Below are 57,160 nucleotides of genomic sequence, written 5' to 3'. Positions count from 1 at the left end.
GGAGGAGCGCGGCATGCTGCCCGGCTTCCTGGACCTGACGCGGGACTGCTGGCGGACGCGCGGGTACGGCGACTTCTGGCCGTACATGATGGTCGCCGAGGGGTCGGTGGACATCTGTGCGGAGCCGGAGCTGTCGCTGTGGGACATGGCGGCGAACGTGGTCATCGTCGAGGAGGCGGGCGGTGTGTTCACGGGCCTGGACGGGCGTCCGGGGCCGCACAGCGGGAACGCCGCCGCGTCCAACGGCCTGCTGCACGACGAGCTGCTGAGCTATCTCCGGCCGTAAAAGACGGGCAAAATCCGGTACCGCCCACCCCTTGTCGGTCCTGGTGGCGGCGTGTGACGATGACAGCCCGACGCTTGTGAACTTGTGAACTCCGCTGTGGAGTTCACGGTTCCGGGGCTGACGCGCAGTCGATGACGCGCAGTCGGTGACCCGCAGTCCACGAAGGAGGTGGCTCAAGGCCATGCTCGTCCGCGACGCCATGAGCAGGGTGGTCCTCACCATCGGCCCCGCTCACACCCTCCGGCAGGCCGCACGGCTGATGTCCGCGCGCAGGATAGGCGCGGCAGTCGTGCTCGATCCCGACCACAGCGGTCCCGGCATCCTCACCGAGCGCGACATCCTCGACTCGGTCGGGGCCGGGCAGGACCCCGACCGCGAGACCGCCCACGGGCACACCACCACGGACGTCGTCTTCGCGGCGCCCGACTGGACGCTGGAGGAGGCCGCGGCGGCCATGTCCCGCGGCGAGTTCCGGCATCTGATCGTCCTCGACGGCGAGGAGACCGTGGGCGTGGTGTCGGTGCGCGACATCATCCGCTGCTGGGTGCCGGTCCGCGAGCACGCGCAGGCGATGACGGTGTGAGATGCCGGAGAGGCCGGAGCCCATTGGCGTCCGGCCTCTCCGGTTTGTACGGCAAGCGGCCATTGAGCAACCCCCGCGGCGAGCAACCACCTCCGCGAGAGCGGCGGCGGTCTAGCCGCAAAGAGGGGTCAGCCGCGAAGGGCCTGGACCGCGGCTTCCAGCCGCTTGCCGTAGTCGGGGTCCGCCTGGCGGAAGTTGCTGACCGCCCGCTCGGCGATGTCGTCGCGCGAGACCTTCGCGATGAAGCCCGCGAGGTTGGCGATCAGGCGCTCCTTCTCGTCCTCCGACATCAGGCGGTAGAGGTTGCCCGCCTGCACGAAGTCGTTGTCCTCGGCATGCGAGGGAGCGGCGTGGTTGCCCGCGCCCCCGGCGACCGGGACGGGCTGCCACAGCGGCCGGTCCGTCTGGAGCGGGCCGCCGAAGGAGTTGGGTTCGTAGTTCTTGGCGGCCTTGTGGCGGCCGTCGTACAGGAAGCCGTCACGGGAGTAGGTGCGCGCCTCGGTGGCGTGCGGGCGGTTGACCGGCAGGTGATCGGCGTTGATGCCGACGCGGTAGCGGTGCGCGTCGCCGTAGGCGAAGAGGCGGCCCTGGAGCATCTTGTCCGGGGAGGGGCCGATGCCGGGCACGAAGTGGGCGGGGCTGAAGATCGACTGCTCGACCTCGGCGAAGATGTTCTCCGGGTTGCGGTTCAGCTCCAGCTTGCCGATCTCGATCGGCGGGTAGTCCTCGTGCGGCCACACCTTGGTCAGGTCGAACGGGTTGAAGCGGTAGCCGGCCGCCTCGGCCGCGGGCATGATCTGCACCTGCACGGTCCAGGTCGGGAAGTCGCCGCGCTCGATGGCTTCGCGCAGGTCGCGCTGGTGGCTGTCGGGGTCCTGGCCGGCCAGCCTGTCGGCCTCCGCCTGGGTGAGGCTCTTGATCCCCTGGTCGGTCTTGAAGTGGTACTTGACCCAGAAGACCTCGCCGGCCGCGTTGTTCCACTGGTAGGTGTGGGAGCCGTAGCCGTTCATGTGGCGGTACGAGGCCGGGATGCCGCGGTCGCCGAAGAGCCAGGTCACCTGGTGGGTGGACTCGGGCGACAGGCCCCAGAAGTCCCAGACGTTGTCCGCCTCCTGCGAGCCGGTGTACGGGTCGCGCTTCTGCGTATGGATGAAGTCGGGGAACTTGATGGCGTCCTTGATGAAGAACACCGGGGTGTTGTTGCCGACGAGGTCGTAGTTGCCCTCCTCGGTGTAGAACTTCAGCGCGAAGCCGCGCGGGTCGCGGACCGCGTCCGCCGAGCCGAGGTTGCCCGCGACGGTGGAGAAGCGCAGGAAGGTCCCGGTCTGCTTGCCGACCTCGGAGAGGAACTTCGCGCGGGTCCACTGCGACACGTCACGGGTCAGTGTGAAGGTGCCGTAGGCGCCGGCGCCGCGGGCGTGCACCACGCGCTCCGGGATCCGCTCGCGGTTGAAGTGCGCGAGCTTCTCCAGCAGCAGCTGGTCCTGGACCAGGACGGGGCCGCCGACGCCCGCGGTCTCGCTGTTCTGGTTGTCCGCGACCGGAGCACCGGACTCCGTGGTGAGCGGACCGGTCACCGTTGCCGCCTCGCCGTTCGTCGACACGTACGCCTCCGTCGTCAGAATCGTCTGCTCTGGTCCGGAACCGGGTCCTTGGCCCGAACCGAGATCGATCCTACATTGGACTTAGTCCAAGTCAAGATAGAGGCCATATGAATACCGAATCCATGGATGGACAGGGCCCGCTGCTACGCTGGTCCTATCTGACTGATAGGTGAATGGCATGAGTGACCTGCTGGAACGGCTCCGGGGACGCGGCTGGCGGCTGACCGCGCAGCGGCGCGTCGTCGCCGAAGTGCTCGACGGCGACCACGTGCACTACACCGCGGACGAAGTGCACGCCAAGGCCGCCGAGCTGCTGCCGGAGATCTCGCGCGCGACGGTGTACAACACGCTCGGCGAGCTGGTCTCGCTGGGCGAAGTCCTCGAGGTGAGCACGGACGGCCGCGCCAAGCGCTACGACCCCAACGCCCACCACGCGCACCAGCACCTGGTGTGCTCCCGGTGCGGCACGATCCGCGACGTCCACCCCGCCGGGGACCTGCTGGCCGGCCTCCCGTCCGAGGAGCGCTTCGGCTTCACGGTCTCGGCCGTCGAGGTGACCTACCGCGGAATCTGCCCGGACTGCGCCACGGCATGACGACGAAGGCCCGGATCCTGAGGATCCGGGCCTTCGTACGGAGTAGCGGGGACAGGATTTGAACCTGCGACCTCTGGGTTATGAGCCCAGCGAGCTACCGAGCTGCTCCACCCCGCGTCGGTGATGCCACCCTAACCCGTTCGTGACTCCGGGCGCAAATGCCTTGGCGACCAGGCTCGAGGCCCCGGCTCAAGATCCCAACTTGAGACCCCGGCTCAAGGCCCCGGCTTGAGGCCGGCCGCCGCGGGCTAGGCGGTCAGCTCCTGCTGGAGGGCGTCGCGCAGCCGCGCCGCGCGCTCGGCGACCTCCGCCGGGCCCAGCTCGACCGCCTGCGCGCACCACAGCCGCCCCTCGGCGAGGTCGCCGCGGCGCGCCGCGAGCAGGGCCAGCCGCAGCGCGGCGCGGCCGTGCCCGGCCTCCGCGGCCCGGGCCCACCACAGCGCCGCCTCCTGCTCGCTGCCCTCCCGGGCGAGCAGCAGCCCCAGGTTGAACGCGCCGTTGCGGCTGCCCGCCTGGGCCGCCTCGCGGTACCAGTGGGCGGCGCCCACCACGTCGCCCCGCTCGGCGACCAGCATGCCCAGGCGCACCTGGGCCCGCCGGTGGCCCTGCCGGGCGGCCCGCTCGTACCACTGCTCGCACTCGTCACGGGCGTGGTCGTCGCGGTCGAGCAGTGCGCCCAACCGGAACGCCGCCTCGGCGCTGCCGCCCCGCACGGCGGTGCGCAGGTACCGCTCCGCCTCCTCCGCGTCCTCGGCCCCGCCGTTCTGCAGCAGGGCCATCGCGACCTGGAGGGCGGCGTCCGTGTGCCCGGCGGCGGCCGCGCGCTCGTACCACTCGAGGGCCTGCCGCTCCTGGTCGCGCCCGGTGTAGAGGATGCCCAGGTTGAACGCGGCGTCGACGCTGCCGGCCTCGGCGGCCTTGGAGAACCACGGCTCGGCGCCCGCGGGGTCGCCGTTCTGGAGGAGCAGCACGGCCAGCGCGTTGGCGGCCTCCTTGTGGCCGGCGTAGGCGGCGCGGCGGTACCACTGCTCGGCCTGGGCGGTGCGGCCCTGCTCGGCGCAGAGCAGGCCGAGGTTGTAGGCGCCGTTGACGTCGCCCGCGTCCAGGGCGGTGCGGTACCAGCGCTCGGCCTGCTGGGGCTCGCCGCGCTCGGCGTGCAGGGCGCCCAGGGCGTTGGCGGCGTTGCCGTCGCCCTCCTGGGCGGCGCGGCGCCACCAGGTCGCGGCGCTGTCGGTGTCGCCCGTGTCGCGCAGCAGGAAGCCGAGGGCGCAGGCCGCGCGCGGCTCGCCGTCCTTGGCGGACGTCAGGTACCAGCGGGCGGCCTCCTGCGTCTCGCCGCGCCCCTCCAGGAGGGTGCCCAGGTGCAGGGCGGCGCGCCGGTGGCCGCGGGCGGCGGCCTGCCGGTACCACTGCTCGGCCTCGCCGGCCGGGCGGCCCCCGGCGGCGGCCGCGCGCAGCTCGCGCACGGAGGTGTCGCCGCCGCCCACGGCCACCGGGCGGCCGCCGCCGGGGGCGGGGCCGAGGCTGCCGCCGAGCACGCCGCCGAGCCCCTCGGACAGGGCGGAGGGCCGGGGCGAGCGGCCGTCGAGTATCCGGGCCAGCCGGTAGGCGGCCTCGCGGTGCCCGCGCTCGGCGGCAGAGCGGAACCAGCGCTCGGCGCCCACGTCGCTGCGGTGCTCCAGCAGGTCGGCCAGCGCGTACGCGCCCAGGGCGTGCCCGGACTCGGCGGACTGGCGCAGCCAGTACTCGGCAGCGGGCTCGTCGCCGCGCTCGCGGTGGTAGCGGCCGAGGGCGTGCGCGGCGGCGGCGGAGCCGGCCACGGCGGCCACCCGCCACCAGCTGGCGGCCTCGTCGGCGTAGCCGCGCTGGTGCAGCAGGACGCCCAGGTTGTTGGCGGCGGAGCGGTCCCCCTCGGCGGTGGCGGCGCGCAGATGGCGCTCGGCGCCGTCGAGGTCGCCGCGGCGGAGCAGCAGGGCGCCGAGCATGCTCAGGGAGGCGGGGTCGCCGGACTCGGCGGCGCGGCGGCGGGCGGTCTCCAGCTCCAGGTCGGCCGCTTCGGCGGCAAGACCGGCCTCCGGGGCGGAGCCCTTCCCCGGTCCGTACGACGACGGGTCCCGGTCGTCCCGATCGCTCCCGTGGCCGGGAGCTCCTACAAGCCGACGTGTTTCCAACAGCCTCGCCTTGTCCCCCATACGTCCCATCGTCGCACTCCCGCAACCTGCGTACACCTGGAATACCGCAGCCAGTGAGGTCACTTCAGCGTTTTGTCGACTTCCCGACTTCCCGACACGGCGGTGCTCCAAACTCTAATCAAAGGCCCCGCACACAACCCGCACAGACCACCCGGACAGCGGACAGCGATCTTCCGTCCGTACCCCGGAGGGCCGCCTACGCCCGGCTCCGCGCAGGGGTACACGACAAGGCCCGGAGTCCGAGAACTCCGGGCCTTGTCTTTGAGTAGCGGGGACAGGATTTGAACCTGCGACCTCTGGGTTATGAGCCCAGCGAGCTACCGAGCTGCTCCACCCCGCGCCGTTGTGGAACAACCGTACCACGGCGCGGGGCGGGGCCGGGGCTAGCTGCCGGGCTTGGCACCGCCGCCCGGGGCGGCGGCCTCGGCCCTGGCGAGCCGGTCGAGGGCGTCCTTGAGCTGCTGCTGGGCCTTGCCGTAGGCCGCCCAGTCCTTGTCGCCGAGCGCCTTCTGCCCTGCCTCGAAGGCGTCCTGAGCATCCTTCACGGCCTGCTTGACCGTGGGGTTCTCGGTGTTCCCGGACGGCGGCTGGGTGGTGCCGCCCTCGGTCGGGGGCTTGGGCACCTCCTGGCCCTTCACCTCGAACACCGCGTCGAGCGCCTTGCCGAGGTCGTCCTCGAAGGCGGTCTTGTTGCCGTAGGTGACCAACACCTTCTTCAGGCGCGGGAAGTTGGATCCCGCGCCGCGCACGTAGACCGGCTCCACGTAGAGCAGCCCGTCGTCGAGCGGGACGGTCAGCAGATTTCCGTACTCGATCTCGGAATCGCCGCGCTTCAGGATATTGATCTTGTTGGCGATTTCCGGATCGCCGTTGAACTTGCTCTGCACCTGCTGGGGACCCGAAGTCGTGGTCTCCGAGGGCAGTTTCAGAATGCGGATCCTGCCGTATCCGGGGCTCTTCGCATCGGCGTCGACCGCCATGAAGGCGCCGAGGTTGTCCCGGCTCTTCGGCGTGAACGTCGTGGTCAGCGAGAAGGCCTGCGCGGCCTGGTCCGGCATTTTCATGCTCAGGTAATACGGCGGCACCGCATTGCCCGACTTGTTGGTCGGGTCGTCCGGCACCTGCCAGCGCTCGCTGCCCGTGTAGAACGTGCCCGGATTGGTGACGTGATAGCGCGTCAGCAGTTCACGCTGGACCTTGAACAGGTCCTGCGGGTAGCGCAGGTGGTCCATCAGGCCGGAGCTGATCGCGCTCTTCGGCTTCACCGTGCCGGGGAACGCCTTCATCCAGGTCTTGAGCACCGGATCCTTGGTGTCCCACTGGTACAGCTTCACCGTGCCGTCGTAGGCGTCCACGGTCGCCTTGACCGAGTTACGGATGTAGTTGACCTGGTTCTGCTGGGCCACCACCGCACGCTGGCCGTTGGTCAGCGAGTCGGCCGTCGTGTCGCCGAGCGTGGTGCGCGAGGCGTAGGGATAGCCGTTGGTCGTGGTGTAGGCGTCGACGATCCACTGGATGCGTCCGTCGACCACCGCCGGATAGGCGTCGCCGTCGATCGTCAGCCACGGGGCGACCGACTCCACGCGCTCCTTGGGCGTCCGGTTGTAGAGAATCCGCGAGCCCTCGCCGATGGCGCCGGAATAGAGGATCTGCGGCTCGCCGAAGGCCACCGCATACGCGGCGCGAGTGACCGGGTTGGCGAGGCCCACCCCGCTCCTGCCCTCGTAGCTGTAGCTCTTCTCGCCCTTGTCGCCGGAGTAGTCCAGCTCCTTCTGCGGGCCGCCGACGATCGAGTACTGGGTGGTCTTCTCGCCGTAATACACCCGCTGCTCGTACGTGCCGAGCGCGCCCTTGGTCGGCAGGTCCCGCTCGGTGAAGGCCGGGTCGCCCTCGCCGACGGCGGTGGTGCCCTTGGCGGTAATGGCGCCGTAGCCGTGGGTGTACTTGAAGTGGTCGTTGATCCAGTTGCGCTCGGGAATGCCGTTGATGTTCAGCTCGCGCAGACCGATGACGGTGTCCTGCTCCTTGCCGTCCACCTTGTAGCGGTCGACGTCCAGGGTGGACGGGAACTGGTAGTACCCCTTCACCTGCTGGAGCTGCTGGAACGTGGGCGAGACGATGTTCGGGTCGAGGAGGCGGATGCTGGCCGTGGAGTCCGCGGCGGCGCGCAGCTTCTGCCGGTCCTTGCCCTCCAGCTCGCTCTTGCCCGCGTAGTCCTTCACGTCGGCGCCGTCGATGCCGTACGCCTCACGGGTGGCCGTGATGTTCCGCTTGATGTACGGCGTCTCCTTGGCCTGCTCGTTCGGCTGGACCTGGAACTTCTGCACGATCGCCGGGTAGAGCCCGCCGATCAGCACCGCCGAGAGCACCATCAGGCCGAAGCCGATCACCGGCAGCTGCCAGGTGCGCCGCCACAGCGTCGCGAAGAAGAGCACCGCGCAGATCAGCGCGATGATGAAGAGGATCGTCTTGGCCGGCAGGAAGGCGTTGGCGTCCACATAGCGCAGGCCCGTCCAGCCCTCGGTCGACTTCAGCCCGCTGGACTTCACCGCCAGCCCGTACCGGTCCAGCCAGTAGGCGACCGCCTTGAGCGTCACGAAGAGGCCGAGCAGCACGGACAGGTGGCCGGTGGCCGCGGCGGTGGCCCGGTGGCCGGGACTGGTCAGCCGCAGCCCGCCGTAGAGGTAGTGCACCAGCGCGGCCGCGATCAGCGACAGCACGGCCGCCGCGAAGCCGAAGCTCAGCAGGAAGCGGTACCAGGGCAGGTCGAAGGTGTAGAAGGAGATGTCCTTGTGGAACTGGGGGTCCTTCTGCCCGAAGGAGACCCCGTTGACCCACTGCAGCCAGGTGCGCCACTGACCGGCGGCGGAGGCGCCCGCCACCAGGCCGGTCAGCGCGGCGACGGCCAGCAGCACCCACTTCTTGTACGGGGCGATGCTCATGCGGTAGCGGTCGAGGCTCTGCTGCTCCATCGACATCGCGCTGAGCGGCGGCCGCAGCCGGTGCGCCAGCCAGATGTTGGTCCCCACCGCCAGGGACATCAGCAGGCCGAAGACGGCGAACAGGCCGATCTTGGTGCCGAGCGTGGTGGTGAAGACCGAGGAGTAGTGCACCGAGCGGTACCAGAGCCAGTCGGTCCAGAACCCCGCGAACATGACGAAGAGCATGGCCAGCACCGCCAGCACGCCCAGGGTCGTCAGCAGGGTCCGGACCCGCCGGGACGGTCGGCCGACTCTGATCCGTGGCCCTGTCGGGCCTCCGCCGCGGTCCGGCATCTGGAAAGCCAAGGTGCGCACCTCGAATGTTCGCTGTCGATGAAGCTGAAGATCGTTGGCCCGTGTTCCGCGCCGTCGATCGGGCCCAGGTGATGGTAGGACCCACTGTGGCAACTTACCGACGCTTTACTCGGTTCCCGATTTCGGCCCCTCTCAGGGCACGATATTGACCATGTCCAGCAATACCGGTTCGAACCTTCCCGGCTCCCACGAGCCCAGCACCCCCATGGCGGCCAGCCCGCTGACCCGCGCCGTGCTCGAGATCGACGAGTACGCCTCCACGCTCGGCTGGGACCAGCCCACGCGGCTGTTCGCCCTGGTCGACACGGCCCGGCTCCGCACCCAGGAGCCCGGCCTGGCCGCCCAGCTCGGGCTCGACGAGACGCCCGGCACGGCCCCTTCCTACACCCCCATCGAGCAGGAGGAGCTGCCGCGGGACGCCGCGCTCGACGAGTTCCTCGGCACCATCGCCTGGCCCGAGGCCGTGGTGGGGTGCGCCCTGACCGTGGAGCGGCTGATGCTCCCGCCGTCCGCCGAGGGCTCCGTGCCCCACGGCATGAACGAGAAGCAGCTCGCCAAGTGGGTCGCCAAGCACCCGGACCGCCAGGAGGTCCGGATGACGGTGGCCGTGCTGCGCGACGGAGCGCGGGAGTCCGCGCTGCGGCTGCGTGAGAAGGACTCGCCGAACGAGGTCCTCACCGGCCCCGACCTGGTGCCGGGGCTGGCGGACGCGCTGGCGGCGACCTTCGAGGACTGACGTCCCCGCCCGGGGGACACGGCTGCCGCTTCGCCTTGCAGGAAGGCGTCGCCTACTTCGCCTTGCAGGAGGGCAGGGCGGCCGTGTCCCCCTTGCGGATCTTCTCCAGCGACTGCAGGGCATCCTTGATCGTGTCGACCTTGACCAGGGTGAGGCCCGACGGGGTGTCCTTGGCGGCGGCCTTGCAGTTGTCCTTGGGCGTCAGGAAGTACCGGGCGCCCTTGGAGCGCGCGCCGACCGTCTTCATCTCGATGCCGCCGATCGGCCCGACCTTGCCGTCGTCGTCGATCGTGCCCGTGCCCGCGACGAACTTGCCGCCGGTGATGTCGTCCGGAGTGAGCTTGTCGACTATCCCCAGCGCGAACATCAGCCCGGCGCTCGGCCCGCCGACGTCCGCCAGCTTGATGTTGATCGTGAACGGGAAGGTGTGGTCCGTCCCCGCCTGGATGCCCACGACGGCCCGCTTGTCGTCCGGGGCCTTGCTCGTGACCAGCTCGACGGTCTCCTCCGCCCTGGGCTCCCGCTTCTCCTTCGCGGCGGCGGCCGCCTCCTTGGCCGGGACGGTCAGGAAGGACACCTTCTCGCCGGGCTGGTGCTTGGTGACCAGCTTGGCGACGTCGCCGGGCTGCTTGATCTCCGTGCCGTCGACGGACTTGATCACGTCGCCCGCGTGCAGCCGGCCCTCGGCCGGGCTGCCCTTGACCACGGAGCCGACGACGACCCGGGTGCCGAAGGGGATGCCCAGCTCCTTCAGGGCGGCGACCTTGGCGCTCTCCTGGGACTGGGTGAACTCCTCCGCCGTCTCCTGGTTCAGCTCGTCCGGGGTCTTGTCGTCCGGGTAGAGCGTGCTGTGCGGCACGACCAGGTTGTCGTGCGCGAGCCAGCCGTAGAGCGCCTCGACCAGGTTCATCCGGTACTGGGAGCCGGTCACACGGACCGTGGTCATGTTGAGGTTGCCGGTGGTCGGGTACGTCTTGCGCCCGGAGATCTGGAGCACCGGCTCGCCGCCGTGCTCGCCCAGGGTGTTGACCGTGGGCCCGGGGGACATCTCCGAGTAGGGCACGGGGATCAGCACGCCTGCGCAGAGCAGCGCGATCAGCATCAGGAGGGAGGCGAGCATCGTCGCGGTGCGGCGGGGCATGGAACGACAGTACGGGACGGGTCCGGCCGTCCACTTCCGGGGCGGTCCGTCCGGGGCGGCTACGGCGCGCTCCGGCTACGCCGGGCCGGAGCCGGACTCGGTGGGCTCCGCCATGGCCGTCTCACGGACCTCTGTCTCACGGACCTCCGGGCGCTCCGGCACGGGCGTCTCGCGGATCTCCGTACGCTCCATGGCCTCGCGGAACTTTGCGTACCCCGCGAGTTCCGCGACGTCACCGGATTTTCGGTAACGAGCGGCCCAGCTGCCCCACAGGGCGGCCGCAACCGCCGCGGCAACGGGAATCAGCAACCAAGCGAGCGCCGCCATGCCGCCCTCCGACCCCTTTACGCAATCGCTACTGACTGATGAGCAGATTAGTCGTCTTCGGTCTCAACGCTTACGTCGGCGAGCCGGTTACGCAACCGGGAACGGCCCAAAAGTGGTCATGTCTGTAGCGGATTCGGCGCAGTCGCGCTCGTGCCGCGCCCGCGTACCTCCGCACGCAGCACGTCCGCCCCCTCTCATCCTTCCCGGCCCGGGCCCCCTAGACCCCCACCCACTCCTCGGTTCCGTCCGCAAACACCTGGTGCTTCCAGATCGGCACCTCGCGCTTGAGATCGTCGATCAGCCGCCGGCACGCCGCGAACGCCTCCGCCCGGTGCGGGCAGGAGACGGCCACCACGACGGCCAGATCCCCCACGGCCAGCTCGCCCACCCGGTGCACGGCCGCCATCGCCCGTACCGGGAAGTCCGCGGCGGCCTTCTCCGCGACCCGGCGCAGCTCGGCCTCCGCGGAGGGGTGCGCCGAGTAGCCGAGCCCGGCGACGTCCGCGCCGCCGTCGTGGTCGCGCACGGTGCCGACGAAGAGCGCGGTGCCGCCCGCGGAGTCGTCGCCGACGGCCGCGAAGACCTCGTCCAGGGACAAGGGAGTGTCCCTGATCGCGAGGAGGCGGATGGGGTCCGGTGCGGCGAATTCGCCGAGGTGGGATCCGGTGGGCTCGCCGGGCGGGGGGATGGCAGACATGCGCTCCATCGTGCCGTACGGCGGCACGGCGTGCGGCACGGCCGTTCGCCCGGACCTGCCCCGGCCCCTCTGTGCGGTCCTCCAAACGCCCGTACGAGCGTGTACGGGCCTCCGCGCCCCGGGAGTGCCCCGGGGGAGCCCACAGGGGCCTGTGCGCCCCCTAGAGCCGCCTGCGGGCCTTGCGGGCCCGGCGCACCAGGGCCGCCGTGCCCAGCAGGGCCACGGTCGCGCCCGCGGCTCCGGCGGCGGTGGCGTCCTTGCGGCCGAGGCGACGGCCCGCGACCGTGTGCCGCCCGGCGACCTCCGCCAGCAGCTCGGCCAGCACTTCCTCGTTCGTCCAGCGGGGCCGCCACCCCGCGTCGTGCAGCCGGTGGCCGCTGACCACCCAGGGGTGCATCGTGTATTCGAGGTCACCGGCCGGGGAGGGGGTCAGCCCCAGGCGGTGCAGCCGGGAGGCCGCGCCCAGCGCGACGGCCGAGGGCAGCTCCATGCGGCGGATGCCGGTCAGCTCCTCGACCTCCTCCTGCTCCAGCCAGCCGTCGCAGGCGACGGCCAGCTCCCCCTCCGCCCGCTCCAGGGCGGCGAACTCCAGCGCGCTCACCAGGTCGTCGACGTGGCAGAACTGCCAGGTCGGCCGCGATCCGGCGACCACCAGCAGGCGCGGGGACTCGAAGTAGCGGGTCAGTGCGGTGTCCGTGCCGCCGACCAGGATGGCCGGGCGCAGCACCGTGACGTTCAGGCCTGGGTGCGCCCGCGGCGCACGCCTGGCCAGCCGCTCTATCTCCAGCAGGTCGCCCACCCCCGTCGCCTCGGCGGTGGCCCGCAGCTCGGCGTCCTCGGCGAGCGGCACGTCGTTGTCGGGGTGCGCCCCGTAGACCATCGCGGAGGTGCACAGCACCACGCGGTGCACGCCCGCGGCCGCGGCGGCGGTCAGCACGGTCTGGGTGCCGCGGACGTTGTAGGCGGTGCGCGCGGCGGCGTCGGTCTCCAGGTCGAGGTCGATCGCGAGGTGGACCACGACGTCGGCGCCGCGCAGCTTCTCGGCGATCGCCGGGTCGCGGACGTCCAGCACGTGCCACTGCGCCTCGGTCACGTCTCCGCGGCGCTCGTCGATCGCCACGACCTGCTTGATCTCCTCGGACTCGGCGAGCCGCCGCGTGAGCAGCGCGCCGACGCCGCTCGCGGCACCGGTCACCGCGACGACGGGCCGCCGCCCGGAGGCGGAGCCTCCGAGCGGCAGCCTGGGCATGGTCGTACTCTCGCGCGCGGAACCGTTTCGCGCTGCGCGAACTTCTCGGTCGGCTTCTCGGTCGGGGGAACTCACCGGGCGTCTCCAGCGGTTGTCTTCAGTACGTATGTGCCATCACGTTTGTCATGACGCGTACGTACCAGGTGACGTCCATCCTGCCGCAGGCCCCGGGCGCGCGGAGCACCAAGCCCGGATAGCGGCGAGGTGTCTACGCTTGGTGGTGTTGTCGGGCATTCGCCGCCGGTCCGGAGCCGGTGGCCCTACGAGCCGAGGAAACCCGTGAGTGACACCCCATTCGGATTCGGTCTTCCGCCGGAGGAGCCGGAGAACGGCGACGACGGCAAGAAGAAGGGCGGTGGCCAGGGAGGCGGCCAGGGGCCTGCGAATCCGTTCGGGTTCGGCGGGGCCGCGGGCGGCGGGGACAACCCCTTCGCCGCGATGTTCGGCTCCATGAACCCGAACGACCTGGGCGCCGCCTTCCAGCAGCTCGGGCAGATGCTCTCCTACGAGGGCGGCCCGGTGAACTGGGACATGGCCAAGGACATCGCCCGCCAGACCGTCGCGCAGGGCACCGCCGACGGCTCCAAGGACGCCAGCGTCACGGCGGGCGAGCGGGCAGCGGTGGAGGAGGCCGTCCGCCTGGCCGACCTGTGGCTGGACGGCGTGACGTCCCTGCCGTCGGGCTCGGGCACGGCCGTGGCCTGGAGCCGCGCGGAGTGGGTCGAGGCGACCCTGCCGGTGTGGAAGGACCTGGTCGACCCGGTCGCGGAGCGCGTCGGGGCGGCCATGGGCAGCGTGCTGCCCGAGGAGATGCAGGCCATGGCGGGCCCGCTGCTCGGGATGATGCGCAGCATGGGCGGTGCCATGTTCGGCACCCAGATCGGCCAGGCCGTGGGCGTGCTGGCGGGCGAGGTCGTCGGCTCCACCGACATCGGCCTGCCGCTCGGCCCGGCGGGCAAGGCCGCGCTGCTCCCGGTGAACATCGAGGCGTTCGGCTCCGGGCTGGGCGTCCCGCAGGACGAGGTGCGGCTGTACCTGGCCCTGCGCGAGGCCGCCCACCAGCGGCTTTTCGCCCACGTGCCGTGGCTGCGCTCGCACCTGTTCGGCGCCGTCGAGGGCTACGCCCGGGGCATCAAGGTGGACACCGCCAAGCTGGAGGACGTGGTCGGCCAGCTCGACCCCACGCACCCCGAGCAGCTGCAGGAGGCCCTCCAGCAGGGCATGTTCCAGCCGGAGGACACTGCGGAGCAGAAGGCCGCGCTGGCCCGCCTGGAGACCGCGCTCGCGCTGGTCGAGGGCTGGGTGGACGCGGTCGTGCACGCCGCGGCCGAGCCCCACCTGCCGTCGGCGGGCGCCCTGCGCGAGACGCTGCGCAGGCGGCGTGCCACGGGCGGCCCGGCGGAGCAGACCTTCGCCACGCTGATCGGCCTGGAGCTGCGGCCCCGCCGGCTGCGGGACGCCTCGCGGCTGTGGGCCTCGCTCACGGACGCGCGCGGCCTGGAGGGCCGGGACGGCCTCTGGGAGCACCCGGACATGCTGCCGACGGCCGCGGACCTGGACGACCCGGACGGCTTCGTCCACCGCGAGCACCTGGACTTCTCCGAGCTGGACAAGATGCTCGGTGAGGCTGCCAAGGGCGCCGGGGGCGCTGGGAGTGCCGAGCGCCCCGAAGAGAAGAAGCAGGACGAGTCCGACGAAGACGGCGAAAAGGGCGGCGAGGGCGACAAGAAGTGAGCCTGCACGAGAACGCGGTCCGCGTGCTGAAGGAGTACGCGGACCAGAGCGAGCTGCGCGGGCTCTACCTGGACCACCTGGCCGCCCACCCGGACGGCATGTGGAAGCCCTGCGAGGCCGGGCACATCACGGCGAGCGCGCTGGTGATCGACCCCGCCCAGGGCCGGGTCCTGCTCACGCTGCACCGCAAGCTCCGGATGTGGCTCCAGATGGGCGGCCACTGCGAGCCCGGTGACGCGACGGTCGAGGAGGCCGCGCTGCGGGAGGCCACGGAGGAGTCCGGGATCGCCGGGCTGACGCTGCTGCCGGGCGGCCCCGTGCGGCTGGACCGGCACCCGATCCCGGCGCCCTGCAACTGGCACCTGGACGTGCAGTACGCGGCGCTGGTGCCGGCCGGTGCCACGGCGGCCATCAGCGACGAGTCGCTGGACCTGCGCTGGTTCCCGTACGACGAGGTGGCCTCGGTGGCCGACGAGTCGGTGGTCCAGCTGATGCGGCGGACGCTGGAGCGGCTGCAAGGACAGCAGTAAAGGCAGCGGTAAGGGGCATGTGTAAGGGGCGGTCACCGTGGTGACCGCCCCTTACACATGCCCCTTACGCGCGGGCTCAGTTGCTCCAGATGTTGCCCTGGTTCTGGGCGTGCGCGCCGTGCTGGCCGACGCCGTACTGGGCCATCAGCCCCTGGCCGATCTCCGTGCCCTGCGGCGGCAGCAGCTCGCTGGGCTGGACGAGCGCGTAGCCGTTGCCGGAGAAGCTCAGCTCCCAGCCCTCGCCCGTACTGCCGCGCCGCCGCCACACGCCGGACGAGGACGTCTGCGCCTGCATCTGCACGCGCAGCGAGGCCGACCAGGCAACGACCGCGTCCGCGTCGGCGCTGACGAACCGGTCGGGGGTGACCTGGAGCATCAGCGGCTGCCCCGAGGTCATCAGCGCGACCTTGCCCCGGCCGGAGATGTTGAGCTGGTAGGAGCCGGCGCCGGCGATCCCGTACTGGCTGTCGACCGCGATGGTGTCCCAGTGCAGGCTGGAGTCCAGCGCGAGGACATAGGCGCCGTCCACGGTCAGGCCGTCGTGGTCGACGTCGACGACGTGGACGTGCTGGGCCAGATTGGCCAGGTAGACCGTGCCCTGCCCGGAGCAGCGCATCAGGTCCAGGCCCTCGCCCATGTACGTCTGGGCGTACTGCTGGCTGGGCGACCGGTACTCGCCGTCGAACTCGATCATGCCCTGGTAGGCGACCATCGAGCCCTTGCGGGCGAGGACGTCCTCGTGGCCGGTCAGGGAGACCCGCAGCAGCTGCGGGTTCTGCAGGGCGTAGCGCTCCTGCGTCTGGGCCTCTACGTGGCCGAAAAGCGGGCTCTGCATGGTGTCCTCGTCCCCCTCAGCCCCGGGCCCGGAGCCGGTCGGTGCTGTCCTCGCTGGGCTGTACGACCACGAACCCCTCGCCGGAGAAGCCCAGTTGGTAGGCCTCGCCGCTGCCGCGGCCGATCAGGGAGGACGCCTTGAAGCTGCGCTTGCCCTTCATCCTGAGGTTGCTCGACCAGGCCACGAGCGCGTCGGGGTCGACATAGGTCTCGTCGTCGCCCCGCCCGCAGTCGACGACGATCGGGGTGCCGCGGGAGGTCAGGGCGACCCAACCGGTGCCGCTGATCCCCACATTGAACAGGCCCTGTCCGGCGAACTTCGCCATGCCCTTGACGCGCTCCACGCCCCACTGGAGGTGGGCGTCGAAGGCGAGGACGTTGGTGCCGTTGACGGACAGCGAGTCGCCGTTGAGCTGGAGGACGACCACGTCCGCGCCGTAGTCGGCGAGGTAGAGCAGGCCGTCGCCGTGGCACCGCATGAGGGGCACGCCCTCGCCGGTGAGCCACTGGGAGGCCATCTGCCGGACGGCGGGCGGGTTCGGGTCGTACTGGACGTAGCCCTCGTAGGCGACCATCGAGCCCGAGCGGGCGAACAGGTCGTGGCCGGTCTGCATGGCGACCTTCAGCATCTTGCTGCCGTGGGTCTCCATGCGGGCCGCGGGCGGGGTCGGGGCGTAACCCGACATAGGCGGATGATTCACGGTCATTTCGGGCTCCCTCAGACCTCGTAGGGCTGGACGACGATGAAGTTTCCGGGCGCGCCGCGGAATTGCAGGTTCACGGCCTCCCCGCTGTGGCCGTAGTAGGAGGTGCGGCGCAGCCGCACCTGGCTGGAGACGATCACCTGGGCGCCGGCCGACCAGGCCACGATGGCGTTGCTGTCGGCGTAGGTGGAGGGGGTGACGGGCAGCACGACGGGCGTGCCGTGGGTCTTCACCACGACGGTGCCCACGCCCTGGAACTGCATGGTGAACAGCGCGCCGCCGGGGATGCCGTGACCGTCGATCCGGCGGACCTCGTGGTGCAGCGACTCGTCGAAGGCGAGCACCGAGTCGGCGGAGACGCAGATCGCGTCGTTCTCCAGCTGGATGGGGTGGACGTGCGCGGCGTTCTCGGCGAGGAAGACCTGGCCGCGGCCGGTGCAGCGCATCAGCTGCAGCTCCTGGCCGGTGGCGCCGCCCACGATGCGGCCCATGATGCCGGAGCCCTTGTAGGAGAAGTCGATCTTGCCTTGGTAGAGCACCATGCTGCCCTGCCGGGCGAGCACCGGCTGCGGGTCCGCGCCGAGGTCGACCCGGATGAGCTTGGAGTTCTGCAGGGTCCAGCGCTGCCCGGTGGGCACCTCGCGGTACTTCTCGAGCGCGGCCTGGACGCCGGGGGCGGCGCCCTGCGGGGCCGCTGCGGGGGCGCCGTAGGGAGCGGGCTGCCCGTAGGGCTGCTGGCCGGGCTGGCCCGGCTGGCCGTACGGGGCGGCGGGCGGGGCGGCCGGGTAGGGCTGCTGCGCGGGCATGCCGTAGGGCTGCTGGGGGGCCGCCGGTTGCTGGGCGTAGGGGGCGTGCGAGGCGTGCGGGTGGGGCACGCCGGGCGGGCCGGGGGGCGGCGGGACGGTGCCGCCGGGCGAGGTCTGGCCGCCGGAGAAGTAGCCGGGCGGGGCGATGGGGGCGGCGAGGGTGGCGGCCGCGTGCACCTGGGAGGGCGCGGGGGCCTGCGGGGGCGGAGTGCTGCCCGGCGGGGGCGCGAAGCCCTGGGCGGGCGCCGGGGCCGGGGCCTGCGGCGCGTGGGCCTGGGGTGCGGGTGCCTGGGGTGCCGGGGCCGGAGTGGCGGGCGGGGCGAAGGCGGGGGGTGCGCTGGCCTGCGGCGGCGCGAAGGCGGGAGCGGCGGCGGCCGGGGCGGGCGCGGGCTCCTCCTCCAGTACCTCGCCGCCGAAGTTCTTCAGCAGCGCCTCCAGGCCGCCGTCGAAGCCCTGGCCGACGGCGGCGAACCGCCAGACGTCCTTGAGGTAGATGTCGCCGAGCATCACGGCACGCTCGGTGCTGAACTCCGCGCCCGTGAAGGAGTAGCGGGCCACCTCGGCCCCGCCCGCGACGACGCGCAGGTAGCCGGGGCCGATCTGCGACATCTGGCCGGCGCCGTCGAGGGTGGCCGTGAAGGTGAGCTTGCGGATGTGCGCCGGGATGCGGTCGAGCGTGACGCGGAAGGACTCCGTGTCGCCGGCCTGCGCGCCGAGCTGCTGGATCGCCTCCTCGGGGGACTTCGGCTGGTTGAAGAAGACGAAGTAGCGGTCGTCCGAGAGCCGTTCGCCGGCGTCGAGGCCGAAGCAGCTGATGTCGAAGGTCAGGCCGGGCCCGCCGACCTGCACGCCGACGTACAGGTCCGTCCCCGCCGTCAGGTCACTGATCTTGGCCTTGTGGCCGCGCTGGAATTCCCTGGACATGCGTGACGACCGTCCCCCTCCGTGCCTGGCGGTGCTTCCGTGGCTGTGGTGTGCCGAATGCGTTGCGCCAGGCTAACGGCTGCGGCCGACAGCAGGTGATTCCGGGGCGGAATGAAGGGCTCCGTCACTCGCTCCGGGCGGCGGGGAGGTGGGGCAGGCGGTCGGCCGCGACCACTCCCTCGAGGTAGCCGCGGGCGCGCTCGGTGCGCGGGTACGCCTCCAGAAGCCGCCAGAACTCCGGGCCGTGCCCGGGGACCAGCAGATGCGCCAGCTCGTGGAGCAGGACGTAGTCCACGACGTACTCGGGCATGCCCTGGAGGCGGTGCGAGAGGCGGATGCTGCCCTCGGCGGGGGTGCACGATCCCCAGCGCGTGTTCTGGTTGCCCACCCAGCGGACCGTGGCGGGGCGCGCGCGGCCGTCCAGGTACTGCTCGGAGAGGCGGCTGGCCCGGTCGGCCAGCTCGGTGTCGCCGAGCATCCGCTTGCTCTCCTGCGCCGCGAGCTTGTCGAGCATCACGCCGACCCAGCGCTTCTCCTCCGCGTCCGACATGCGGGCGGGGATCAGGACGACGGTGCGGTCGCCCTCGCGGTAGGCGGAGACCGTTCTGCGCCGCCGCGCGCTCCTGCGGACCTCGACCGCACCGGCCTCCTGGCCCCTGACGAAGGGGCTCGGAGCGCTGCGCGGTGGTCGTGCGGCACTGTGCAGGGGATCGACGGGCACGCCCCGACGTTACCCGCTGTCAGTGCGGGAAGTCCCGCCCCGCGGTCGGTTGTCGGGGAAACACCCGGCAGAGCACCGGCTTGTATGACTATCACTCCGGACCTGTGGACAACTCCGCCCGGCGACCGGCCGGGGAGGGCATGCTGAAGCCCGACCGAGGGGGGACCGTGACCATGACCGTGACCGTACGGACCGGGGCGAAGCCCGGAAACTCCGCATCCGCAGGCGAATCTCCGTTCGTGCCCGCGCGGCCGGCGGCGGGCCGGGCGGCGCATCCGATGGTCAAGCCCGCGCTGCGGCGGGCCTGGCGCAGCCGGGACACCGTTCAGTTCGGGATCGCGCCCGCGCACGCGGTCGTCGTGGGGCCGGTGGACACCGCCACGGGCTGCTTCCTCGGCCTCCTCGACGGCACACGGGGGCTGCCGCTGCTGCGGGAGGAGGCGAGACGGATCGGGCTGCCCGAGGGCCGTGCCGATGCCCTGGTGGAGCGGCTGGCCGGGGCCGGGCTGCTGGACGACCCGCGCGGCGGCGGCGAGGGGGCCGCCGCGCTGCGGGGCCGGGGCCACGGCCTGGACGGGCTGCGGCCAGACCTGGGCTCGCTGTCCGTGCTCCGGCCCGAGGCGGGGGCGGCGATGCGGCTGATGGCGGCGCGGCAGGCGATGCGGGTGCAGGTGCGGGGCGCGGGCCGGGTGGGGGCGGCCGTGGCGGCACTGCTGTCGGCCGCCGGGGTGGGCCGGGTCGATGTGCAGGACGGCGGCTGCGTCGAGGCGTGGGACGTGTCGCCCGGCGGGGTGCGGGCCGAGCGGGCCGGGGAGCGGCGGGAGACCGCCGCGCGGCAGGCGGTGCGGCAGGCCGCCCCCTTGCCCCGGCCGCGGGTGCGGGGCGGCACGGAGCAGCCCGAGCCGCCGCTGGCGCTGGTGGTGTTCGCCCCGCGCGACGGCCTCGCGGCGTACGCACCGGACCCGGCGGCAGCCGAGGAGCTGATCCGCTCCGGGACGCCGCATCTGTACGCGGGGGTGCTGGAGGCCACCGGGGTGGTGGGCCCTCTGGTGCTGCCAGGCGGGTCGGCGTGTGCGGGCTGTGTGGAGCTGGCGCGGGCCGAGCGGGATCCGGCCTGGCCCAGGATGCTTGCCCAGTGGCGGTCCGGCCGCGGCCCGGGGGTACCGTCTTGCGACATGGCACTGGCCACGGTCGTGGCGGGGCTGACCGTGGTGCGGGCGCTGGCCTTTCTCGACGGTCGGGCCGCGTCGGGCGCGGGGGTCCGGCTGGAGCTGGCGCTGCCGGATCCGGTCTGGACGCCCCGTCCCGTCGAGCCGCATCCGCGGTGTCCGTGCGGCGCGGCGGGAGCTCCGCATCCCGGTGTTCCGTGATCGCACAGGCACCGCACGGGGACAATGACCCGGTAACCGCCGTCCGCGGCGTGGCTGTTCAGCTAGTTGGAGGGGCGCATGTCTGATCTACCCCGCAAGGCGGTCACCCGTACCGCCAAGTTGGCCGCGCTGCCACTGGGGTTCGCGGGGCGCACGGCGCTCGGGCTGGGGAAGCGCATCGGAGGACGGCCCGCGGAGAAGATAGCCGCGGAGCTTCAGCAGCGCACGGCCGAGCAGTTGTTCACGACGCTCGGGCAGCTGAAGGGCGGCGCCATGAAGCTCGGCCAGGCGCTGTCGGTCTTCGAGTCGGCCCTCCCCGAGCAGGTCGCCGGTCCTTACCGGGCCGCACTGACGAAGCTTCAGGAAGCGGCACCCCCGATGCCGACGAGAACGGTGCACAGGGCGCTGGCGGAGCGGCTGGGGGCGGACTGGCGCGATCTGTTCGAGGAGTTCGACGACCGCCCGGCGGCGGCGGCCTCGATCGGGCAGGTGCACCGGGCGGTCTGGCACGACGGGCGCGAAGTCGCGGTCAAGGTGCAGTACCCGGGCGCCGGGGAGGCGCTGCTGTCCGATCTGACGCAACTCGGGCGATTCGCCAAGCTGCTGGGACCGCTGGTGCCCGGTATGGACATCAAGCCGCTGATCACCGAGCTGCGCGACCGGGTGTCCGAGGAGCTGGATTACGAGCTGGAGGCCCGGTCCCAGAGAGCGCACGCGCGGGAGTTCGCCGGTGACGCCCATGTGACGGTGCCGGACGTGGTGCACCAGGGCGAGCAGGTGCTGGTCACCGAGTGGCTGGAGGGCGTGCCGCTGTCGCAGGTGATAGCGGAGGGCACCCAGGAGCAGCGGGACCGGGCCGGTCAGCTGCTGGCGCGCTTCCTCTTCTCGGGCACGGCCCGCACGGGGCTGCTGCACGCGGACCCGCACCCGGGGAACTTCCGGCTGCTGACCGGGGACGCCCCGGACGGCCCGCCGGAGAAGTGGCGGCTGGGTGTGCTGGACTTCGGCACGGTGGACCGGCTTCCGCAGGGGCTGCCCGTGGAGATAGGCACGGCGCTGCGGCTGACGCTGGACGGCGAGGCGGACGCGGTCCACGAGCTGCTGCGGGCGGAGGGCTTCGTCAAACCGGAGATCGAGCTGGATCCGGGGGCGGTGCTGGAGTATCTGCTGCCGATCATCGAGCCCATGCAGACGGAGGAGTTCACCTTCACCAGGGAGTGGCTGCGCGCGCAGGCGGCCCGGATCGCCGAACCCCGCTCCCCCGCCTACCAACTGGCCCGGCAGCTCAATCTGCCGCCGGCGTATCTGCTGATACACCGGGTCACGATGAGCACGATCGGGGTGCTCTGCCAGTTGGGTGCCACGGTGCGGCTGCGTGAGGAGATGGAGGAGTGGGTGCCCGGGTTCGGGCCGGACAGCCGGAGTCAGGACACGCCCGCTTGAGCCGTGGCGCGGGCGCCAGTGCCCGTTCTCGTCCTCGTGCGCGTGCCTGTGCTCACCACCAGGACGAGTCGAGGCGCCCTTCGATGGCTCTGAGGTTGGCGCGGGAGCAGTCGTCGCAGAAGTAGCGGCGGCTGCCGTTCTCGACGGAGCAGATCCAGGTCGGCGGCGGTGTGCCCTCGGGGGCCGGGGTGCCGCAGCGCGCGCAGGTGACGGGTTCGGCGGGCTCGGCGGCCTCCGGGTCCAACTGCGCTGGCTTGTGCGTCTTGTGGTCCACTCCCAGACGATATCCCCGCAAGGGGTCCCGGAACGGATGGCGCACCCTAGGGTGCGTCGATGGGCGGGTGGCATCCAAAGCGGCGCGGGGCCGGTCCGTTCGGACCGGCCCCGCGGGCGCTCAGTGCATCACGGCCATGGCAAGGGCCCGACGGGCGCGCAGCGAGGCGCGCTCGGCGCGGCGCTGCATCCGCCGGGCAGCGGCCAGTCGCACGGCCATGCGTTGCGACTCGGCCTCCCGCAGCCGGTCCTGGATATGGGCCCTGGCCAGGGCTTCTGGGATGAGTTGCATTTCGAGGTTCCTGTTCTGGCGCGACTCGGTCGCACCGGAGGTGTCACGGGCGGGGGTGCCGGAGCCGAAGGGCTCGGGGGACGCGTGCTGCATCGTCGGGTCCTGCTTCTTGGGGTCGAGCGTCGTGGGGCGGTCGATGGTGCCGATGGCGATCATGCGGCGACCGGGTTCTTGCGCGGGCGGCCACGGGGCCGCTTGCGGGCGACGACCACGCCCTGGACGAACAGCTCGCCACCCCAGACACCCCACGGCTCACGGCGGTCGATGGCCCCGGCGAGGCAGGCCGCACGCAGCGGGCAGGTCTGGCAGAGGGACTTGGCGTACTCGACGTCGGCCGGGGACTCGGCGAAGAAGACCTCCGGGTCATAGCTCCGGCAGGGCACGGAGCCGCCGAGGTTCTCGATGGCGTCATCGAGGTCGGTGAGCGAGGTGAGGGGGGTCAAGGTGTCCTCCGTGGGCACGGGCGGGGGGATCAAGTCGGTCGCTACTGACGGGGTGTGCGCCTTGAGTTGCACGGTGTGGTTTTCCTCGTCTGTGTTCCGGCTGGTGGCCGGGCTGGTTTCCCCGGGCTGGGGGGCAAGCAAAAGGGCCGCGGATCCCGGTGTGGGTTCCGCGGCCCTGGAAGGTGCCGACCTGATCGCGCCGATCAGGCTGGATCTCTCCAGGGTTCGAGCCCACGGAAGGCCCACGTCGTGTCGAGCTGGTGCTGCTGCCGCGCATCACGGGATCCGGCGCCATTGGTCGCTGCGGCAAAGGCATAGGCCGTGGCCTGCGCCGATGCTGCTGCCTTTACCGCAGACGCCCCGGTCGGTCGCTCTTCGAGGAGAACCGGCAGGACGACGGGCATACCGGTGCCCTGGAAGGCGCCGAAGGCGGAGCCGAGCACGGCGGCGGAAGCGACCTGGCGATCGGTCATTTTGTTGCTGGCGATGAAGCTGATCATTTTCTCCGCCTCCTCTCGGCGTCTCAGGGGACCGGATCCGGTCCAACGGCTTTTAAATACGGTACAGCTCGGTTCAGTACAGCACGGAGCGAACGGATCCCGTAAGACCCGCGGCTTCCTGTTCGGAAGGCTATGGGTAGGCCCTCCGCGCGCGCAAACTATTTTTCCGGAGATTCTTCGGACGTGTCCGGGGACACGTCTTCCGACGTCAGCTCCCTGCCTGCGCACAGCGCGAGGACGTCGGCGCCGAACCTCTCGAGCTTCCGTCCTCCCACTCCTGAGATGCACGCCAGGTCCCCTTCGGTTCCCGGAACGGCCTCGGCGATCGCCAGCAGGGTCTTGTCGGTGAAGACGCAGAACGCGGGCTGGCCCAGCAGCCGGGCCTGCTCGGCCCGCCAGTCGCGCAGCCGCTCGTAGAGCGCCTCGTCCAGCTCCGAGGGGCAGTCCTCGCAGCGCATCAGCTTGATCTCGCCCGCGTCGGTCAGCGTCCGCCCGCAGACGCGGCAGCGCGCCGAGCCCCGCCGTTTGCGGACGCCCCGCTCGATGCCGCCCCGGCCGAGCGGTCCGGCGCTCACCGGGTGCGGCGCGGCGGAGCCCGGCCGCAGGCCGTTCAGGAAGCGGGTGGGCCGCCGGGAGGGCCGGCCGCCGGGGGCGCGGGAGAGCGCCCAGGACAGGGAGAGGTGGACCCGGGCCCGGGTGACGCCGACGTAGAGCAGCCGGCGCTCCTCCTCCACCTGCTCGTCGGTCTTGGCGTAGGTGATCGGCAGCATGCCCTCGGTGAGCCCGACCAGGAAGACGGCGTCCCACTCCAGGCCCTTGGCGGCGTGCAGCGAGGCGAGCGTGACGCCCTCGACCGTCGGAGCGTGCTGGGCGCTCGCCCGCTCGTCCAGCTCGGCGACGAGGTCGGCGAGCGTGGCCGCCGGCCGGGCGCGGGCGAAGTCCTCGGCGAGCCGCACCAGGGCGGCCAGGGACTCCCAGCGTTCGCGGACCGCGCCCGAGCCCGCCGGGGGCTCCGGCGTCCAGCCCCGGGTGCCCAGCACGGCTCGCACCTGGGACGGCAGGTCCTCGGCGTCTGCGAGCTTGGGGTCGGAGTGGCCGCCGGCCCGGGCGGCGCCGCGGAGCAGCAGCCCGGCCTCGCGCACCTCCGGCCGCTCGAAGAACCGCTCGGCGCCCCGCAGCTGGTAGGGCACCCCGGCATCGGCGAGGGCCTGCTCGTACACCTCGGACTGGGCGTTGATCCGGTAGAGGACGGCGATCTCGCTGGCGGGCACCCCTGCGGCGATGAGGTCCCGGACCCGGCGGGCGGTGCCCTCGGCCTCGGCGGGCTCGTCGGCGTACTCGGCGTAGGCCGGCTGGGGGCCGGGGTCGCGCTGGGAGACCAGCTCCAGGCGGTGCTCGGCGGCCCTGCCCCGGGCCTGGGACAGCAGGCCGTTCGCCAGGTGCACCACCTGGGGGGTGGAGCGGTAGTCCCGGACGAGCTTGACGACCGTCGCGTGCGGGTGGCGGGTGCGGAAGTTCAGCAGGTGGTCGGGGGTGGCACCGGTGAAGGAGTAGATGGTCTGGCTGGCGTCGCCGACCACGCACAGATTGTCCCGGTCGCCCAGCCACAGCTCCAGCAGCCGCTGCTGGAGGGGGCTGACGTCCTGGTACTCGTCGACCACGAAGTGCTGGTACTGGCGGCGCACGGTCTCGGCGATGTCGTGCCGGTCCTGGAGCACGCCGACGGTCAGCAGCAGCACGTCCTCGAAGTCGATCACGACGCGCTCGCGCTTGAGCTGCTCGTACACCCCGTAGATCCGGGCGATCTCCGCCGGGTCGCGGGGGACCTCGCGGCCGGCCTTGGCGGCGGCCGCCGGGTAGTCCTCGGGCACCGTCTGGGTGACCTTCGCCCACTCGATCTCGCCGGTGACGTCCCGCAGCTCGTTGCGGTCGAGGCGGAGCCGGCAGCGGGCCGCGGCCTCCGCCACGACCTGGACCTTCCGCTCGACCAGCCGGGGCAGCTCGCCCCCGACGGCCTTGGGCCAGAAGTACTGGAGCTGCCGCAGCGCGGCCGAGTGGAACGTCCGCGCCTGGACCCCGCCCGCGCCGAGCTGGCGCAGCCGGCCGCGCATCTCCCCCGCCGCCCGGTTGGTGAAGGTGACGGCGAGCACACTGGCGGGCTGGAGCACTCCGGACCGGACGCCGTACGCGATGCGGTGGGTGATCGCCCGCGTCTTGCCCGTACCGGCACCGGCCAGCACGCACACCGGCCCGGACAGGGCCGTGGCCACCTCGCGCTGCTCCGGGTCGAGCCCGTCGAGCACCGCGTCGGCGGAGGCCGGCACCTGGGGGAAGAGGGTGGAGTGCGTTGCTGCTGTCACCCCGCCATGCTGCCAGGTCCACGGGGGCAACCGGGAATGTCGTCCACAGGGGAGCCGGGGCGGTCGTACTAATACGGGCGGCGGGAATGGTCGTGCAGGGGTGCGCGTTCTATCCCCGGAACACCACCGAGGCAACCGAGGAAAAGGAGCGCGGGTCGCATGTCGAGCACCGTGACGATGTACAGCACCACCTGGTGCGGCTACTGCCGCCGCCTGAAGAGCCAGATGGACCGCGAGGGCATCGCGTACAACGAGGTCAACATCGAGCTCGACGCCGACTCGGCGGCCTTCGTGGAGAAGGCGAACGGTGGCAACCAGACGGTCCCCACCGTTCTCTTCCCCGACGGCAGCACGCTCACCAACCCCTCGCTTGCCCAGGTCAAGGCCAAGATCGGCGTCTGAGCCGGGCCGGCCGGCGGCCGCATTCCAGGGCGTGTCCCGGGATGTGTCCCGGGACACGCCCTGGAATGTGTCCTACGGCAGCGGCTCGCCGTACCAGAGTTCGATCAGCCGGGCCGCGATCGAGATGCCGGTCGGAGGCAGGACCTCCCCGGACTTGAACGCGGCCCGCAGGTCCTCGCGCGAGAACCAGCGCGCCTCGTGGATCTCCTCGCCGTCCACCTGGATCTCCGAGGACGTGGCACACGCCATGAAGCCCAGCATCAGGCTGGAGGGGAAGGGCCAGGGCTGGCTGGCGACGTACTCCACGTCGCCGACGACCACGCCCGCCTCCTCGGCGACCTCCCGGCGCACCGCCTGCTCGATGGACTCGCCCGGCTCCACAAAGCCCGCGAGGGTCGAGAAGCGGCCCTCGGGCCAGTGCATCTGGCGGCCCAGCAGCGCCCGGTCCTGCTCGTCCGTGACCAGCATGATCACGGCCGGGTCGGTGCGGGGGTAGTGCTCGGCGCCGCAGGCCGGGCAGCGGCGGATGTGGCCCGCCGCCGCGATGACCGTGCGCTCGCCGCAGCGCGAGCAGAAGCGGTGCAGCCGCTGCCAGTTCTCCAGGGCGACGGCGTGGACGAGCAGGCCCGCGTCGCGCGGCGACAGCAGCAGGCCCGCCTCGCGCAGCCCGGCCGGGCGCGCCGACTGGTCCATACGGCCCGGCAGCGCGTCCTTCTGCAGGGCGAAGTAGGCCACCCCGTCCTCGTCCTGGCCGAGGAAGTAGCGGTGGGTCTCGGTGACGGGCGCCTCGAACGCGGGCGTCATCACCAGCTCGGTGCGCCCGTCCGGGGTGTCGTCGACCAGGGCCTGGCCGCCGGAGACCACGAAGACCCGCGTCGAGGGGTGACTCCAGGCCGCGGAGAGCCACGCCTCGTCGAGGCGGTGGTGTGCGGCACGGTCGATGCCGCTCGCACCGCTGAGCGTGATCGGTCGGGTGGCTGCCAAATCGGTCCAGGTGGTCACGGCTGCTTCCAACTCCCCCAGTGGATGGTGATGGTGCGCTGCCCGCGCCTGCGGGCAGGGTCCCGTTTAGCGGGCGGGTGCGTTCTCGGCGAGGTCCTCCCAGAGATGGGCGGCGGTTTCCACGCCCTTCATGAGGAGGTCCAGTTCGACCTTCTCGTTCGGCGCGTGCCAGCCGTCCGAGGGCACCGAGATGCCGAGGAAGAGCACCGGGGCGCCCAGCACGTCCTGCAGGTCGGCGGCCGGTCCCGAGCCTCCCTCGCGGGTGAAACGGATCTTCTGCCCGAAGGCGCGGCCCATGGCCCGGACGACCGACTGCAGCGCCCAGTGGTCCAGCGGCGTCAGGCAGGGGCGGGTCGCGCCCCAGAAGGTGATCTCGTGCCGGATGCCCTCCGGCAGCCGGGCGGCCGCCCAGGCGCGCACGGACGCCTCGACGGCCTCCGCGTCCTGGCCCGCCACCAGCCGGAACGACAGCTTCAGCTGGGCGGACCTCGGCACGACGGTCTTGCCGCCGGGGCCCTGGTAGCCGCCGCCGATGCCGTTCACCTCGGCGGTGGGGCGGGCCCAGATGCGCTCCAGGGTGCTGAAGCCGGCCTCGCCCAGCGCACCGTGCGAGTGCGCGGTGCGCAGCCAGCTCTTCTCGTCGAACGGCAGCTCCGCGAACAGCTCGCGCTCGGCGTCGGTCAGCTCGACGACGCCGTCGTAGAAGCCCGGGATCGCCACCCTGCGGTCCTCGTCGTGCAGCGCGGCGGCCAGCCGGGCGGCCTCGGTGGCCGGGTTGGGCACGGCGCCGCCGAAGGAGCCGGAGTGGATGTCCTGGTCCGGGCCGTAGAGGTCGATCTGGCAGTCAGTGAGGCCGCGCATGCCGGTGCAGACGGTCGGGGTGTCCTCGGACCACATGCCGGTGTCCGAGACGATCACCGCGTCGCAGGCGAGCCGGTCGGCGTGGGCGCGGACCAGGCCGGGGAAGTTCGGCGAGCCGGACTCCTCCTCGCCCTCGATCAGCAGCTTGACGTTGACGGCGGGCGCGGTGCGGCCGGTGGCCGCCAGGTGGGCGCGGACGCCCAGGGTGTGGAAGAACACCTGGCCCTTGTCGTCCGCGGCGCCGCGCGCGTACAGCTTGCCGCCGATCGTCGTCGGCTCGAACGGGTCCGTGTGCCAGCCGTCCTCGCGGGCGGCGGGCTGGACGTCGTGGTGGCCGTAGACCAGCACCGTCGGGGCGTCCTGCTCGCCCGAGGGCCACTCGGCGAACAGCGCCGGGGCACCGGCGCCGCCGCCCGTCTCCCAGACCTCCACGGTCGGGAAGCCCGTCTCCGCGAGCTTCGCCGCCAGCCACTCGGCGCTGCGGCGCACGTCCCCGGCGCGGGCCGGGTCGGCCGACACGGAGGGGATGCGCAGCCACGCGGCCAGGTCCTCGAGGAACGCGGCGCGGTGGTCGTCTATGTACGTGCGGACGGCGCTGTCCGGGGTGCTGCTCATGCCATCGAGCCTATCCGGACACGTGGGGTGACCAGGACCGGGTTTCCTCACCCTTCCTCCCCGAGGAGGATCTTTTCGAGTCCGGCGCGGTCCGGCAGGCCGGACGGGCGCACCGTCTCGCCGTCGCGCACGTAGACGAACGCGGCGGTGACCGCGGACAGTGGCAGGCCGTGCTGCTCGGCCCAGGCCAGGCGGTAGATCGCCAGCTGGAGGGGGTCGGCCTGGTGCAGGCGGTGGGTTTTCCAGTCGACGATCTCGTACTCGTCGGTGTGCTCGTCGGTGTCCGGATCCGTGCCGTCGGACGGGCCTCCCGTGCGGTACACCGCGTCAATCCGGCCGCGGATCACCCGGCCCGCCAGGGTGATCTGGAACGGCACCTCCACGCGGTACGGGGTGCGGCGGGCGTACGGGGTGCGCTCGAAGGCGTCCTTGAGCGCGGTCAGCTCGCGCTCGTCGGTGATCACCGCCTCTTCTTCGTCGGCGGACAGCTCGTCCGGGCCCGGCAGCGGGAGCGGCTGGGGCTCGAAGCGGGACTGCACCCAGGCGTGGAAGCGGGTGCCGCGGCGGGCGGCGGGCTGCGGCTTGCGCGGCATGGGCCTGGCGAGTTCGCGGGCGAAGCCGTCCGGGTCGGCGGCGAGCCGCATCAACTGGGACGCGGTCAGCGTGGCGGGCACGGGGACGTCGCGCACGGTGGCGCGGGCACGCCTCAGCTCGCCGGCCAGGGCGTCGAGGTCGCGGTCCCAGGAGGCCACGGCGCGGGCCTCCTCGGGGAGCAGGTCCGGTTCCGGATTCGGATTCGGATTCGGATTCGGATTCGGATTCGGTTCCGGGCGCTCTTCCGACTTCGGTTCCGGGCGTTCCTCCAGGAGGTCGTCCCAGTCTGTCGGTTCGTCCTCGTACTCCCCGTACTCCGCGTACTCCTCCTCCATCTCCGGCGGGGGTGGCCAGTCCGGGTCGTGGGTCGGTTCGGGGTCGGTGAGCTGCGGCTCCGTCGTCGGACGGTCCAGGTGCGTCAGCACCGCCTCCGCGGCCGCCCGGCGGCGGGCGAGAGACGCCTGGTCCAGCGGCAGGGGCCAGGAGTGGTCCGCGGCGGACTCCTCCAGCGCCGGGTTCTCCGCGCCCTCCTCGGGGGCCTCCGCCCATGCCTCGATCTCGCCGTGGCCCGCCTCGCAGTGCTCGCGCAGCGCCTCCAGGAAGGCCGAGGGGCCGCGCGGCCTCTTCTGGCTGGGGCCCCACCAGTGGCCGGAGCCCAGGAGGAGGGAGCGGGGGCGGGTGAACGTGACGTAGCCGAGGCGGAGTTCCTCGGTGTGCTGGTGGTCCTTCATGGCCGTCTTGAAGCCCGTCAGGCCCTTGGCCGTCCAGTCCGCGACGTCGGGGAGCGTCTCGGCGTCGCCGCGCAGGGCGTGCGGGAGGACCTTGGGCTGGGACGTCCAGGACTCGCGGGACTGCTCGCTCGGGAACGTCTTCGAGACGAGCCCGGGGACGGCCACCACGTCCCATTCGAGGCCCTTGGACTTGTGCGCGGTGAGGATCTTGACGGTGTCCTCGCCGCCCGGCAGTGAGCTGTCCAGGCCCTTCTCGTACTCGGCGGCAGTGCGCAGAAAGCCCAGGAAGGCGTGGAGCGTCGCCTCGCCGTCCAGCGCGGCGAAGCCCGCGGCGACGTCGAGGAACTGGGTGAGGGTCTCGCGGCGGCGGGCCGCCAGGGCGTGGGGCGAGGCGGAGAGTTCCACCTCCAGGCCGGTGGTCGCCAGGACGCGGTGGAGGACGTCCATGAGCGGGTCCCCCAGGGCGCGGCGCAGGTCGCGCAGTTCGGCCGCCAGGCGGGCGAAGCGGACGCGGGCCTCCGGGGAGAAGGGCAGGCCGTCGTCGGCGGAACCCTCCGTGAGGAAGGTGTCCAGCGCGTCGGCCAGGGAGATCACCTCGGCCGGGTCCACGCCCTCGACCGCCTCGGCCAGACGCCGGTCCGGGTCCGTGCCCGCGCCGCCGTAAGGGACGAGCGTGCGGGCGCGGCGGCCGAGAAGGGCCAGGTCGCGGGCGCCGATGCGCCAGCGGGGGCCGATCAGCAGGCGGACCAGCGCGGCATTGGCCGTGGGGTCCTGGAGAACCTCGCAGACGGCCACCAGGTCGGCGATCTCCGGCAGGTGCAGCAGGCCGGAGAGGCCGACCACCTCGACGGGGATGTCCCGTTCGACGAGGGCGCCCTGGATCTGGGCGAAGTCCGTGGCCGTGCGGCACAGGACCGCGATGTCGCCGGGCCGGGTGCCGGTGCGCACGAGGTGGGCGAGGGAGCCGGCGAGCCAGTCGAGTTCCTCGGCGTGCGTGGGCAGCAGGGCGCAGCGGACGATGCCGTCGCGCTCCGCGCCCGGGGCCGGGCGCAGCGCCTCGACGCCCTCGTGGCGCGCGCGCAGGGGGGCGGCGAGGCCGTTGGCGAGGTCGAGCAGGCGGCCGCCGCTGCGGCGGTTCTCGCTGAGGGAGTAGCGGTCTGCGGGGCGCCCGTCCCGGTGGGGGAAGTGGTGCGGGAAGTCGTCCAGGTTGGCCACGGAGGCGCCGCGCCAGCCGTAGATGGCCTGGCAGGGGTCGCCGACGGCGGTCACCGCGTGGCCCGTGCCGCCGCCGAAGAGGCCGGAGAGCAGCAGCCGCTGGGCCACGGAGGTGTCCTGGTACTCGTCGAGGAGGACGACGGCGTACTGCTCGCGCAGGATCCGGCCGACCTCGGGCAGGCGGGCCAGCCCGGCGGAGAGGGCGATCTGGTCGCCGAAGTCGAGGAGGTCGCGGGCGCGCTTCTCCCTGCGGTACTCCTCGACCAGGCCCAGCAGCTCCAGGCGGGCGCGGGCGGTCTCGGGCACCTTGCGCAGGTCGGCGTTGGTGAGCCCGGCCCCGTCCAACGCGGCCAGCAGCTCGCGGTCGTGCGTGCGCAGGCGGGCGGGCTGCACGAGGTGCTCGGCCAGCTCCGCGTCCAGGGCCAGGAGGTCGGCGACGAGGTCGGCGAAGGGGCGGGTGAGGTGGGGGTGCGGGCCCGGGGAGGAGCGCAGGACGCGGGCGGCGAGCTGGAAGCGGGTGGCGTCGGCGAGCAGCCGGGCGGTGGGCTCCAGGCCGATGCGCAGGCCGTGCTCCTTCAGGAGGCGGCCGGCGAAGGCGTGGTACGTGGAGATCTGCGGCTCCCCGGGCGCCTCCTCCTCGTACGCCTCGTCCGTCAGGACGCCGGCCTCGCGGAGCGCCTTGCGGACGCGCTCGGACAGCTCGCCGGCCGCCTTGTTGGTGAAGGTGAGGCCCAGCACCTGCTCGGGGGCGACCTGTCCGGTGCCGGTCAGCCAGACGACGCGGGCGGCCATGACCGTGGTCTTGCCCGAGCCGGCCCCGGCCACGATGACCTGCGGGGCGGGCGGTGCGGTGATGCAGGCCGTCTGCTCCGGGGTGAACGGGATGCCGAGCAGCTCCTTGAGCTGCTCGGGGTCGGTCAGGCGCGGGGTCACACGGGAAACGCTAACGGGGGGCACTGACAGCTCACTCCACGATCTGGCGGCCCTCGGGCCGGGCCGTGCAGGAGGCGCGGAAGGAGCAGTGCGCGCAGTGCTGACCGGGGCGGGGGGCGAAGCGCTCGTCGAGCACGCGGCCCGCCGCCTCGGCGAGCAGCCCGCCGACCCAGGTCCCCTCCCCCAGCGGCTGCTGCGCCTGCACCTTGGGCAGCGTGTCGCCGCCGTCCTTGCGGGTGGCGCCCTGCCGGAGCTGGACGAGTTCGGCGCCGCCCGGGCGCGGGCGGGCGCCGCCGAAGACGGCGTCCACGGCGCCCTCCTCGACCGCGAGCTGGTAGACGGCCAGCTGCGGGTGGCGCTCGACGTCCTTCGCGGAGACCGCGCCCTTGCCGGTCTTGAAGTCCACGACGTAGGCGCGGCCCCGGTCGTCCCGCTCCACGCGGTCCATGGAGCCGCGGATGCGGACCTGGTAGTCCTCGGCCTTCAGCGTGACGTCGAAGGGGTGCTCGGTGGCCACCGCGCTGCGGCCGCCGCGGTCCATGACGTGCCAGCGCAGGAAGCGCTCCAGGGCGGCCCGGGCGTTCTCCTTCTCCTGCTGGGACTTCCACGGGGCGTCGAAGGCGAGCGAGTCCCAGACGGACTCCAGACGCTCCATGAGCACGGCGAGGTCGGCGGGGGTGCGGCCGGAGGCGACCTCGTCGGCGAGCACGTGCACGACGTTGCCGAAGCCCTGGGCGGCGGTGGCGGGCGCGTCGGCCTTCACCTCGCGGCCCAGGAACCACTGAAGGGAGCAGGTGTCGGTGAGCTGGCCCAGGGCGGAGCCGGACAGGGCGAGGGGCCGCTCCGGGTCCCGCAGCGGCACCTCGCTGTGGGTCGGCTCGGCCAGGCCCCACCAGCGGTAGGGGTGGGCGGCGGGGACGAGCGGCTGGCCCTCCTCGTCGCTCAGCGCCGCGAGCCGGGCGAGCCGCCGGGCGGCGGCGGCGCGCAGGGCGTCCGACGCGGCGGGGTCGACGGTGGTGGCACGCAGCTCGGCGACGAGCGCGGCGACGGCGAGGGGCCGGCGGGGGCGCTGGGTGACGTCGACGGGCTCGGTGCCCAGCTCGGTCAGGAAGCGGGAGGGCTGGTCGCCGTCCTCGGCGGCGGCCTTGACGGCGGTGACGACGAGGCGGTCGCGGGCGCGGGTGGCGGCCACGTAGAACAGCCGCCGTTCCTCGGCGAGCAGGGCGCCGGGGTTGAGGGGTTCGGCGAGCCCGTCGCGCCCGATGCGGTCGGCCTCCAGGAGCGAGCCGCGGCGGCGCAGGTCGGGCCAGAGTCCCTCCTGGACGCCCGCGACCACGACCAGCCGCCACTCCAGGCCCTTGGCGCGGTGCGCGGTCATCAGGCGGACGGCGTCGGCGCGCACCGCCCTGCGGGTGAGGGTGTCGGCGGCGATGTCCTGGGCGTCCAGCTCGTCCAGGAAGTTGAGGGCGCCGAGCCCGCCGGTGCGCTCCTCGGCGCGGGCGGCGGTCTCGAAGAGGGCGCACACGGCGTCGAGGTCGCGGTCCGCGTTACGGCCGGCGGCGCCGCCGCGGTGGGCCGAGCGCTGGAGCCGGGCCGGCCAGGGGGTGCCGTCCCACAGCGCCCAGAGGGCGTCCTCGGCGGTGCCGCCCCGTGCGAGGAGTTCGCGGGCGGAGTGCAGGAGGGCGCCCAGGCGCTGGGCGCCGCGCGCGTACGCCGGGTCGTGCGCCGCCAGCCGCCCGGGTTCCGCGAGGGCCTCGGCGACGAGGGTGTCCGAGGGCCGGGGCACGGCCTGCCCGGCGGCCCGTTCCTCGTCCCGCAGGGCCCGGCCCAGGCGGCGGAGGTCGGCGGCGTCCATGCCGCCGAGGGGCGAGGTGAGCAGGGTGAGCGCCGTCTCGGGGTCGAGCCGGAGGGCCTGCGGTCCGGGGAGCACCGCCGACTCCGCCACCGCCCGCAGGGCCGTCAGCAGCGGGGCCACGGCCGGTTCGTGGCGCAGCGGCACGTCGTCGCCGTCCACCTCGACGGGCACGCCCGCCGTGGTCAGTGCGCGGCGCAGGCCCGGTATGGAGCGGGCGCCCGCGCGCACCAGGACGGCCATCTCGCGCCACGGGACGCCGTCCTCCAGGTGGGCGCGGCGGAGGACGTCGGCGATGTTGTCGGTCTCGGCGCCCTGGGTGGGGTAGGTGTACGCCTCGACGCGGCCGCCGTCGCGCACCGCGGCCGGCTCGCGGTGGTCCCGCACGGCCCCGGCGGGAAGCCGGGTGAGCGGCATGCGGCGGGTGAGCAGCCGGGTCGCGGCCAGCAGCTGCGCGCCCGCGCGCCGGGAGACGGTGAGCACCCGCACCGGGGCGGCGGAGCCGTCCGCCTGCGGGAAGGCGCGGGGGAAGTCGAGGATGCCGTTGACGTCGGCGCCGCGGAAGGCGTAGATCGACTGGTCGGGGTCGCCGAAGGCGACCAGCGTCCGGCCCTGCCCGGCCACGGCCCGCAGCAGCCGCACCTGGGCGGCGTCGGTGTCCTGGTACTCGTCCACGAAGATCGCGTCGTACCGGCGGGCGAGCCCGGCCCCGCTCTCCGGGCGCTCGGCGAGGAGGACGGCGCGGTGCACCAGCTCGGCGTAGTCGAGCACGCCGCGCATGTCGAGCACGTCCAGGTACTCGGCGAGGAAGGACGCGGCGGCGCCCCAGTCGGGGCGGCCGGTGCGCTGTGCGAAGCGGCCCAGCTCGGCGGGGCCGAGGCCCAGTTCGCGGCTGCGGGCGAAGACGGCCCGCAGCTCGTCGGCGAAGCCGCGCGTGGTCAGGCAGGCGCGCAGCTCGGCGGGCCAGTCGACGCGCCCGAGCCCGGCCTCCCCGGCGAGCAGCTCGCGCAGCATGACGTCCTGCTCGGGCCCGGACAGCAGCCGGGTCGGCTCCACGAACAGGTCGGCATCCTGGTACGCCCGCACCAGCGCGTAGCAGTAGGAGTGGAAGGTGGTGGCCTGCGGCCCGTGCGCCCCCAGCCGGGCCGCCATCCGGTCGCGCAGCTCGACCGCGGCCTTGCGGCTGAAGGTCAGGACGAGGATCCGGGCCGGGTCCGTGCCCCGCCGCACCCGGTCGACGACGGCCTCGACGAGCGTGGTCGTCTTGCCCGTGCCCGGCCCGGCGAGCACCAGCAGCGGCCCGTGCCCGTGCTCAACCACCGCGCGCTGCCGCGCGTCCAGGCGAGGAGGGGCCACGGGCTCCGGCCGGGTGCGCACGAGGCGGTAGGCGCCCGGCGAGGGCTGCCGCGCCGAGCGGGAAGACGGGGAGGAACTCACGTGGGTCGCCGGTCCTGGGAGGTGCGGGGTCTGCTGCCGAAGGGCGGCCTGGGGCCGGTCCCCGACGCTACGCCAGGAGGCGGGTGGGACGCAGAGCGTCCGGGGTGTCGCCGGGACCCGGCAGTGGCCTCATCCGTTCGGGTTACCCCTTGGGGCGGCTGGGCCGGAGGCGGGTCGGGCGCTGCCCCCTCAGGTGTCCGGAGTCACATCCTCCGCGCCTTCCCCGGTCCAGCGTGCGCGGGCCATCGCGATCCTCGGCAGATGTCCCCCGGACGAGCCCGGGGCCTCCCGCAGCGGGGTGCCCTCGGCCCGGTAGCGGTCCAGGGCGCGCAGCTCGTGGCCGGGCAGCAGCACGCCGTCCGCCCGGACGACGCGCCACCACGGCACGGCTCCGCCGTAGAGCGCCATCACGCGCCCCACCTGCCGGGGGCCTCCCTCGCCGAGCCACTCGGCGACGTCCCCGTACGTCATCACCCGCCCCGGCGGGATCAGCTCGGCGACGGCCAGCACCCGCTCGGCGTACTCCGGAAGCTCGTTCACCCCGCCCATCCTGCCGCAGCCCGCCGACACTCCGGCCGGAATATCCGGAGCCGCGACCTCCACAAGATCACCCAGAGTGCGCCATCGCACTACAGGGCGTACGATCCGGAGTCCGCGCCCCTGAAAAGCACCCTGATACCCCCTTGCCCGGCCGGGCCATGCCACCATCTTCCGGGCGGTGACTGGTGATACGAGACCAAGAAGAGACTGACGAGCAGCAGGGCGCACACCCTTCGGAGGAGGGGCGCGCCTCCGGGGTGCTGCCCTGCGGCGGGGAGTCCGGCAGCGCCCCGGCCCCCGGCTATCTGTGTGAAGGCGGCGAGGTCCACATCGACAAGGTCTCCGGCGACGAGCCCCTGCTCCCCGCCCGCGTCCACCGCCCCGCCGACCTGGTGCGCCTGTTCATGGGCATCGTCGGCATCGCACTCGTGCTCGCGCTCGCGGCGTTCGCCCACGGCACCACCACGGGCCTGGAGACGGACATCCGCGAGAGCACCGGCCGGGCCCCGCAGCTGCTGGCGAACTTCGCCGGGCTCGCGGCCAACGTCGCGATCTTCATCGTGCCCGTGGCGTTCGCCATCGAGCGGCTCATCAAGCGGGACGGCCTGCGCATCGCCGACGGCGTGCTGGCCGCCGTCCTCGCGCACGGCGTGTCCCTGGCCACCGACCTGTGGGTGGCCCAGGCCGCGCCCGCCTCGATCCGCGACGCGCTCACCCAGACCTCCCCCACCGGCGGCATCACCGACCCGGTGCACGGCTACCTGGCCCCCGTGATCGCCTACATGACCGCGGTCGGCATGTCCCGCCGGCCCCGCTGGCGCGTGGCCATGTGGGCCGTCCTGCTGCTGGACGCCTTCGCGGTGCTCGTCAACGGCTACACCACACCGTTCTCGATCGTCACCACCGTGCTGATCGGCTGGACCGTCGCCTACGGCACGCTCTACGCCGTCGGCTCCCCGAACGTGCGCCCCACCGGCCAGCACCTCCTGGCCGGCCTGCGGCGCGTCGGCTTCACGCCGGTGACCGCACTGCGCATCGAGGAGGCCGACCTCGAGCCGTCCGTCTCCCACGAGCGCGGCCGCCGCTACCTGGTCACCCTCGAGGACGGCCCGCCCCTGGACGTCACGGTCGTCGACCGCGAGCAGCAGGCGCAGGGCTTCTTCTACCGCGTCTGGCAGCGCCTCGCGCTGCGGCACATCACCCGGCGCCGCAGCCTCCAGTCGCTGCGCCAGGCCCTGGAGCAGGAGGCCCTGCTCGCCTACGCGGCCATCGCCGCCGGGGCCAACGCGCCCAAGCTCATCGCCACCTCCGAGCTGGGCCCCGACGCCGTCATGCTCGTGTACGAGCACATCGGCGGCCGCACCCTCGACGCCACGCCCGACGAGGAGATCACCGACGAGCTGATGGCCGGCGCCTGGAGCCAGGTGCAGGCCCTGCAGTCCCGGCGGATCGCCCACGGCAGGCTCGACGGCGACGCGATCCTGGTGGATCGTTCCGGCAATGTCGTGCTGACCGATCTGCGCGGCGGCGAGATCGCGGCCGGCGACCTGGTGCTGCGCATGGACGTGGCCCAGCTCCTCACCACCCTGGGCCTGCGGGTGGGCGCCGAGCGCGCGGTGGCCTCGGCCGTCGCCGTGCTGGGACCCGAGGCCGTCGCCGACAGCCTGCCCCTGCTCCAGCCGATCGCCCTCACCCGGGCGAGCCGGGCCGTCCTGCGCCAGCTCGCCCGCGAGCGGGCCCAGCGCGAGCGCGACGCGGTGCTGGAGGCCTCGCGCCTGGAGAAGGAGAACCGGGCCCGGGAGCGCGCGGCCGACGCCAAGACCCTCAAGGCCGAGCGCAAGGCCGAACGGAAGGCCGAGAAGCAGGCCCTCGACCAAGCGGCCGAGGAGGCCCGCGAGGAGGACCTGCTGGCCCAGATCCGCCGCCAAGTGCTGTTGATCCGCCCGCAGGCGCCCATAGAGCCCGTCCGCCTGGAGCGCATCCGGCCGCGCACCCTCATCAGCTCGATCGCGGGCGCGTTCGCCGCGTACTTCCTGCTCTCGCAGCTGGCCCACGTCAAGATCGACGACCTGATCGCGCACGCCAACTGGTACTGGGTGGCGGTGGCGGCCGCCTTCTCCGCCCTCAGCTACTTCGCGGCCGCGATGAGCCTCCTCGGCTTCGTGCCGGAGAAGATGCCGTTCCTGCGCACCGTCACCGCCCAGGTGGCGGGCTCCTTCGTGAAGCTGGTGGCGCCCGCGGCCGTCGGCGGCGTGGCCCTGAACACCCGCTTCCTCCAGCGCGCGGGCATCCGGCCGGGCCTCGCGGTGGCCAGCGTGGGCGCCTCGCAGCTCTTCGGGCTGGCGAGCCACATCATCCTGCTGCTGACCTTCGGCTACATCACCGGGACCGAGCGGACCCAGTCCCCGCTCCCGCCGTCCCGCACGGTGATCGGCGGCCTGCTCACGGCGGCCGTCCTCGTGCTGGTGGTGACGGCCATCCCGTTCCTGCGGAAGTTCGTCTCCACCCGGCTGCGCTCCCTCTTCGCGGGCGTGGTGCCGCGGATGCTGGATCTCCTCCAGCGCCCGCGGAAGCTGCTCAACGGCATCGGCGGCATGCTGCTGCTCACCGCCACCTTCGTGATGTGCCTCGACACCTCGATCCGGGCCTTCGGCGGCCACCTCAGCTACGCCAGCGTCGCGGTGGTCTTCCTGGCGGGCAACGCGCTCGGCTCCGCGGCGCCCACGCCCGGCGGCGTCGGCGCGGTGGAGGGCGTCCTGATCGGTGCCCTCACCCTGACCGGTCTGCCCGCCGAGACGGCGGCCCCCGCGGTGCTGCTCTTCCGCCTGCTGACGTTCTGGCTGCCGGTCCTGCCGGGCTGGCTGTGCTTCAACCAGCTGACACGCAAGGGAGCCATCTGACGAGCGGCATCTGCGGCCCGGGGACCCACCCTCACCTTGCATGTGCGAGCCGCATGGCCGTAGCGTGCCGCGCATGCGGTCGTACACCATCGGGCAGGCAGCCCGTCTGCTGAGCGTCAGCCCCGACACCGTCCGCCGCTGGGCGGACGCCGGGCGGCTGCCCACCGGCCGCGACTCAGTCGGCAAGCGGCTGATCGAGGGCACCGACCTCGCGGCCTTCTCCGTGGCGCTCGCCGCCGAGGCGGGCGGCGCCGACGACGAGGAAGCGGCGTACACCAGCGCCCGCAACGCCTTCCCCGGCATCATCACGGCCGTCAAGCTCGGCGACGTGGCCGCCCAGGTGGAGATCCAGGCCGGCCCGCACCGTCTCGTCTCCCTCCTCACCCGCGAAGCCGTCGAAGAGCTGGGGCTGGCCGTCGGCATGGAGGCCGTGGCCCGGGTGAAGGCCACCAACGTGCACATCGACCGCGCCTGAGACCGGCGCCCGCCACCGTGCCCGACGCCACGCCCGAGACCGTGTCCGCAACCGCGCCTGACGGAGAGACGATGCCCCGCGCCCCGCGCAAGACCCTCCCCCTGCTGGCCGCCGCCGCACTGCTCGTACCGCTGGCGTCCGCCTGCGGAAGCGACGACGACAAGCCGACGACCCTGACCGTGCTGGCCGCGGCCTCCCTGACCGATGTCTTCAAGCAGGTCGGCGCCGCGTACGAGAAGGAGCACCCGGGCACCAAGGTGAAGTTCTCCTTCGCCGGCTCCCAGGAGCTGGCCGCCCAGGTGCGCCAGGGGACCCCGGCCGACGCGCTCGTCACCGCCGATACCAAGACCATGGACGGCCTGAAGGCGCAGACCGGCACGCCCTCGGTCATCGCCAAGAACCGCCTGACGATCGCCACGGCCCCCGGCAACCCCAAGCACATCGAGGGCCTCGCCGGGCTCTCCGACACCGGCTTGAAGGTCGTCCTCGCGGCCCCGGAGGTCCCGGTGGGCCGCTACGGCAAGCAGCTCCTGGACCAGCAGCACATCACCGTGCACCCGGTCTCGCAGGAGCCGAACGTGCGGGCCGTGCTCAGCAAGGTCTCGCTCGGCGAGGCGGACGCGGGCATCGTCTACGTCACCGACGCGGCCGCCGCCAAGGGCAAGGTCGCCACGGTGACGATCCCCGACGCGCAGAACGCCGTGGCCTCCTACCCGGCGGCGACGCTCAACGCCTCCGGGCACAAGGACGAGGCGCGCGACTTCGTGAAGTGGCTCGGCACGGACGAGGCCCGGAAGCTGCTCCGCTCGGCGGGCTTCCAGCAGCCGTGACCCGCCGCACGGAACGCACGCCCCTGGCGCTGGGAGCACCTGCCGCGCTGGCGGTGGCGTTCCTGCTCGTCCCCCTGGCCGGGATCCTCGCCCGCACGCCGTGGGCCACCCTCGGCTCCCGCCTGACCTCGCACGAGGTGGGGCAGGCCCTGGGCCTCAGCCTCGCGGTCTCGGCCTGGGCGCTGCTGGTGTCGCTGCTCCTGGGCGTCCCGCTCGCCTGGCTGCTGGCCCGGGTGGACTTCCCCGGGAAGACGCTCGTCCGGTGCCTGGTGATGCTGCCGATGGTGCTGCCGCCGACGGTGGCGGGAGTGGCGCTCCTCCAGGGCTACGGGCGCCGTGGCGTGCTGGGCGCGTACCTGGACGAGTGGTTCGGGATCACCCTGCCGTTCTCCACCCCGGGGGCGGTGCTGGCCTCGGCGTTCGTGGCGATGCCGTTCCTGGTGATCAGCCTGGAGGGCTCGCTGGCGGCACTCCACCCCCGCTACGAGGAGACGGCGCAGTCCCTGGGGGCGACGCCCCTGCACGCCTTCCGCACGATCACCCTCCCGATGGTGGCGCCGGGCCTGCTGGCGGGCGCGGCACTGTGCTGGGCGCGGGCGCTGGGCGAGTTCGGGGCGACGATCACGTTCGCGGGCAACCTGCCCGGCACGACGCAGACGCTGCCGCTCCAGGTGTACCTGCTGCTGCAGGACGACCCGGAGGGCGCAACGGCGGTGTCCCTGCTGCTGCTGGCGATCGCAACGGGGGTGCTGCTGGCACTGCGGGGGCAGTGGGTCGGGGGACAAAATCAGCCCGTCCGGCGTTTGAGGACACCGCGCGAAGCGCGGTCCGGGGTCTGGGGCGGAGCCCCAGTTTCGGGAAGGGGCGGGGTGGGGAAAGAAACGCCCCCGGCACCACCGCACGCACCCACCACGCACCCCGTGCGCACCCCGCACCCCCTCCGGGCCACCGTCACCGGCGCCACCACCGCCACCCTCGACGCCCCGCCCGGCACCACCATCGCCGTCGTCGGCCCCAACGGCGCCGGCAAGACCACCCTCCTCCGCGCCCTCCTCGGCCTGACCCCGCGCGCCACCGCCGCTCCCCTCGACCTCGGCGACGGCACCGACCTCTCCCGCACCCCCGCCCACCTGCGCCGCATCGCCTGGGTCCCCCAGGACGGCGCCCTCTTCCCGCACCTGAGCGCCCTCGCCAACACCGCCTACGGCCTGCGCGCCCAGGGTGTGCCCCGGCACGAGGCCCACCGCCTGGCCCGGCAGTGGCTGGACCACCTGGGCGTGGGCGACCTCGCCCACCGCCGGCCCGGCGGGCTCAGCGGCGGCCAGGCCCAGCGCGTGGCCCTGGCCCGCGCCCTGGCCGCCCGCCCCCGCCTGCTGCTCCTCGACGAACCCCTGGCCGCCCTCGACCAGTCGACGCGCGCCCAGGTGCGCCACACCCTGCGCACCCACCTCGCCGCGTTCCCGGGCGTCTGCCTGATCGTCACCCACGACCCCGTGGAGGCCGTGTCGCTCGCCGACCGCGTCCTCGTCCTGGAGGACGGCCGGACGATCCAGTACGCGGCCCCCGCCGAGCTGACCCGTCACCCCCGTTCCCCCTGGGTGGCCCGGATGCTGGGCCGGAACGCCTGGCCCGGCACGGCGACGCCGGAGGGAACGATCCTCCTGGAGAACGGCGCCCGCCTGACCACGGCCGCGGCCACGACCACCGCGCACGGCCTGGCGGTCGTGGGCCCGGAAGCCATGGCCCTGCACCTCACCCGCCCCACCGGCAGCAGCCCGCGGAACGCCTGGCGGGGCACGGTCCGCGAACTCACCGCGCAGGGCGGCCGGATCCGCGTCCTGGTCGACGGCACGGACGGCCCGCCGCACGCGGTCGCCGAGATCACGCCCGCAGCGGCGACGGAACTGGCCCTCGCCGAGGGCACCGAGGTCTGGGTGAGCGTGAAGGCGACGGAGGTCACCTTCGTACCGCTCCAGCGCGAGCCCCAGGGCGTGCCTCACGGCGTTCCGTAACCCGAACGCCGCACACCACGCGCGCCGCCCGCGCCCGCCCCGGAGGATGGGGCCGTGTCCAGATCCGTCCGGGCCGGAGCCCTGCTCTCGGCCGTCGTCCTGGCCGTCGCCACCGCCTCGGGGTGCAGCGGCAGCGCCGACGGCGACGCCAACCCGGCCCCGGGCCCGGGGACTTCGGCCGCGCAGAAGCTCAGCTGGAAGTCCTGTCCGCCGCCGGACAGCAGCGAGGACAGCAACGGCAACACGGCCAAGCCGCCCGGCCCCGACTGGGAGTGCACGACGATGCGCGCACCCCTGGACTACGCGCACCCCGAGGGCGACACCATCGGGATCGCCATGATCAGGGCGAAGGCCACCGACCGCGCCCACCGCATCGGTTCACTGATCTTCAACTTCGGCGGCCCCGGCGGCTCCGGTGTCTCCACGCTGCCGGCCTTCGCCGAGGACTACGCCACCCTCCGCACCCGCTACGACCTGGTCAGCTTCGACCCCCGCGGAGTGGGCCGCAGCAGCGGTGTGAAGTGCCTCGACAACCGGGAGCTGGACGCCTACTACGCGGCGGACGCGACCCCGACGACCAAGGCGGAGGAGAAGGCCCTGGTCGACCGGGTGGGCACCTACGCGACGGCCTGCGAGAAGAACTCCGGGAAAATCCTCCCCCACGTGGGCACCACGAACGCGGCCCGCGACCTGGACCTGATGCGCCAGGTGCTGGGCGACGACAAGCTGAACTACTTCGGCATCTCGTACGGCACCGAACTGGGCGGCGTCTACGCCCACTTGTTCCCCAAGAACGTCGGACACGCCCTGCTCGACGGGGTCGTCGACCCGGCCAGCGACCCGGTGCAGAGCGCGCTGGCCCAGGCGGCGGGCTTCCAGCTCGCACTCGGCAACTACATGACCGCCTGCGTGAAGACCTCCGACAACTGCCCTACCGAGCAGCAGATCGGCGATCTGCTCAACCGGCTGGAAAAGAAGCCGATCCCGGGCACCGGGGGCCGGGAGCTGACGCAGTCGCTGGCGACGAGCGGCATCGCCCAGTCCCTCTACTCGAAGGACTTCTGGGAGTACCTCACCGAGGGCGTGGAGGACGCCGAGAACGGCGACGGCAAGATCCTGCTCACACTGGGCGACACCATGAACGGCCGCGGCCCGGACGGGAAGTACACCACCCTCCAGGCCTCCCTCAACGCCATCACGTGCGCGGACTTCGCGCAGCGCTACACGGCGGAGGAGATCGAGGGGCGCACCGCGGAGTTCCGCAAGGCGTCACCGATCTTCGGGCAGTTCATGGCGTGGAGCCTTCTGCAGTGCACCGGTTGGCCCGTAAAGGGCGAATGGCAGACACCCGATGTGAGCGCGAAGGGTGCCGCACCGATCCTCGTGGTCGGCAACACCGGTGACCCGGCGACCCCTTACGAGGGAGCGCGCAAGATGGCCCAGGAGCTGGGTCCGGGCGTGGGGGTCGAGATGACGTACCGCGGCGAAGGCCATGGGGCGTATGACAGCGGGAACGCCTGCGTCAAGAGCACCGCGGACGCGTACCTTCTGGAAGGCACCGTTCCAGGCCCCAACAAGGTGTGTTCATAGCACCCATAGCACAGCACACCGGTAATACGAACTCGACCGGCTCGAATGTCAGTGGCCCGCACTACGATCGCCCGCACAGAAGTTCCGAGCGAGCGTCGGGAGGGGACGGGTGTCACGGACGACCGCCGGGAACACCGGCCGCAGAGCCCGGATGCTCACGGGCGCCCTGGCCATCGCGGCACTGCTGGCCGCCCTGGCGGCGCTCTGGCAGACCCAGTTCGGCCCCCCGGCCAGAACGGACTACTGCTGGGGCACGTGGCCGGAGGACGGCGGCCCGTTCCGCGCGGGCGACCGGCACCGCTCCGCCCAGGAGAGCGCCCCCACCCCGGGGCGCCCCCGGGGCCGCTGCGTCCTGAGCTGGCGCGGCGGCCACGGCGCGGGGTCGTACACCCGGCGGCTGGAGGTGCGCTACGACACCGGCCCCGGGCCGGCCGAGGCGCGCCGCAGCTGGCTCGCGGGGCTGTTCACGGGCGCCGACACGGCGCTGCCCGGCGGGCTGCCCGGCTTCGTCACGGCCGAGTCGGGCACGCTGGTCCTGCCGGAGACCTGCGATGTGCAGGGCCGCCCCTCGGTCGTCTCCATCACCGGCACCTTCGCGGACGCGGCGGAGACCCGGCGGCTGCTCCTCCAGGCCGCGGGCCGGGCGGCGAAGGCGACCCACTGCGCTTCGTCCGCGGCGCCGAGCCCCGTCCCGGCCGGGAGCGCGGCAGAACGTCCGGCGAGCCCGGCCGGCAGCCCGGCCGGGGCGGGCTGCGGCATACCGGCCCTCACCGCCCCCGCCCCACGCCTGACCGCCCGTTCCGGCAGCACCGAGGACGACTTCCAGACCTGCGCGGTGACGAGCACGGACAGCCGTACGGACAGTGGTACGAGCAGCGGTACGAGCAGCGCTACGGGCGATGCCGGGGAGGCGACCGCGCACGCAAGTGGTGACGGCCACGGCACCTGGGCCGCCCGGTTCACCATGACCGCCCGTCCCCGGATCGTCGCCCTGTTCGCCGGTCTCACCGGCGACCGGCCGCCCGCGCCCGGCTGGCGTGCGGTCGGCAGCATCGAGGCGACCGGCGCCCTGATATCCGCGGACTGCGCGGGCCGCACCACGGTCTTCGCGATGCGCACCGGCCCCGGCCGCAGCGGGACGCGGCTCGACGACCCCCGCGCGGCCTTCCCGGATTTCGTGGAGGCCGTGGCCCGCAGAATCGGCTGTGCGCCCCTGCGCTCCTCCTGAGGGCCACCGTGCGCCGGGCGCGGGGGGTGATTCGAAGAGGTGAAGTGTCCGTAAAGTCGGTGGAATGAGTCCCACACGGCCCAAGGCCACGGCACTGGCCGCCACCGCCCTCGCGATCGCCCTCGCCGCCACCGCGTGCAGCAGCGGAAGCGGAAGCGGCGACGACAGCGCGAAGGACGCCTCCGGCGGCACGGCCCGGCCCCCGGTCGCCGCCCTCGACTGGAAGGCGTGCTCCGCCCCCACCGCCGCCCAGGGCGGCGGCAAGGCGCCCGGCAAGGGGTGGGAGTGCGCAAAGCTGCCCGTGCCGCTCGACTACGCCAAGCCGGACGGCGAGCGGATCGAGCTGGCGCTGATCCGCGCCCGGGCCACCGACCGGGCCCACCGCATCGGCTCGCTCGTGTTCAACTTCGGCGGCCCCGGCGGCTCCGGCGTGGCCACCCTGCCCGGCCTGGCCGACACCTACACCACGCTGCGGACCCGCTACGACCTCGTGAGCTTCGACCCGCGCGGGGTCGGCGAGAGCGCGGGCGTGAAGTGCCAGAGCGACAAGGAGCTGGACGCCGCCTTCCAGGTCGACGGCAGTCCCGACGACGACGCCGAGGTACGCGCCACGCTGACCGCCAACAAGGAGTACATCGACGCGTGCACCAAGAACTCGTCGAAGGTCCTCCCCTACGTGGACACGGCGAGCGCCGCCCGCGACATGGACCGCATCCGGGCCGCCGTCGGCGACGAGAAGCTGAACTACTTCGGCATCTCCTACGGCACCGAACTGGGCGGCGTCTACGCCCACTTGTTCCCCAAGAACGTCGGACGCGCCGTGCTGGACGCGGTCGTCGACCCGACCCAGGACCCGGTGGCCGGCAACCTCGGCCAGACCAAGGGCTTCCAACTGGCCCTGGACGACTACCTCAAGGACTGCCCGGCCCACGGCCGGGGCGGCACCACCGCGGCCTGCCCCACACAGGAGCAGATCACCGGGCTCCTCGCGAACCTGGACCGCAACCCGCTGCCCACCACCCAGCCCGGCCGCAAGCTCACCCAGGACGAGGCGGTCAACGGCATCGCCGCGGCCCTCTACTCCCAGGAGACCTGGAAGTACCTGACCGCCGGGCTCCAGGAGGCGACCCGCAAGGGCACCGGCAACACCCTGCTGCTGCTCTTCGACTCCCTGACCGGCCGCGCCCCGGACGGCCGCTACAGCAACCTCCAGGCGGCCAACCGGGCCATCTCCTGCGCCGACGCCGAGCAGCGCTACACCACGGACGACGTGAAGCGGCTCCTGCCGGAGTTCCGCGCGGCGTCAGGGGTCTTCGGCGAGTCCGCCGCGTGGTCGCTGCTGTCGTGCACGGGCTGGCCGGTGCCGGGCAAGTGGAAGACACCGCAGGTGAGCGCGCCGGGCGCGCCGCCCATCCTGGTGATCGGCAACACCGGCGACCCGGCGACCCCGCTGGCCGGCGCCCAGAAGATGGCCGAGCAGCTCGGCACGGGCGTCGGCGTGCGCCTCACCGTACGGGGCGAGGGCCACGGCACGTACGGCGTGAACGACTGCGCGACGAAGGCCGTGAACGGCGACCTGCTGGAGGGCAAAGTTCCGGCGGACGGCACGACCTGCTCGTGAGACGCGAGGGTCCGCCCACCGGACGCGGTGGGCGGACCCTGGGCCCGTGGAACGGAGTACGTCAGTAGACCGGCTTCTGCGGCTCGATCTGGTGGACCCACCCGATGACGCCGCCGCCCACGTGCACCGCGTCCGCGAAGCCCGCGGACTTGAGCACGGCGAGCACCTCCGCCGACCGGACACCGGTCTTGCAGTGCAGGACGATCTTCTTGTCCTGCGGCAGGTCCTGGAGCGCGCCGCCCATCAGGAACTCGTTCTTCGGGATCAGCCGGGCGCCGGGGATCGAGACGATCTCGTACTCGTTGGGCTCGCGGACGTCGATGATGTCGATGTTCTCGCCCGCGTCGATCCACTCCTTGAGCTGCCGGGGAGTGATCGTCGAACCGGCGGCCGCCTGCTGGGCCTCCTCCGACACGACGCCGCAGAAGGCCTCGTAGTCGATCAGCTCGGTGACGGTCGGGTTCTTGCCGCAGACCGCGCAGTCGGGGTCCTTGCGGACCTTGACCTGGCGGTAGGTCATCTCCAGGGCGTCGTAGATCATCAGTCGGCCTACCAGCGGCTCGCCGATGCCCGCCAGCAGCTTGATGGCCTCGTTGACCTGGATGGAGCCGATCGACGCGCACAGCACGCCCAGCACGCCTCCCTCCGCGCAGGAGGGGACCATGCCCGGCGGCGGGGGCTCGGGGTAGAGGCAGCGGTAGCAGGGGCCGTGCTCGCTCCAGAAGACGGAGGCCTGGCCGTCGAAGCGGTAGATGGAGCCCCAGACGTACGGCTTGTTCAGCAGCACGCAGGCGTCGTTGACCAGGTAGCGGGTGGCGAAGTTGTCCGTGCCGTCCACGATCAGGTCGTACTGGGAGAAGATCTCCATCACGTTGTCGGCCTCGAGGCGGCCTTCGTGGAGCACGACGTTCACATAGGGGTTGATGCCCAGCACGGTGTCGCGCGCGGACTCGGCCTTCGGGCGGCCGATGTCCGACTGGCTGTGGATGATCTGGCGCTGGAGGTTCGACTCGTCGACCTCGTCGAACTCCACGATGCCCAGCGTGCCCACACCGGCCGCGGCCAGGTACATCAGGGCGGGCGAACCGAGGCCGCCGGCGCCCACGCACAGCACCTTGGCGTTCTTGAGCCGCTTCTGCCCGTCCATCCCCACATCGGGGATGATCAGGTGGCGGGAGTACCTGCGAACCTCGTCGACGGTGAGCTCGGCGGCCGGCTCGACCAGGGGTGGCAGCGACACGGGGACTCCGTAGGTCGGTATGTCAGTACGGTCGTTCTCCCCGTCAACACTGCCACGCCCCGTCTCATTCCGAGACACCCGGTCCGATGCGCGAGACGATCTCGTCCCAGAAGCCGGGCACGGACTCCCAGGGGTCGACCCCGTCGTGGTCGGTGCGGTCCGTGAAGTAGACCGTGCCCGCGCCCTGCCAGCGCGCGATGCGCAGCGCCTCGTCCAGGTGGGAGCGCGGCACCCCGTGCACGAGGTGGCAGAAGCGCTCGGGCGGGTGGTCCGCGGTCCACTCCGCGGCCTGGGACCAGCGGTAGGCCGCCCAGGGGCCGGCGAAGGTCACCAACTGGTCGGCCAGCGCGGCGTATCCGGCGCAGGGGTGGGTGCCGTGCCCGAGCACCAGGTGGCAGCCGTCGAGGAGGGTGCGCAGCGCCCCGGTGACGCGGCGGGTCCCGGGCAGCCCGGGGGCGTCGGCCGGGCAGCGGCCCAGGGCGAAGCCGTCGACGCGGTACCAGTTGAGGTAGCGCTGGGCGTCCGAGAGGAGTTCGCCGAAGGGGCGCGCGCCGAAGCCCAGGTCGAGGTGGCCCAGCACCCGGACCCCCGACGTGCGGAGCGGGACGACGGCGGACAGCCAGTAGGGGTCCTGGCGGCAGCCCGGTCCGCCCGCCGACCGCACCGCGTGGGGGACGCGCCCCCGGCGCCCGGGCTCCCCAAGCCGGCTGCCGCCGATCACGACCCAGTCCAGCGGCAGCCCGGCACGCTGGAGCCCGCCCCATTCGACGGGGGCGAGCAGCGGGTGGGCGAACCCGGGGACGGCCATCCGGAGGGGCAGCTTCCGGGCGGCCAGGGCGCGGCGGTGCCCCGGGGAGATCAGATACGACACGCCGCCTCCATCCAGATGTCGGCCAGCGATTCCTCCAGGCCGATCCGGGGCCGCCAGCCGAGCCGGTCGCGGGCGGTGCGCACGTCGGCCTGCTGCCAGCTGCCGCAGCCGTCGGGGTAGGGGTAGGCGGGCGGGCTGCCCAGGTGGGGGTCGTCCAGCTCGTGGAGGGCGCCGCCGAAGCCGGCCACCCGGGCGAGCAGGGTGGCCGCGTCACGCAGCCGCACGGCGCGCCCGGTGCCGATGTTGACGGCGCCCTGTGCGGCGGAGAGGGAGGCCGCGTGCACGGCCCGGGCGATGTCGCGCACGTCCACGAAGTCGCGCTGCACCCCCAGGCCGGTGAGCTTCAGCTCGTTGTCGCCGCTCTGCATGGCCCGCCGCATGGCCTCGGCGAGCCGCCCCAGGGGCGACCCGGCGGGCGTGCCCGGCCCGACGGGCGAGAAGACCCGCAGCACGATCGCGTCCAGCCCGGAGCCCAGCACCAGCTCGGTGGCGGCGAGCTTGCTGACGCCGTACGGCCCGCCCGGCCGGGGCGCCGCGTCCTCGGCGGTGGAGGAGCCGGGCTGCGAGGGCCCGTACTCGGAGGAGCACCCCACCTGCACCAGGCGGGCCCCGCAGCCGCTGCGGCGCAGGGACTCGCAGACCGTGGCGACGGCGACCGTGTTGTGCCGGGTCAGGTCGCGGGCCCCGCCCCGGGTGGCGCCCGCGCAGTTGATGACGACGCCGGGGTGCACCGCGTTGAGGAACCGGGTGAGCGCGCCGGGGCTGCCGCTGGCCAGGTCGAAGCGGACGTCCGCGTCGTCGCCGCGGCCGAGGGCGGTCAGCTGGACGGCGGGGTCGGCGAGCAGCCGGTCGGCCACGAAGCGGCCGAGGTAACCGTTGGCGCCGAGCAGCAGGACTCTCATCGGTCGTGCCCTCGCTCTCGCCCGGTGGTGCCGATGGGGTGAACGCTCATCTCTTCCTTGCTCCTCTGGAACCGGCGGGACTGGCAGGACGGGTGGATCGGGCGGGACGGGTGATCAGGCGGGGCCCGTGGTCCGGGCGCCGTGGACCGATGCCTCGGACAGCGCGCGGAGTGCGTGGGCCAGCAGGGCGAGGGCGGGCAGGACGCAGGCCACGAGCGGTACGGCGGCGGGCCCGAGGGCGGCGGCGGTCCAGCCGACGGGCCAGCGCAGCGCCTCGCAGCCGGGCAGCCGCGCGGCGAGCAGCGAGACGAGCGGCACGGCCTCCGCCACGGCCGCGGCGAGGAGGGCCGGCACAGCCGCCCTCACCAGGCCGTGCGCGGCCAGCAACCGGGCGAGGAACAGCAGCAGGCCGAGGGCGGCCACGGCCGCGTAGGCGAGGACCGGCGGGGTGCCGAGCGGGGCGCCGGGCGGCAGGGCCGTCCGCGCGGTCCACAGGAACCCGAGCAGCGCGGCGAGGAACACCCCGGCCGCGACCGGCAGCCCGGGCCGCACCCGCCCGCCGAACTCGGCCAGTCCGCGGCTCGCCGCGAGCGCCCGCCGGGCCCGCGCCGTGAACCAGTGCGCGCACCAGGCCGCCGGGGCGAGCGCGCAGGCCAGGGCGAGCGCGGGGGGTGCGGCGACGGCCAGGAGGACGTGCAGGTCCGGGCCGTGGCGGCCGTGCAGCAGCAGGGCGAGCGCCCAGTCGCCGGCCAGGGCGTAGGCGAGGAGCCAGGCCCAGGCCAGCGCCCCGGCCGCGCCCCAGCCGGGGTGCAGCGCCGCGCAGCCGGCGGGAGGGCCGGGCGGCTCCGGCCCGGGACCGGCGGTCCCGTCGCCCGGCTCCGGGTCCGGTTCCCGCCGGACGCGCGCGTACAGCTCCTCGGCCAGGGTGAAGACGTCGCGGTGCCGGTACTCGGCGGCCACCCGGTCGCCGATGCCGCATGCCTCCAGGCCCGCGGCGATCTCCAGCGGGTCGACGGCCCGGGCGCACAGCGCGTGGTGGCGGCCGATCAGCGCCTTCACGGGGTCGGCCGGGACCCGGTCCGCGGTCGGCGTGCGGACCGGGGTGCCGTCCGTGAAATCCCCATCCGTGCAGGACTCGTCCGCGAAGGACTCGTCCGCGAAGGACTCGTCCGCGAAGGACTCGTCCGCGAAGCCGTCGGGGCCGGCTGCGGGATCGTCCGCCGGGGCCTGCCCGGCGGGGGCCTCGGCTATGCCCGCCGGGGCGGTGCGGTCGCTGTCGGGCCGCAGCGATGTGGTCATGGGCGCCCTGCCCAGGTCGGGGAGGCGGCGCGCGGGGAGACGGTGAGGGGCGGCTGGGAGCCGGCGGCGTGGGAGAAGGGGACGGACGGGTCGGCGGCTGGCTGCTGGACGGGGGTGCGGGAGAGGACTTCGAGGTAGACCGCGCCGAAGGCGGCGACGTTGTGCTCGACGGTGAACAGCTCCAGGGCGCGGGCCCGGGCCGCGGCGCCCAGCCGGGCGCGGCGCTCGGGGTCGCGCAGCAGGGCGAGGCAGGCCTCGGCGAGGGCGGCCGGGTCGCGCGGAGGGACGACCAGGCCGGTGCCGCCGATGACTTCGCGCACGGCGCCCACGTCGGGCGAGACCGTGGCCCGGCCGCAGAACATGGCCTCGGCGAGGACGGCGGGGAAGCCGTCGGCGGCGCCGGAGAGGACGACCACGCTGCCGGACGCATAGTCCTCGGGGCCGGTCACGGGCCCGAAGGCCACGCCCTCCGGGGGCGGCTCGGGCGTCCCCCCGGGATCGGGCGGCACCCCGAGGACCCGCAGCCGGACGCCCGGCTCGGCCGCCCGGAGCGCGGCCAGCGCCTCCCAGAGGTGGGGCTCCGGCGGGCCGCCCGCCCACACCAGCGTCGCGCCGTCCGGGTCGGCGGGCGGCTCGGCGCCCGCGTCCCCCTCCCCCACCGCCTCGTAGAGGCTCGCGTCCATGCCCGGGGGGATGGTGCGCAGCCGGGCCCGGTCGGCGCCGCAGCGCTCCTGCCAGCGGCGGCCCTGCCCGTCGCCCGCGGTGATCAGGGCCGCCTCGTGGTAGATCCGGTCCGCCAGCAGCCGGTGGAAGGCGGAGAGCAGGGTCCGTACGGGCTGGGAGAGGCCGTCCGCACCGTCGCCCGCGGCACCCGCCTCCAGGTAGTGCTCGCGCAGCCGGATCCCGTACTCGGTGACGAGGAGGGGGGTACCGAAGAAGCGTTTGGCCAGCAGGCCCGGCAGGGCGGCGGGCCCGGCCGAGGTGGCGTGGCAGAGGTCTACGGCGGCCAGGCCCCGGTCGCCGTCGGCGGTGCCGTACCAGTCGAGGGAGAGCGGCCGCAGGGCCCGCTCCAGGAGGCCGGAGACGACGAGTAGGTCGGGGACGCGGGCGTGGCAGGCGGCGGGGAGCGCCCCCGGTGCCCGGCAGGCGGTCTCCAGGGCGCGCAGGGCCAGTTCGGAGCGGAGCGCCCCGGCCAGGCCGCCCTCGTCGCGGGCGAGGTCGGCGAGGCCGTTCAGGCCGTCGGCGAAACGGTACGCCTGCTCTCCCGGCAGGGTGACGGCCGCCGCCAGGTCCCCGAAGTGGGCGCTGAACCGGCGCCGCTGGTCGCGCCCGTACGCGCCGTACGCGCGCCCGCCGCCGCCCGGTGCGGGACCGCCCCACAGCGGGGCCGCTCTGACGCGCCGTACATTGCCCGGCAGCGCGTGCCAACCGCTGTCCTCCTGGCGGGCGCTGCGGCTCAGTGCGTACAGCTCGAAGTCGTGCTGCCCGAGTCCGCGCACCAGCCGGTCGCACCACTCGCCGCCCTCGCCGGCGGCATACGGGTACCCGCCCTCGGAAAGCAGTCCCACACGCACGAACGCACCCCCGTTCTCCCTTGTCGGCAACCGCCGTTACGGCAGCGGGGAGCACGCTATGCGCGCTTCCCGGTGGCGCGGCGGACGGTTGTCCGTCGCGCCACCGGAAGGGGTGAACAGAAGTGACTTTCCAACAGATGGGACGTTGTCTCGCGCTATGCGGCCGTATCGCCCCGCGCTGCGGCTTCCTCCGGGAATTCCGCGGTTTCGAGGCCACCCTCCAGGCCGGGCACGGCTGCCAGGAGCCCGCGGGTGTAAGGGTGCTCGGGACGCTCGTAGACCGCGTCGGCCGGGCCCTCCTCGACGATCCGGCCGCCGCGCATCACCACCAGCCGGTCGCTGACCTGCCGTACGACGGCCAGGTCGTGGGCAATGAAGACGAGCGCCAGCCCCAGGTCCCGCTGCAACTCGCCCAGCAGCCGCACGACCTGCGCCTGCGTGGTGACGTCGAGGGCCGAGACCGGCTCGTCGCAGACGATCAGCCTGGGCTCGGGGGCCAGGGCCCGGGCGATGCCCACGCGCTGCCGCTGGCCGCCGCTGAACTCGTGCGGGTAGCGGTGGTAGGCGCCGGGGTCGAGGCCGACGCGCTCGAGCAGTTCCCGTACCCGGGCCGTGATCTGAGCGTCCCCCAGCTTTCCGGCGGCCCGCAGCGGGTCGGCGATGGACTCGCCGATGCTGCGGCGCGGGTTGAGCGAGGAGACGGGGTCCTGGAAGACCATCTGCAGCTCACTGCGGAAGGCGCGCAGCTCACGCTCCTTCAGACCGCCGATGTCACGGCCGCGGTAGCGCAGCTCGCCCCCGGTGGGCTGCAGCAGCCGCACCAGCATCCGCCCGAGTGTGGTCTTGCCGCTGCCGGACTCGCCGACCAGGCCGACGGTCTCGCCGGCGCGCACGGTCAGCGAGACCTCGTCGACGGCGGCGACGGCCCGCTTGCCGCTGCCGAACTTCCGCTGGAGGCCGGTGGCTTCGAGCAGGACGGAGTCGTCGGTCCCGGGCTTCCGTGTCACCGAACGGCGGACGTTTATCCGCGGAACAGCCGCCAACAGCTCTCGGGTGTACGGCTCGCGCGGCCCGTCGAGCACGGTGCGCACGGGGCCGCGCTCGACCGCCCGCCCGTTCTTCATCACCAGCATCTCGTCGACGCTCTCGGCCGCCACGCCCAGGTCGTGGGTGACCAGGATCAGGCCCATGCCCGTCTCCGCGCGCAGCTCGCGCAGCAGGCCGAGGATCTGGGCCTGGACGGTGACGTCGAGGGCCGTGGTGGGCTCGTCGGCGACCAGCAGCCGGGGTTCACAGGCCAGCGCCATGGCGATGAGGGCGCGCTGACGCATGCCGCCGCTGAACTCGTGCGGGCGGGAGCGGGCGCGCCGGGCGGCGTCCGGGATGCCGACACGGTCGAGCACCTCCACCGCGCGGGCCCGGGCCGCGCGCCGGGAGGCGTCCGGCCGGTGCACCCGGTGGACCTCGGCGATCTGGTCGCCGACGGCCTGGTAGGGGTCGAGCGAGGAGAGCGGGTCCTGGAAGACCATGGCCGCCACCCCGCCGCGCAGGCGCCGCAGTGCGGCCTCGTCCGCGGCCTGCACGTCGTGGCCCGCGACGCGCACCGAGCCGGTGACGCGGGCGCCCGTGCCGCGGTGCAGCCCGAGGAGCGCGTACGCCGCGGTGGACTTGCCGGAGCCGGACTCGCCGACGATGCCGAGCGCCCGGCCGGGGGCCAGCTCGAAGGAGAGGCCCGACACGGCGCGTACGAGGCCGGATCCGGCGTCCGGGCCGGCGGGGAAGGCGACGGACAGGTCGTCCACCGCGACCAGGGGTTCGGTCGTCATCGCAGGGTCACCCTCCGGTCGGCGACGGCGTACAGCAGGTCGGCCACGATGTTGGCGAGCACGACGGCGGTGCCGGTGACCATCACCACGGCGACCACGACGGGCAGGTCGACGGTCCGGGTGGCGTTCACCAGCAGCTGTCCGATGCCGGGCAGGCCGAACATCATCTCGGTGAGGACGGCGTTGCCGAACATCGACCCGAAGTCGGCCGCTGTGAGCGCGACGACCGGCGCGACCGCACCGCGCAGCGCGTGGCGGGCGACGAGCGAGCGCTCGGCGACCCCGTAGGCGCGGAAGGTGCGGATGTGGTCCTCGGCCAGCGTCTCCAGCAGGGAACTGCGCGTCAGCCGGGCGTACTTGGCCGACTCGAGCAGGCCCAGGGCGAGCCACGGGAGCAGCATGTTCCAGGCCCACTGCTCGGGGTCGTCGGTCAGCGGGACGTAGGAGGGGAAGGGCAGCCACTGCAGGTAGGCGCAGAACAGCATCAGCAGGCCCAGGCCGCTGATGAACACCGGGGTGGCGGTGCCGACGAGCGTGAGCCAGGTCAGCACGCGCTCGGTGATGCCGCCGCGCCGCAGCGCGGAGAGCAGTCCGGTGCCGGTGCCCAGCAGCAGCCACACGGCCATGGCGCCGACCGCCAGCGAGGCGGTGGCGGGCAGCCGCTGCACGATCAGGTCGGTGACCTGCTGATCGTTCTGGTACGACAGGCCGAAGCAGGGCGCGTCGCAGTGCAGCACGCCGGTGCCGGTGGAGTAGTCGTGCCCGGCGAAGACGCCCTGGAGGAAGTGCCAGTACTGCACGTACACCGGGTCGCCGAGCGAGAGCTGCTCGCGGACCTGGCGGATCTGCTCGGGGTTGCAGCGGGGGCCGCAGGCCAGCCGGGCGGGGTCGCCGGGCGCGACGTAGAAGGTCGCGTAGACGACGACGGAGAGGACGAGGACGACGGCGACCGCACCGAGGGCGCGCCGCAGGAAGTATCCGGTCATGCCGCGCCCTCCGCGCCGCTCGTGCGCGGCGTGCGCCGGCTCCGGCCGACCCTGAGCCGCGAGGCCTCGCGCGGGTCGAGCGCGATGCGCACCCCGTCGCCGAGCACGGTGAAGGCGAGCGTGGTGACGAACAGCATGAGCGCCGGGAGCGCCACGTACAGGGGGTCCGCGCGGAACCACGTGGTGGCCGTCGAGAGCATCTGGCCCCAGGAGGGGGTGGGGGGCTTCACGCCGACTCCGAGGAAGGACATGCTCGCCTCGAGCACGATGTTGGCCGGGAGCAGCACGGCCGCGTAGGTGATCACGGGCGCGGCGAGCGAGGGCAGCAGCTCGCGCCGGGCGGTGCGCCAGGTGGAGCCGCCGGTCAGCCGGGCGGCCGAGACGAAGTCGAGCTTTTTCAGGCCGAGGGTCTGGGCGCGGACGAGCCGTGCCATGCCGCCCCACTGGAGCAGTCCGATGGCGATGACGAGCAGCACCGGGCGCGGGAAGTCCGCGGGGACGACGGCCATCAGGGCGATGGCCAGGACGAGGACGGGCATGGCGACCATGACGTCGGTGGCGTGGCCGAGCAGGCTCTCGACGAAGCGGTTGCCGAGCGCGCCCGCGAGACCCACGGCGACACCGATGAGGATCTGGACGAGGGTGGCGCCGACGGCCACGAACAGCGAGACGCGGGCGCCGTAGAGGATCCGGGTGAACAGGTCGCGCCCGGTGCCGGGTTCGACGCCGAGCCAGTGGTCGGCGCTGATGCCGCCGAAGGAGCCGAGCGGCACTCCGCCCCGCGCGGAGTCGACGAGCGTGTCGTGGTAGGCGTTGGGGTCCTGGCCCTCCAGCGCGGCCAGCAGGGGCGCGCCGAGGGCGAGGAGGACGAGCAGGCCCAGCACGGCGGCGGCCGCGAGCGCGGACTTGCGCGACCGCAGCCGCTGCCGGAACTGCCGGGCGCCGGCGGCGGAGTTCTGCCCCGCCGCCCCACGCGGCGGAGCCGCTGATCCAGCCGGTGCCTGGGTGGTGAGGAGGTCCGTCACTTGACCGCGACCTGCGAGACGTCGAGGACACCGGTCCAGTCGCTGATGACGACGTTCTTGACGTCCTTGCCGTAGAGGCGCTTGTAGACCGGGTGGAAGAGCGGCACGGTCAGGGCCTGCTCGCCGATGCGCCGGTCGAGGGCGCCCCAGCGCCCGGCGGCCGCGTCATGGTCAGTGATCTTGTTGATGGCGTCGATCTCGTCGTTGACGGCGGAGTCGTCGAGCCGGGAGGCGTTGAAGTTGGCGCCGTCCTTGACGATCTGCCGGCCGTCGAAGATCGGCGCGAGGAAGGGGCCGCCGGAGGGCCAGTCGGCGCCCCAGTGGGCGAGGAAGAGATCGGGCTGCTTGTCGACGCTGTGGGTCTTCTCGTCGTAGTCGTTGTCCTCCAGGCCCTGGAGCTTGACCTTGATCCCGGCCTCCTTGAGCGCGGCCTGCACAGCCGTGGCGATCTCGGGGCTGGTCTCGAAGTTCTGGGCGGTGGAATGGGTGAGCGTGATCTCCAGGCCGTCGCCGTAACCGGCCTCCTTCAGCAGCTCCCTGGCCTTGTCCGGGTTGCCGGTCGCGCCCGCCGGGAACGGGTCGTAGGGCGTGTAGCCGAAGGACTTCTGGTTGGGCAGGAAGGTGGTCGCGGGCTCGGCGAGCGAGGAGCCGCCCGCGGCGTTGACGACGCTGGTGCGGTTGACGGCGTAGGCGATCGCCTGGCGCACCCTGGGGTCGTCGAAGGGCTTGGCCTTGGGGTTGAAGGCCAGGTAATTGGTGTAGCCGAAGTGGCCGGTGCCGACGCGGTCGGCGAGCTTCTTGTCGGAGCCGATCTGGGCGAGTTCGGCGGGGCCGAGGTTGGTGTCGGTGGTCACGGCGGCCGCGTCGGCGCCCTGTCCGGCCGAAAGCCGCTGGTTGATGACGGCCGGGGAGAGGCCGGACTTCACCTCGATGCGGTCGGGGTAGGCGTGCCGCTCCTT

The 57,160-nt window shown here is 73.2% G+C and carries 46 protein-coding genes and 2 tRNA genes (2 of these 48 running past the window's edge); 16 read left to right on the top strand and 32 right to left on the bottom strand.

From position 1 onward, the window contains the following. Together hisN and AC1Z4A_RS21490 are read left to right on the top strand one after the other, a co-directional pair. Positions 1-286 carry the end of a histidinol-phosphatase gene (hisN, locus tag AC1Z4A_RS21495; protein ID WP_483681200.1) on the top strand. 509 nt of this gene lie to the left of the window's left edge, so only the last 286 of its 795 coding nucleotides appear in the window; its start codon lies beyond the left edge, outside the window; the stop codon is at positions 284-286. 181 nt (positions 287-467) lie between these two features. Further along, entirely contained in the window at positions 468-869 is a 402-nt protein-coding gene (locus AC1Z4A_RS21490) for a CBS domain-containing protein (protein ID WP_483681199.1), read from the top strand. A gap of 128 nt (positions 870-997) precedes the next feature. Here AC1Z4A_RS21490 and AC1Z4A_RS21485 read toward each other — a convergent pair whose 3' ends face one another. Continuing rightward, the gene (locus AC1Z4A_RS21485; RefSeq protein WP_483681197.1) at positions 998-2,473 is read right to left on the bottom strand and encodes a catalase; all 1,476 of its coding nucleotides are present in this window, start codon (positions 2,471-2,473) and stop codon (positions 998-1,000) included. Positions 2,474-2,651: 178 nt separating this feature from the next. Between AC1Z4A_RS21485 and AC1Z4A_RS21480 the strand changes: the two genes are divergently transcribed. Beyond that, a complete protein-coding gene (locus AC1Z4A_RS21480; RefSeq protein ID WP_483681195.1) occupies positions 2,652-3,068 on the top strand; it encodes a Fur family transcriptional regulator in 417 nt (138 codons plus the stop codon). 43 nt (positions 3,069-3,111) lie between these two features. On the opposite strand, the gene AC1Z4A_RS21475 is transcribed toward AC1Z4A_RS21480, so the two are convergent. The 4 genes from AC1Z4A_RS21475 to AC1Z4A_RS21460 form a co-directional block, all read right to left on the bottom strand. Further along, positions 3,112-3,185: transfer RNA gene (locus AC1Z4A_RS21475), tRNA-Met, on the bottom strand. Between the two features lie 131 nt (positions 3,186-3,316). Further along, positions 3,317-5,260, bottom strand: coding sequence for a tetratricopeptide repeat protein (locus tag AC1Z4A_RS21470; RefSeq protein WP_483681193.1), 1,944 nt, complete (start codon positions 5,258-5,260; stop codon positions 3,317-3,319). A 266-nt stretch (positions 5,261-5,526) separates the two neighbouring features. Beyond that, positions 5,527-5,600: transfer RNA gene (locus AC1Z4A_RS21465), tRNA-Met, on the bottom strand. Positions 5,601-5,643: 43 nt separating this feature from the next. Further along, positions 5,644-8,535 carry a UPF0182 family membrane protein gene (locus AC1Z4A_RS21460; protein WP_483683671.1) on the bottom strand — a complete coding sequence of 964 codons (2,892 nt, stop codon included), beginning with the start codon at positions 8,533-8,535 and terminating at the stop codon, positions 5,644-5,646. Between the two features lie 172 nt (positions 8,536-8,707). On the opposite strand from AC1Z4A_RS21460, the gene AC1Z4A_RS21455 reads away from it, so the two are divergent. After that, positions 8,708-9,292, top strand: a complete 585-nt coding sequence (locus AC1Z4A_RS21455; RefSeq protein WP_483681191.1) for a PPA1309 family protein — start codon at positions 8,708-8,710, stop codon at positions 9,290-9,292. Positions 9,293-9,344: 52 nt separating this feature from the next. Here the strand turns inward: AC1Z4A_RS21455 and AC1Z4A_RS21450 are convergent, their stop codons facing one another. The 4 genes from AC1Z4A_RS21450 to AC1Z4A_RS21435 form a co-directional block, all read right to left on the bottom strand. Further along, positions 9,345-10,433 carry a YlbL family protein gene (locus AC1Z4A_RS21450; RefSeq protein ID WP_483681189.1) on the bottom strand — a complete coding sequence of 363 codons (1,089 nt, stop codon included), beginning with the start codon at positions 10,431-10,433 and terminating at the stop codon, positions 9,345-9,347. Positions 10,434-10,508: 75 nt separating this feature from the next. Continuing rightward, positions 10,509-10,760, bottom strand: a complete 252-nt coding sequence (locus tag AC1Z4A_RS21445; RefSeq protein WP_483681187.1) for a hypothetical protein — start codon at positions 10,758-10,760, stop codon at positions 10,509-10,511. Positions 10,761-10,977: 217 nt separating this feature from the next. Then, positions 10,978-11,457, bottom strand: a complete 480-nt coding sequence (locus tag AC1Z4A_RS21440; protein WP_483681185.1) for a molybdenum cofactor biosynthesis protein MoaE — start codon at positions 11,455-11,457, stop codon at positions 10,978-10,980. Positions 11,458-11,617: 160 nt separating this feature from the next. Further along, entirely contained in the window at positions 11,618-12,706 is a 1,089-nt protein-coding gene (locus AC1Z4A_RS21435; protein ID WP_483681183.1) for an SDR family oxidoreductase, read from the bottom strand. A gap of 279 nt (positions 12,707-12,985) precedes the next feature. Between AC1Z4A_RS21435 and AC1Z4A_RS21430 the strand changes: the two genes are divergently transcribed. Both AC1Z4A_RS21430 and AC1Z4A_RS21425 read left to right on the top strand, forming a co-directional pair. Continuing rightward, positions 12,986-14,440, top strand: a complete 1,455-nt coding sequence (locus AC1Z4A_RS21430) for a zinc-dependent metalloprotease (RefSeq protein ID WP_483681182.1) — start codon at positions 12,986-12,988, stop codon at positions 14,438-14,440. Beyond that, the gene (locus AC1Z4A_RS21425; protein ID WP_483681180.1) at positions 14,437-14,970 is read left to right on the top strand and encodes an NUDIX hydrolase; all 534 of its coding nucleotides are present in this window, start codon (positions 14,437-14,439) and stop codon (positions 14,968-14,970) included. The genes AC1Z4A_RS21430 and AC1Z4A_RS21425 overlap by 4 nt, the downstream gene beginning before the upstream one ends. Positions 14,971-15,046: 76 nt before the next feature. Here the strand turns inward: AC1Z4A_RS21425 and AC1Z4A_RS21420 are convergent, their stop codons facing one another. From AC1Z4A_RS21420 to AC1Z4A_RS21405, 4 genes are all read right to left on the bottom strand, one after another. Beyond that, positions 15,047-15,805: an AIM24 family protein gene (locus AC1Z4A_RS21420; protein ID WP_483681178.1), complete on the bottom strand. Its 759-nt coding sequence runs from the start codon at positions 15,803-15,805 to the stop codon at positions 15,047-15,049. 16 nt (positions 15,806-15,821) lie between these two features. After that, entirely contained in the window at positions 15,822-16,490 is a 669-nt protein-coding gene (locus AC1Z4A_RS21415) for an AIM24 family protein (protein ID WP_483681177.1), read from the bottom strand. A gap of 32 nt (positions 16,491-16,522) precedes the next feature. Then, a complete protein-coding gene (locus AC1Z4A_RS21410; RefSeq protein WP_483681176.1) occupies positions 16,523-18,238 on the bottom strand; it encodes a TerD family protein in 1,716 nt (571 codons plus the stop codon). 124 nt (positions 18,239-18,362) lie between these two features. Beyond that, a complete protein-coding gene (locus AC1Z4A_RS21405) occupies positions 18,363-18,959 on the bottom strand; it encodes a M48 metallopeptidase family protein (RefSeq protein ID WP_483681174.1) in 597 nt (198 codons plus the stop codon). 278 nt (positions 18,960-19,237) lie between these two features. Between AC1Z4A_RS21405 and AC1Z4A_RS21400 the strand changes: the two genes are divergently transcribed. Both AC1Z4A_RS21400 and AC1Z4A_RS21395 read left to right on the top strand, forming a co-directional pair. Further along, positions 19,238-20,329 (top strand): ThiF family adenylyltransferase, encoded by a 1,092-nt coding sequence (locus AC1Z4A_RS21400; protein WP_483683670.1) that lies wholly within the window; start codon positions 19,238-19,240, stop codon positions 20,327-20,329. 78 nt (positions 20,330-20,407) lie between these two features. Further along, the gene (locus AC1Z4A_RS21395) at positions 20,408-21,772 is read left to right on the top strand and encodes an ABC1 kinase family protein (RefSeq protein WP_483681172.1); all 1,365 of its coding nucleotides are present in this window, start codon (positions 20,408-20,410) and stop codon (positions 21,770-21,772) included. Positions 21,773-21,824: 52 nt separating this feature from the next. Here the strand turns inward: AC1Z4A_RS21395 and AC1Z4A_RS21390 are convergent, their stop codons facing one another. The 5 genes from AC1Z4A_RS21390 to AC1Z4A_RS21370 form a co-directional block, all read right to left on the bottom strand. Then, positions 21,825-22,046, bottom strand: coding sequence for a hypothetical protein (locus AC1Z4A_RS21390; protein ID WP_483681170.1), 222 nt, complete (start codon positions 22,044-22,046; stop codon positions 21,825-21,827). 120 nt (positions 22,047-22,166) lie between these two features. Beyond that, positions 22,167-22,493 carry a hypothetical protein gene (locus AC1Z4A_RS21385; protein WP_483681168.1) on the bottom strand — a complete coding sequence of 109 codons (327 nt, stop codon included), beginning with the start codon at positions 22,491-22,493 and terminating at the stop codon, positions 22,167-22,169. Beyond that, positions 22,490-22,852 carry a WhiB family transcriptional regulator gene (locus tag AC1Z4A_RS21380; RefSeq protein ID WP_483681166.1) on the bottom strand — a complete coding sequence of 121 codons (363 nt, stop codon included), beginning with the start codon at positions 22,850-22,852 and terminating at the stop codon, positions 22,490-22,492. Before AC1Z4A_RS21380 ends, AC1Z4A_RS21385 begins: the two co-directional genes overlap by 4 nt. Positions 22,853-22,983: 131 nt before the next feature. Beyond that, positions 22,984-23,280 carry a hypothetical protein gene (locus tag AC1Z4A_RS21375; RefSeq protein WP_483681164.1) on the bottom strand — a complete coding sequence of 99 codons (297 nt, stop codon included), beginning with the start codon at positions 23,278-23,280 and terminating at the stop codon, positions 22,984-22,986. Positions 23,281-23,438: 158 nt separating this feature from the next. After that, a complete protein-coding gene (locus AC1Z4A_RS21370) occupies positions 23,439-25,640 on the bottom strand; it encodes an ATP-dependent DNA helicase UvrD2 (RefSeq protein WP_483681162.1) in 2,202 nt (733 codons plus the stop codon). A gap of 159 nt (positions 25,641-25,799) precedes the next feature. Between AC1Z4A_RS21370 and AC1Z4A_RS21365 the strand changes: the two genes are divergently transcribed. Beyond that, entirely contained in the window at positions 25,800-26,042 is a 243-nt protein-coding gene (locus tag AC1Z4A_RS21365; protein WP_483681161.1) for a mycoredoxin, read from the top strand. A gap of 72 nt (positions 26,043-26,114) precedes the next feature. Here AC1Z4A_RS21365 and nudC read toward each other — a convergent pair whose 3' ends face one another. The 5 genes from nudC to AC1Z4A_RS21340 all read right to left on the bottom strand — a co-directional run bounded on the left by nudC (position 26,115) and on the right by AC1Z4A_RS21340 (position 35,831). Beyond that, positions 26,115-27,044 (bottom strand): NAD(+) diphosphatase, encoded by a 930-nt coding sequence (gene nudC / locus AC1Z4A_RS21360; RefSeq protein WP_483681160.1) that lies wholly within the window; start codon positions 27,042-27,044, stop codon positions 26,115-26,117. A gap of 66 nt (positions 27,045-27,110) precedes the next feature. Beyond that, positions 27,111-28,520 (bottom strand): dipeptidase, encoded by a 1,410-nt coding sequence (locus AC1Z4A_RS21355; RefSeq protein WP_483681159.1) that lies wholly within the window; start codon positions 28,518-28,520, stop codon positions 27,111-27,113. Positions 28,521-28,567: 47 nt separating this feature from the next. Beyond that, positions 28,568-31,993, bottom strand: coding sequence for an ATP-dependent helicase (locus AC1Z4A_RS21350; RefSeq protein WP_483681158.1), 3,426 nt, complete (start codon positions 31,991-31,993; stop codon positions 28,568-28,570). Between the two features lie 31 nt (positions 31,994-32,024). Further along, positions 32,025-35,282, bottom strand: a complete 3,258-nt coding sequence (locus AC1Z4A_RS21345; protein ID WP_483681157.1) for an ATP-dependent helicase — start codon at positions 35,280-35,282, stop codon at positions 32,025-32,027. A 189-nt stretch (positions 35,283-35,471) separates the two neighbouring features. Beyond that, a complete protein-coding gene (locus tag AC1Z4A_RS21340) occupies positions 35,472-35,831 on the bottom strand; it encodes an MGMT family protein (RefSeq protein ID WP_483683669.1) in 360 nt (119 codons plus the stop codon). A 176-nt stretch (positions 35,832-36,007) separates the two neighbouring features. On the opposite strand from AC1Z4A_RS21340, the gene AC1Z4A_RS21335 reads away from it, so the two are divergent. The 7 genes from AC1Z4A_RS21335 (at position 36,008) to AC1Z4A_RS21305 (ending at position 46,478) form a co-directional block, all read left to right on the top strand. Further along, complete coding sequence (locus tag AC1Z4A_RS21335) at positions 36,008-38,722, top strand: flippase-like domain-containing protein (RefSeq protein ID WP_483681152.1); 2,715 nt, start codon at positions 36,008-36,010, stop codon at positions 38,720-38,722. 73 nt (positions 38,723-38,795) lie between these two features. After that, complete coding sequence (locus tag AC1Z4A_RS21330) at positions 38,796-39,197, top strand: TOBE domain-containing protein (protein WP_483681149.1); 402 nt, start codon at positions 38,796-38,798, stop codon at positions 39,195-39,197. A 71-nt stretch (positions 39,198-39,268) separates the two neighbouring features. Continuing rightward, complete coding sequence (gene modA, locus AC1Z4A_RS21325) at positions 39,269-40,027, top strand: molybdate ABC transporter substrate-binding protein (RefSeq protein ID WP_483681146.1); 759 nt, start codon at positions 39,269-39,271, stop codon at positions 40,025-40,027. Continuing rightward, complete coding sequence (locus tag AC1Z4A_RS21320; RefSeq protein ID WP_483681143.1) at positions 40,024-42,039, top strand: ABC transporter permease; 2,016 nt, start codon at positions 40,024-40,026, stop codon at positions 42,037-42,039. The genes modA and AC1Z4A_RS21320 overlap by 4 nt, the downstream gene beginning before the upstream one ends. A gap of 54 nt (positions 42,040-42,093) precedes the next feature. Further along, positions 42,094-43,629, top strand: a complete 1,536-nt coding sequence (locus tag AC1Z4A_RS21315) for an alpha/beta hydrolase (protein WP_483681141.1) — start codon at positions 42,094-42,096, stop codon at positions 43,627-43,629. Positions 43,630-43,738: 109 nt separating this feature from the next. Next, the gene (locus AC1Z4A_RS21310) at positions 43,739-44,857 is read left to right on the top strand and encodes a hypothetical protein (protein WP_483681139.1); all 1,119 of its coding nucleotides are present in this window, start codon (positions 43,739-43,741) and stop codon (positions 44,855-44,857) included. Positions 44,858-44,921: 64 nt separating this feature from the next. Continuing rightward, positions 44,922-46,478: an alpha/beta hydrolase gene (locus AC1Z4A_RS21305; RefSeq protein WP_483681137.1), complete on the top strand. Its 1,557-nt coding sequence runs from the start codon at positions 44,922-44,924 to the stop codon at positions 46,476-46,478. Between the two features lie 61 nt (positions 46,479-46,539). Here AC1Z4A_RS21305 and moeZ read toward each other — a convergent pair whose 3' ends face one another. The 9 genes from moeZ to AC1Z4A_RS21260 all read right to left on the bottom strand — a co-directional run. After that, the gene (moeZ, locus tag AC1Z4A_RS21300) at positions 46,540-47,718 is read right to left on the bottom strand and encodes an adenylyltransferase/sulfurtransferase MoeZ (RefSeq protein ID WP_483681134.1); all 1,179 of its coding nucleotides are present in this window, start codon (positions 47,716-47,718) and stop codon (positions 46,540-46,542) included. 64 nt (positions 47,719-47,782) lie between these two features. Continuing rightward, positions 47,783-48,589 carry a spherulation-specific family 4 protein gene (locus tag AC1Z4A_RS21295; protein ID WP_483681132.1) on the bottom strand — a complete coding sequence of 269 codons (807 nt, stop codon included), beginning with the start codon at positions 48,587-48,589 and terminating at the stop codon, positions 47,783-47,785. After that, positions 48,577-49,491 (bottom strand): NAD-dependent epimerase/dehydratase family protein, encoded by a 915-nt coding sequence (locus AC1Z4A_RS21290; protein ID WP_483681130.1) that lies wholly within the window; start codon positions 49,489-49,491, stop codon positions 48,577-48,579. The genes AC1Z4A_RS21295 and AC1Z4A_RS21290 overlap by 13 nt, the downstream gene beginning before the upstream one ends. Positions 49,492-49,605: 114 nt before the next feature. Beyond that, the gene (locus tag AC1Z4A_RS21285) at positions 49,606-50,790 is read right to left on the bottom strand and encodes a hypothetical protein (protein WP_483681128.1); all 1,185 of its coding nucleotides are present in this window, start codon (positions 50,788-50,790) and stop codon (positions 49,606-49,608) included. Further along, positions 50,787-52,358: a DUF3492 domain-containing protein gene (locus AC1Z4A_RS21280; RefSeq protein ID WP_483681127.1), complete on the bottom strand. Its 1,572-nt coding sequence runs from the start codon at positions 52,356-52,358 to the stop codon at positions 50,787-50,789. Before AC1Z4A_RS21280 ends, AC1Z4A_RS21285 begins: the two co-directional genes overlap by 4 nt. A gap of 161 nt (positions 52,359-52,519) precedes the next feature. Beyond that, on the bottom strand, positions 52,520-54,190 hold the full coding sequence (locus AC1Z4A_RS21275) for an ABC transporter ATP-binding protein (protein WP_483681126.1): 1,671 nt from the start codon (positions 54,188-54,190) through the stop codon (positions 52,520-52,522). Then, a complete protein-coding gene (locus AC1Z4A_RS21270) occupies positions 54,187-55,176 on the bottom strand; it encodes an ABC transporter permease (protein ID WP_483681125.1) in 990 nt (329 codons plus the stop codon). Before AC1Z4A_RS21270 ends, AC1Z4A_RS21275 begins: the two co-directional genes overlap by 4 nt. Next, positions 55,173-56,201 (bottom strand): ABC transporter permease, encoded by a 1,029-nt coding sequence (locus tag AC1Z4A_RS21265; RefSeq protein ID WP_483681121.1) that lies wholly within the window; start codon positions 56,199-56,201, stop codon positions 55,173-55,175. The genes AC1Z4A_RS21270 and AC1Z4A_RS21265 overlap by 4 nt, the downstream gene beginning before the upstream one ends. Then, positions 56,198-57,160: the 3' portion of an ABC transporter substrate-binding protein gene (locus tag AC1Z4A_RS21260; RefSeq protein ID WP_483681120.1), read on the bottom strand. It continues 756 nt past the right edge of the window; only the last 963 of its 1,719 coding nucleotides appear in the window; the start codon falls outside the window, past its right edge — the gene reads right to left on this strand; it ends in the stop codon at positions 56,198-56,200. Before AC1Z4A_RS21260 ends, AC1Z4A_RS21265 begins: the two co-directional genes overlap by 4 nt.

It is taken from the genome of Streptomyces sp. 17_S59, assembly GCF_056930295.1.
This window is presented reverse-complemented; position numbering and strand designations above follow the sequence as displayed.

Excerpts from the sequence above, each read along its gene's own strand:
- AC1Z4A_RS21395 (WP_483681172.1), top strand. The coding sequence starts at position 20,408 with ATGTCTGATCTACCCCGCAAGGCGGTCACCCGTACCGCCAAGTTGGCC.
- AC1Z4A_RS21375 (WP_483681164.1), bottom strand. The coding sequence starts at position 23,280 with ATGATCAGCTTCATCGCCAGCAACAAAATGACCGATCGCCAGGTCGCT.
- AC1Z4A_RS21400 (WP_483683670.1), top strand. The coding sequence starts at position 19,238 with ATGGTCAAGCCCGCGCTGCGGCGGGCCTGGCGCAGCCGGGACACCGTT.
- AC1Z4A_RS21285 (WP_483681128.1), bottom strand. The coding sequence starts at position 50,790 with ATGACCACATCGCTGCGGCCCGACAGCGACCGCACCGCCCCGGCGGGC.
- AC1Z4A_RS21480 (WP_483681195.1), top strand. The coding sequence starts at position 2,652 with ATGAGTGACCTGCTGGAACGGCTCCGGGGACGCGGCTGGCGGCTGACC.
- AC1Z4A_RS21270 (WP_483681125.1), bottom strand. The coding sequence starts at position 55,176 with ATGACCGGATACTTCCTGCGGCGCGCCCTCGGTGCGGTCGCCGTCGTC.
- AC1Z4A_RS21470 (WP_483681193.1), bottom strand. The coding sequence starts at position 5,260 with ATGGGGGACAAGGCGAGGCTGTTGGAAACACGTCGGCTTGTAGGAGCT.
- AC1Z4A_RS21415 (WP_483681177.1), bottom strand. The coding sequence starts at position 16,490 with ATGTCGGGTTACGCCCCGACCCCGCCCGCGGCCCGCATGGAGACCCAC.
- AC1Z4A_RS21460 (WP_483683671.1), bottom strand. The coding sequence starts at position 8,535 with ATGCCGGACCGCGGCGGAGGCCCGACAGGGCCACGGATCAGAGTCGGC.
- AC1Z4A_RS21340 (WP_483683669.1), bottom strand. The coding sequence starts at position 35,831 with ATGGGCGGGGTGAACGAGCTTCCGGAGTACGCCGAGCGGGTGCTGGCC.
- AC1Z4A_RS21365 (WP_483681161.1), top strand. The coding sequence starts at position 25,800 with ATGTCGAGCACCGTGACGATGTACAGCACCACCTGGTGCGGCTACTGC.
- AC1Z4A_RS21435 (WP_483681183.1), bottom strand. The coding sequence starts at position 12,706 with ATGCCCAGGCTGCCGCTCGGAGGCTCCGCCTCCGGGCGGCGGCCCGTC.
- modA (WP_483681146.1), top strand. The coding sequence starts at position 39,269 with ATGCCCCGCGCCCCGCGCAAGACCCTCCCCCTGCTGGCCGCCGCCGCA.
- AC1Z4A_RS21290 (WP_483681130.1), bottom strand. The coding sequence starts at position 49,491 with ATGAGAGTCCTGCTGCTCGGCGCCAACGGTTACCTCGGCCGCTTCGTG.
- AC1Z4A_RS21455 (WP_483681191.1), top strand. The coding sequence starts at position 8,708 with ATGTCCAGCAATACCGGTTCGAACCTTCCCGGCTCCCACGAGCCCAGC.
- AC1Z4A_RS21440 (WP_483681185.1), bottom strand. The coding sequence starts at position 11,457 with ATGTCTGCCATCCCCCCGCCCGGCGAGCCCACCGGATCCCACCTCGGC.
- AC1Z4A_RS21275 (WP_483681126.1), bottom strand. The coding sequence starts at position 54,190 with ATGACGACCGAACCCCTGGTCGCGGTGGACGACCTGTCCGTCGCCTTC.
- AC1Z4A_RS21305 (WP_483681137.1), top strand. The coding sequence starts at position 44,922 with ATGAGTCCCACACGGCCCAAGGCCACGGCACTGGCCGCCACCGCCCTC.
- AC1Z4A_RS21330 (WP_483681149.1), top strand. The coding sequence starts at position 38,796 with ATGCGGTCGTACACCATCGGGCAGGCAGCCCGTCTGCTGAGCGTCAGC.
- AC1Z4A_RS21420 (WP_483681178.1), bottom strand. The coding sequence starts at position 15,805 with ATGCAGAGCCCGCTTTTCGGCCACGTAGAGGCCCAGACGCAGGAGCGC.
- AC1Z4A_RS21385 (WP_483681168.1), bottom strand. The coding sequence starts at position 22,493 with ATGATCGCCATCGGCACCATCGACCGCCCCACGACGCTCGACCCCAAG.
- AC1Z4A_RS21490 (WP_483681199.1), top strand. The coding sequence starts at position 468 with ATGCTCGTCCGCGACGCCATGAGCAGGGTGGTCCTCACCATCGGCCCC.
- AC1Z4A_RS21445 (WP_483681187.1), bottom strand. The coding sequence starts at position 10,760 with ATGGCGGCGCTCGCTTGGTTGCTGATTCCCGTTGCCGCGGCGGTTGCG.
- AC1Z4A_RS21355 (WP_483681159.1), bottom strand. The coding sequence starts at position 28,520 with ATGAGCAGCACCCCGGACAGCGCCGTCCGCACGTACATAGACGACCAC.
- AC1Z4A_RS21410 (WP_483681176.1), bottom strand. The coding sequence starts at position 18,238 with ATGTCCAGGGAATTCCAGCGCGGCCACAAGGCCAAGATCAGTGACCTG.
- AC1Z4A_RS21450 (WP_483681189.1), bottom strand. The coding sequence starts at position 10,433 with ATGCCCCGCCGCACCGCGACGATGCTCGCCTCCCTCCTGATGCTGATC.